Raw genomic sequence first — 57,671 nt, forward strand, 5'->3', positions numbered from 1 at the left:
ACACGAATAGGACCCTGGGCAGCAGCGTTGAGCAATTCCTGCAGACGAAGCCGTCCAAAAACAGGCGCCTGCGTCGCATCGATTTGCCAGATTGGATCGAGACCTTCGATACTCGACAATGGCAGCCTCAGTGCTGCAATGTGATACGTGGGAATCGCCACATTAGTAACCGGTTTACCATTCTGGTGATGACAGCCTTGATGCAGAGCGATGGGACGATAGGCCTCGTCGACCACCAAGCCTCCGGACGAACCCACCATCGTGTTGGCATCATGTGGCAGTCGGGTGCCAATGCTGGCTGGCCAAGGCGCTCCAGCCTTTCCGTCCGTAACCAGCATAGGGCTGGCGTGCGGATGTTGAACCACGATAAGCGGCATTTGTTCCACCGGGGGAGCGCAACGGGCGAGTTCGTAATAGCCGCGTTCACGCCCGACTGCGTGGTCCAGTCGGATCACCGCAAAGTCGAGACAGGTACGGAATCCTTCGAGATCATCCTTGATGTCCGAAAACACCATCCCATCGCTTTCAAGTGCATGGGTCCCACTGCAAGCGACCAGCCAATCCTCAGCGACGTTGACCTGTTTTCCTGGTCGGCCATGTTCTAAGTAGTCAAAAAGAATTTTTAGATTGGCAGCGCTACCTAACCGGCGTGTTGTGTGGTTTGGCTCTTCCAACAGGGGTTTTACAACATGGTGATTCGTCAAAACCGTCTGCGGCCCTATCAGAAAGCCCGTGCCACACGATTGCTTGCCATTGGCATCCACCTTGACAAGACATACCCGCAGTCCCGCATCGACCAAGCCTTCGCGGGAGGTGCCGACGAGGGACATTCCGGCCGACGGTTTTAACACTGCTTCCCCGCTGAACTGCACCTCTGCTGCCCCCGAGCGTAGGCGCCTGTGCTGACGCAGCGCGCCCAGCAGCTTGCTCAACCATCCTCCCTCGTGCGCTTGTTGGAAGGCCAAGCGCATCGGATCGACCAGCTCCCCATCGGAAAGACCAAATTCCAGCATCAAATAGGTTGCCGCACCTGCCGCCTCCGCAAGCGTGTCGTATAACTCGGCGAATCCCTCGCGGTCGCCCGTCACCGCGTCTACCAAGCGCGCATAGTCGGGAGTAACGTTTAACGGTCGGTCCATACCAGTCCTGCTTGACGGAGCCATTGCTGTTCACGCTGGCGAGCGAGCCCGTGAGCGAAGTTTGCGCGGAGCCAATCGCCACCAAAATGTAAGCCGAAGGCTAGTCCGCCAAATGACAGGACGCAGGAGCCTGACGATCCCTCCAGGGTGGTCGCATCATGGGCAAATGCCCAGCCATAGTCACGCGACTGGTTCCAACGGGGCGCTCCAGGCGAAACAGTACGTACACCGTAAACTGGGAACAGCTCGCCAATCCGGGCAATAACCTCTTCGTTAACGTCTCCCTGTGCGTCTCGCGGCAGGGTGCTCGGCCGGGCTGGATAGCCGATCACCAATAGCTCGCTGTACCCGCCTAACCGACGCGCGTCCCCGTCTAAGGGAATGGGAGTAGGCAGCTTTCCCCCCGCTTTATTGGAAATCTCGACACGCAGAAGAGCAGCGTCGGTGTGCGTCCAACCGGTTTGCGTATCCGTGATCAAATCGGGACCCGCACATACGACCTCGACGAGTGCAAAGCGCAGCTCAGCATGAAAAGCATTCGGCGCGTCGGCGAAGTCGATGGTGGCGTGCTCGTTGACGCGCCAATGCGCGTCCTCAAAGATGGCAATATCCTGCAGCACGTGCCGGTTCGTCAGCATAAGGCCCTGCCCGACCAAAAATCCGGTCCCACAATGGTCTCCGTTCAGGTCGATGCGTCCCACAGCACGAATGCGATGCGCCAGGTCGGTTGGTGGATGTTGTGCCATAAGCAGGCGGTCATGCCATTCCTCCGCCTCGGGCTGCGACAGGTCGAGGTCGCCACCGACGGTACGCAGAGCGGGACGGTGACGCAGCATGATGAGCGCTTCCAGTCCAACCCTGCCGTTCAGGCTAAGCGGGATCTTCTTCGCGAGCTCCGTCATCGTGTGCTCGGTGAGTCGGACAATCTCATCGCCCTTGATCCTACTGTCGCGGCTAACCTTTTGCTTGACGCGTTTGAGCTCGGCCGCCATACCGCCCGACCGCAGATAGTGCCCGGCACTCTCGGCAGTCAAGGAAACGGTATTCGTCTCAAGGCCGACGGCTGATTGCCCGAATGCCAGCGAAATCCGGCTCAGCGGAGCCGGCAGGGCACTACTTTCCATTGCGTTCTCCGTTCAGTAAACTGCCCACAGTTTGCCATGGATATATCTTTCGAAAACTCACCAACTATCACTTTTTCTAGTCAAACAATAAAATACGACTAAAACGACATATCAGACGTCGTTAAGGATCAATGGTCAGCATTGCTCGACCTCTCAGAATAAGAACTCATAAAGTTATTGAAAGATCAGCTCGACCCACTGTTCAGTTCTTCCAGAACTCGTTGAGGAGTATTGGTGTAGACCGCATCCAGTTCAGCAAATGTCTCGCTCCGCGAATGCCCACCTGTCCTCCAACTTATCTGCGTGTCATTATTACCCCAGACAGGGTCAGCTTTCCAATCTCCGGTTCAGGTGCAGTTTAAGGACTCACGTACGAGCTGGGACCTTAGATTGTTAAATTGACATTCTACAATCGAGTGCACGTTCGGGAAATCCCCGAACGACCGCTTCTTCCCGAACTCGGAAGTTCTACAAGATTCGAGAATCGATGAAATCTTATACATCGTGTCGGTTCAAATCTGGTTTACTACAAATTAGATATGCTAGAGCTGGCTTTGATGCGGTAGGCAAAACAAAACCCTTTTCAGTTTTTCTTGACCGTCTTATCAAGCACACTGACGTGCTCAATTCTTTTTGGTGGTGAGAGCAATCGTTTCGAAGCTAAACACGACTTAACAGAATTTAGCTGGACCAGGAATGGACCAGAAACGACAAAGGCTTACGCAAGAAAATGGCGTAAGCCTTTGTTTATATTAGTGAGCCTCCTCTGGGTTGAACACGACACCAACGGAGTATGAGTCCTTGTGGCGCCCTGCCGCGTCGGAAGTCTTCCCAGGTGGTTTTCTTTTTATTTTCAACCACTTGCATGCATGAGCCGCCGCAATGTGACCTTGCGCCCCCCGGCCAATGAGGACCAGAACTGGACCAGACGAGCGTGAGAGACCGAACGGAGACCGTAGCAGACGTCGAATAGACTACGTCATCAATCCCACGGTTGTAATTATTCCGCCGGGGCCAAATACCGCAAAGTTACAACCACGTCTGATGCTCGGCTAGGCGGGCGTCAGGACGCCCTCTTCTCCCTATCGCATCCTAGCGGGTTCGCTCCTAAAAATACAAAAGGTACGAGAGGCATACAAATGAAGAAGCGCCGTAACGGTTCCTTATGAACAATAATTGCTCGGCACACCCCGCGACGATCTGCTCTAAATTGATGCTCTGGGCTTGGTTCTAGACTAGGTTGTGAAAAAAACGGTACGATTCCAGCGCCACGAAAAGCCACTGGCATAGGGCCTTATGGGCTAATGATTGAATGATAACAACCAAAGTCGTGGCCGGTGGGCCCTTTTGCCATCGCCATCCATATTACTTTCTAGCCACTGCCCCACTCCCGAACCATTATCGATTCCTATGCCCTGCCATGCCTCCAATGCGTCGCGCCCGATGAATCCGTTGCTTGCCTTTCTGCCCGCATCGCGCTTGAAGCAGGCGCCACCGGCGCTAGCTCAGGCTCTACGCAGCTTTAGTACACAATCGCTGGCGCGACTGCAAACCGAAGCCGAGCGCCACCCGGCGCGGCCCCCTCTTCCTGACCAGCTAGATGCCGTTCCGGCGCAGCGCTGGCACTGGCTATGCTGGCTGTATGGGATTGCAGATATGAATGGAGGGTTGAACCAGATAGCTCCGCGCGGTCTACGCAATCGCATTGAACATCGTGCCAAGGATATGAGTGCAGCGGATCGCAAGGCGGCACTGTCGGTGCTCGAGAAAGATTTATTGGCGTTTTACTGGGGCAGCGTCGACAATGCTTTCGCGGCCTGGAGCGAAGCTCGTCAGCTCACTACATTGACGCTGCAGGAACGGCCGGTGCCGCAGTGGCTGGAAAAGCGGGCTGCCGAGCTGGCCTACGCCGCACAGATTACTCCACTTCTGCCGCGTCTAGTGGATTTGCTTACGCAGTGTGGCGTGCCCATGAACCACATTGATACGCCGCTTCCGCTCAAGCGCAAGAGCGATAACTTGCTGCCGTATCTGGCGCGCTGCGCGGTTTGTGACATTCCTCAGCGGTTCCTTTATACCCGCTTTGCGCGCATGTACCGCGCGTCGAAGGGGACCGACGTCAATGAAACGCCGTACCGGGCGTTGCTGTCACAGCTATATGCTGACGACGGCGCGTTTCTGGCGAAGCCAGCCCGAACCACTCTGTCGCCCGATTACGCGCACCTGCTTGACAGCAAGGAGATGCTGGCCGCGTTCATGAAGACTGCTGTGCTGCCGCAGTTTGGCGGCAATTTTCCTAGCCATAGCCAGCTCAAGAAGCATTGGACCCCAGCGACCGGTCAGCCCAGTACCGCCATGCTCTACAAAGCCGTAGTTAAGCTCTACGGAACATGGCGTGCACTGGCCGACCAGCATGAATTGCCAACGGCCTACTTGCGTGACCGCATCCCCTCTAAAGAAGACACGGTGTTGCGCTATCAGATGCTTGAGCCGCGCTTCGGTCGTCTGCCGACCCAGACAGAGATCCAGGCTGCCGATGGCGCGCTGTATGGGCACATTCGCCATCATTTCCGCGGTCTGCGTGGCCTATACAAGTCGCTTGGGATTCGTAAGCGGCGCGCTTGCGTGTGCGACGATGGTCAAACCGCCGACTCTTATGCCGAAGCGCTGCTCTACAATGCCTTGCTGCGCGAAAAGGCACGCTCGGGCAGCGCGTTGCGCGAAGTCGAGCTGCATGCCATCGTCGACCGCTGCGGCCGCGCGTCAGAGATAGATATGTTGGTCAACGGATGGCTGGTGATCGAGGTCGAGATGGTAGATTCCACCCGCCCGGACTTAGAAAAGAAGCCCATGTACGTTCCCAAGCAGGCTGCCAAAATCGCCGACCTAGTCAAAAGCGGCCACCGAGTCCTGCGCGTGCAGCAATATCAGGTGCTTGATGCCTACCGAAGCGACACCGTAGCGGAGATTCTCGCCATGCTGGCAGGCGAGCCCCCGGGCCCCTTCAACCGAGCCGTCACCATTGCTCATATTGGGACTGCGCCTAACAAGCCGCTAGGCTACTGGACGGATGCCCAGATCGCCTCCGACTTGCGGGCCGCAGCCAATGAAAAGGGTTTAATCAGCCTAGCGCAGGTCAGCACCGACCAGCAGTTCCGGGGCTTACGCGATGCGTTTAGCAGTCTTGACAAGCGCGTCCAGAGTCGCCTGCTTGCTAAAGCAGGGGTGCGGCTCTCCTCCCCGAACTGGTTTCATCCTGCGGCGCCGGGTAGTGCCGGCAGCGGCCAACTGTTAAGCCGCATCGGCCGTGCCTGTCTAATCCGCACGCTGCGCGCCACACGTGGAATTTTACCGTCCCGCCTTGCCTGGCCCGACGAATACAGCGTCGGCCTACCCATGGCATTGACCAAGCAGTTCGGTTCGCTGCGTACGCTGGCTGTTGCCGTCGACCTGGCGTGGATGGAAAACGGGTTTGCGGTAGTGCGCGCAGCGCGCACTGAAGCTATCAACAATGAGCCGGGAGAGACATCGCTGCAAAGAGCCGTGAACCGGGCCACCAAGCTCGGCTGGCGCTTCGGCATGGACGAATGGAAGAAGCTTCGCAAGGTGCTAGATGCGCACGCCCGCGGCGCCGTGCTAGCGCAGGTACTCAATCCCTGGCAGTACGCCGACGGCCGATTGCTGCCGCAAGCATGCAACCAACTGAGCGAACTGTTCAAAAAAAATCAGGGCATCTATCCAGTGCGCAACGCCTGGAGCGCTGTTGGTATGGACGCCTTACGGACGTTAATCCAGGACAGCGAATTGGGACCCGAGGCATTTTGCAAAGCTGTAGGCGTGGTGCGTGTTCGCACGGGCCAAACGCCTACGACATGGAACCCGCCGGAACAATGGCCGCCATTGGGCGTCCAGCGTCGTGTCAAGCATTAGCAACGTCAGCGCTTTCGCCTTCACGCAGCATTCATGTCTGAAAGGACAGACGCATCGTTTCTTAAGAAAAATCCATGGTTTGATGTGCTGTAATGCTCCTTTTGATTTCCTTCTGAAGTATGGAGTTAACTTCGACGCTAGATGGCTGGCCGGCACTCTAGCCTATCTAGCCAATCTTTCTTCCTCAGATCGCAAAGTAAAGTAATAATTGCATTATCGAAAGTAGAAGCAATCCCATGAAATTTGTCGCAAATGTACTCAACGACTGCCGCCTCAGCGACATCCTTCCCGGCCCAGAAGATGATGTTGACGGAGTGCTCGCGGCAATTGCCTTTGGCACTAATAAGGCGGGATGCTGCATGCATCGGCCACACCACCTCAGATTCCCCGTCTCCGCGAATACTCTTGAAGCCGCATGTAACGGGCATCTTGTCCAAGCTGTGGCGCAGCATACACAATCTCGTCTAAACATTGCCTCAACTCCCGAGGCGCCCACTGTTGATCGTCAATCACAACATCCAGCAGCCGCAGCGCATCCTCCGGGAATCGGTTGCATAAACCCGATTCGTGCAATAGATGCACGACGTAGTGCGGGTGTTCAATGGGCTGAAGCCAGTCTTGCACCGTAGCCAAAGCAGCCGGGAATTCTGACCGGGCAGCAATGATCAGCCGGGTCAATGAGTCAGCGATTCGCGGCGTGGCAAGGTCGCGGGACTTAGGCCAAACGTATTGCCAGAATGGCTTGATACGATTTTTCCAATAGTCCTCGCGCTGATCGGCGGCTCCTTCAAGAGCTTGGAATAGCGCCTGCGCGGATTCCTCTAGCCCCTCTTGAGGCAACGTCCCAAGAGCGGATCGGAACTCATCCACGGCGTAGCCCTCAGGCGACCCCAGCGCTGCGTAAGTCAGGAAGGCGGCGAACTGCTGGCGGTGTTCACCTAAGTCGATGTAGTGGTTTGCGCTTTCCAGAAATTGTGGTTTGAACGCGATCAACAAGGGCTGGTACAAGCGTGGCGACCACAGGAAACCTTCCCACACAGCTTTCGCTTCGCCCGGATTGTCCCAACGGAACAGGGGCAACAGATATTGCTCAGTCCAAGCTCGATCGACGCGGAAGAGCGCGATCAGTTGCGCCCCCAGCAGTACTCGGCCGTGGCGGAATCGGTCCACCTGAACATCGCAGAGTGCGGTAAAGAACGGCTTGATGTCGGTCGGAAGCTGATCGTTGTCGTTCGGATTCTGTTTGAGCCACAGATTAATCAGCGCTTGAGTGACATGCCCGACCGGATGATTGATCGCCTCGGTAACAGGTTGGTCAATCGGCTCGCCATTGCGCGTCATGCTGGTGCCTGCTTCGAGTGGCAGAGCCAAGACCCGCCGGCACAAATTCAACAGGATTTCCTCATGCTGATTGATCGACTTTGAAACGGTGTCGATCCACCACGTCACACCATGAGCAATCTCCTGGATGGTTGCGTCAGGCATGGTCTGCACAAGAGGCGCGGCGTATCGCCATGACCGCAGCACCATTCCTTCTTCACTCCAGGCCTGCAGTGCTTCGCGCCACCGACCGGCTGGCCATACCTCATCTCGTGCCAGATTGCATAGCGCGTACAGGCTGTGAAAGAAGCGGGTGCGGCAGACGTCCCGCCACGTGTCCTCGTAGAATGGTCGCCTTTCGGGCTGCGGCCTCGTCAGCCATTGAACGAGTTCTCGCCGCTTTCGAGGCGCAATGTCGACATCCCGGCTTTCTTCATAGTCCGGATCGCCGGTGCCGCTCATCCAGTGAGAGAACTCATCACGCTCATTGGCCGCCAACTGCCAATACGGGTATGCATTGGAAAGTTCCGCCAAGCGTGCCGCTGCGAGTGTCCCGAGTGCGAGGCGCGAGGCATTCAATTTAGCCAGATGCAGCCAGACTGAACGATCCACCAAGTTTTGCCACCGATCTAGCTCCAGATCATCACGGTACATCTTGCGCGGAGGGCCGGCTAAGATAGCGGACTCCAGACGTCCCTGAGCAGAGCCCGCTAAGTGGTGCCCCTGCAGAACCAAAAGTCTGAACACCTCCCGCCCTGTATCCATGGACCACAACCACCAAGCACCATCGGCTAACAACCAGTCCACCCACTGCTCCGGGGCGATGCAACCATCCCGGCTGGCTGCAAACAATGCTAGTCGTTTGAAGGTGGGATATGGGAGATCAAACCACCTCTGGGCAGTCCGCGTAGCACGAACGCTATCGATGCTGAGAACCGCCTGCCACGCATCGCGCAACAATTCAATCAGGCTTGTCCAGTCGCGGAAACCCCGGTTCTGCCAGTGCGGACTGATGGACGGAAGATCCCAGTGCGACGGGTCATTGCGGTCGTCGGCTTTACCCAACTCGTGCAACAAATCCAGTGCATCGCGCAGCAGTTGCTGAAGATCCTCCAGCAGTTGCGGCAAGGCAGACGTCCAGTGCTCGTCGACAAGGTCGCGTATAGCCGACTGCACATGATCGGCGGCCAGCACCAGCTCCCAGTCCACCAACTGCTTGATTTTCGTGGGCTCGTCCGTGTTTGGTTCTTCGTCGCCCCAGCGAAACGGCTCTTTCAGAGACACTCGAGGCGCGAGAAGTTCACGTAACTCCAAGCGCAGCGTAGTGGTCAGTCCCTCCCGCTTCAGTCGACCTTTCCAGCGATATAGATCGGAATCGTGCCACGGTGATTTCACCCGCCCGCTGAGCAGCAAGCGCCAGAGGGTACGCATTAAAGGCCCGGGGATGGCCTTGGGTGCGTGTGAGCGGACTTCATCCAGTTCGGCGGTCTTGCCTGCGTGCTCCAGTGAGATAAAGCGGTCTAGTTCGTGCTCGATGAGCCACAGCCATTTTTCGTGTAACTGGCCACCACGTTGTGCAATCCAGATGACCAGCTTAGGATCATCCAGGTGGCGCACCAACCAGCGAGCCAGATGGAACATTACGTCATCCCACTGGCTGCCGTTGATGCCACCGGCAGCCAGAAGCATCGCTGGAGCACGGTTATAGGGCGCAGGCCTGCGAATCAGGCTGAAGCGCAACTTGGCGTCCACCTCCTCGCGAGGGGGTACGCCGAAGCGGGCCAGATCGCTGTGCTGAAAACGTTCTTCCGAGAAGGCCTCGAGCAACCAGTCCAGCGACGGGGCGGGGTTGAAGTCAGCAAAACGTTTGGCTGGCAGTCCTGACTTGTCCGACAAGGCCCATAACATCCGACCGATAAAGTCGTCTTGCTGGGTACTCGCTGATGGCCGTGCTAGGGCGTGACTGACGACGATGCGCTCCTTGCCCAGTACTCCATCGCGGTAGGTTTCCGCCCAAGCGTGCAAGGATTTGTGCAGCGCCGAATGGTCATGGCTGCCGGTGGGCACTTCGTATAGGATGGGCGTTACGCCCTTGGCTTCCCACTCGATGGTCTTGCGGCGCTCTTGCCCCGGCGCGCAGTCGCCCAATGCCCAGGCTTGCGGCGTGACTTCGCCCAGCATGCGGTCGGCGGCCAGCGCATCCATCATATAGCGCAGCACCGGATCGTTAATGCTGTAACCCACGAAGCACACCACGTAATTGCGGAATAGCTCGCTCACGAAGCGGGCTGCCCAGCGTTCGGTTAGGTAGGCCAGGCCGAAATCGCCGCTGGTGATTACCAAGCGGTTCAATGCGGTGTCATCCATTGTTTCGGGCAGCAGGCCGTGTAGATAGACTAATCCATTCCAGCGGCTGTTCTTTGGAATAGGCAACATCGGCGCGGCATACGCTTGGAACGCTTGTCCTGTGCGATTAGCCGCCGTATGAAACACGCGGTCGAAGTTGGTAGTAACCAGCCGTAGCGCACCTTCACGGCTGCGCGCCAGCCGCAAAAGTGCCGCCTGCGTATCGGTGGCCCCCTTGCGGCGCAATTTAGGTTTGAGTGCCTGAATCAACGCGCGTCGGACGGCCAAGCGCTGCCCCGGCAGACGTCGCTGCAGCAGATCGAGCGTGGCGTCGAACTGCCCACGGTCCAACGCCTCGCGCTCAATGTCCGAGGGCGCCGTGCCGTTCAGTCGGTAAATTTGCTCCACCAGCCCCTTGAAGCCCGGCAGGCCTGCGGGATAGGAAATGCCCGCACCGCAAAAAAACACCACGCGGCCCTCCTCATGGGCCTGCAAGAGCGCATCCGGGATGTCGGGGCCGCGGGTTACGAACTGCATTCAATGCCCCCAGTAAACACCCGCTCCAGCGTGGCCGGCAGCAGCGCGGTGTTTGCCTGGCGAATGGCGGTGTGTTTGGCCTTGAGGGGAGCCTGCCTTTTTAGAATTTCAACAATTCGTAACTGATCGTCGAAGAGCGGCATCGGCAACTCGATGTTCAGAAACTGCTCAGGCCGCGTACGCTCGCGTCTGGCGCCTACGCCCCGCGTCGCGTTCTGGAGTTGTGACCAGAACCACTTCGTCCTCACTAATTCGCCGAAGTATTCGTCGCTGGCTAGGCTTGGTTTGCACCGAAAGGTACGGTATTCCGGAGATACGAACCAGCCGTCAAGCTCCTTCGGGCAGCGCGCAATCGCGCCCTCCCAACCCTTAACTTGGCTGAGTACGATTGCGCCCTCGTAGAGGCGATTGAATGCCTTATAGGAAGTGTCGGTGCCACCGACCGCTGCCTTCGAAAACAGCCCTCCACCGAAACCACGGACCCCGACTTGCGGGTAACTCCCGGTAGCCGTCACGGCTTCGGGAAGCTCTACCAGTTCCAGTACGTCATTGAGCTGTACACGGCGATTACCCGCCAATTGGTGGTGCAAGCTCAGTAGCAGCGATGAGGAGATGCGCTCGACAGCGTCCAGATGCGCTTCAACCTGTCGGGTTTTCTCGGCTAGTGCGTCGAGGCGGGCGGCGAGCGCTCGTTGCTCGGTCAGCGGTGGGAGCGCAATTTGCTGATCAAGGAAACGGTCTTCCTTGATACGTACTCGATTGGTGGTGCCTTCACTGGCCGCCTTACACAGTTCGACGAAGGGAGCAGAGCGCACCAACCAGCCCATGAATGTGGGGGCACACTGGTTCAGATCACGAAACTCGAACGAGGGAAAGTCGTTACTGACAATTGCACCGTCAAGTTCCGGCGGTACCAAACCTATCGCGCCATTGCGCGCGTCAATCTTGGAAAGGATCAACTGGTTGGCACGCACAACACGACGCACCGAAATGACATCGCTGCCACGCACTTTGCCCCGGCTAACGACGCCTTTTCCCCACAGCCTGATTGTGACCTCGTGATACTCAGCCATCGGGTTAAGCATGGTGGATTCGTCGGAGCGCCGAAGCAACGCGCCCAGGGCAACTTTTGGCCACACCTTCATTCGCCGACCTCCGCATTGACGTTGCGCGCGAAAGCACGACGAGCCGCTTCCAACAGTGCGACGATGTCGGTGTGGACGGCGGCATACTCGGCGCGCACTGAGATTACGGGCCTAGTGAATTCTGTCATGCTTGTACCTCGGCGACCAAGATTTCAATCTCGCCTAGGAGGCGCATCACCTCCACCTCGTGACTGCGCATAGAGGCAATCAAGTCTTTCGGGTTGGCGTGTTCCAGCCCCGCCTTGGCATTGGGATTCTTGAGGTCCAGGTTATAGATGGGCCAGTACAGGCTATCGCCTTCTGCTTGCGACGCCTTGGCTGCCTGTTCGAGGGCTTGCTGCTCGGCCTTTAGCGCGCGCAGTTTATCTTGTAGCGCAACCTTGTCGCCGTTCGCCCCCTGAATGGACTGCTCCAACCCGCGGATCGGCTTGCCCAGAGCGATGGCGGCATTTCGTTCGTTCTCCGCTCGATTCCAGTGCGGACTAGCCGCTTCAATGGCGGCGATCCGCTTGTCAGAGAAATCCACCTTCCAAGCCTGTGGGCCGTCTTCTCGGGCATTCCACCACGCCAGTGCTGGAGCAAACTCTTCAAACTGCAATGGCGCAGTCTTACTGTACTTCTTGCGGCCTTCGGGCAGCGGCAGTTCGTAGTACCAAATGGTGTCGGTGGGGCCTCCGCGCTCGAAGAACAGCAGGTTAGCCGGAATGTCCGTGTAGGGAGCGAACACACCCTGCGGCAGACGCACGATGGTGTGGAGCTTGAACTCCTTGAGCAGTTCTTCCTTGATAACAGCGCAGACGCCATCACCAAACAGGGTGCCGTTGGGCACAACCACGGCGGCTCGGCCACCACGGGCTGTAGGCTTGCGGCCGGGCATCGGCGCCCCAGCCACGCGCAACTTCCGCATGATGTATTGCAGGAACAGCAGTGCAGTTTCAGACGTCTGCATATTGGGAGGGAAGTTGCCTTTAATGGCTGCTTCTTCCTCACCGCCGAAAGGCGGATTGGTGAGGATCACGTCCACGCGCTCGCTGTGGCCGATCTCGTTGACCCGGCGAACCAACGTATTGCCGTAGGCAATCTGCGGCGCTTCCAGTCCGTGCAGCAGAAGGTTCATCTGCGCCAGCATGTAGGGCAGAGGCTTGGCTTCCTGACCGTAGAGAGTGTCCCATTGCAGGGCGCGGCGCAGGTCCGGAGTGGCCACCTGCGGGGCAATGTGGTCGTAGGCTTCAACCAGAAAGCCGCCGGTGCCGCAGGCCGGGTCGAGTACGGTTTCACCAAGGCGCGGATCGGTCACTTGCACCATAAAGCGCACCACTGGGCGCGGGGTGTAGAACTCGCCAGCATCGCCCGCCGCGTCGCGCATCTCGCGCAACATCGACTCGTACAGGTGCGAAAGGGTATGAATTTCCTCGCTAGCCGAGAAGTGGATGCTGTTGATCTTATTGAGGATATCGCGCAGCAAATAGCCGCTGACCATGCGATTCTGGACGCCCTTGAACACGTTGGAGATGACTTCGCGCTGGCTGCCTTTTTCACCTTCGCCTGCTAGGCCGCGCAGGTAGGCAAACAGGCCCTTGCCAGGGCTGCCATCGGCGCGCACGGTGAGTTCCTGGCTGATGAAGGCCAGCAGTTCGTCGCCGGTGATGCCATCTTCGCGGGCAGCCCAATCGCGCCAGCGGTAAGGCGCTTCGATGATGGGCTGATAGCGCTTTCCGTCGAGTTCGGCCTCTTCCTCGTGGACGATTTCCAGGTCATCGAAGAACTTGAGGAACATCACCCAGGTGAGCAGTGGCAGGCGGTCTACATCACCGTTGAGGCCTTTATCCTTGCGCAGGATCTTGCGCGCGCTACCAATCAGCGCCGAGAGGTTTTCGCGAGTGGTGAGTGGCGCCTTGGCCTTGCGTGGTGCTCGTGGCTTATTTTCAGCAGTTGTCGTAATGGATTTGGTGGAACGGGCCATCGGGTCGGGTTCTCGTTATTGGTAGAGCGCGGTCTGTAGCTGGAAGATTGCGTCCTTCATGCCGTGTACGCCGCCGAAGTGGCGCGCGGCGATTTCAGAAGGACTGCCATAGCGGTCAAAGGGTTGCACCTTCATCAACTCGGACAGCGCGTTAAATTGCAGGATGCCGCGCTCGATATAACGGTCAAGCAGCAGCGTAAGGATTTCGCGAGCGGTGTCACCATGCTGGGCGAAAAGGTCTTGGGCCTGCCGCTTGGCAGCGTCCGCACGCTGGCGGCGAGTGAGCAGCGGCGCATTCCATGCCAGATGGCACAGCAAGTCAAACGGATCGGCGTCGGGCTGCTCGCTGGTGGCGGCTAGCTCCTCGAAGCTGATGCCGCGCTCGGTCAGCTCGCGCAGCACCTCGGCGCGGGTGTCGGGGTTGGCCCAAGCTGATTGCAGCGCCTCGCGGGTGGGGTACAGGGTACGCACGGCGCGGCCCGAGTACTCGGTGTACTTGACCACCTGCAGCTTCTTGCCATCGGTGTCGAGGTCGTAGACCAGATGGCCGATCACTTCGACTTCACCACCGTCGATGTAGAACTTACGTGGTTCTGCCGGTGGGTCATTAATGAGAATGCCGGTGACGGACCCGATTTGTTCCTCGGGAATCTCGTGCACCAGCGGTTCGTCTTCCTGCGGCGCCTCCGCTTCGGCTTCAGTAATGCCGACCTGTTCCCCGGTTTCATCGACCGTAACTTCCTCGATCCGTGCCGGATCGCCGTCGAAGTCGGGGTCGGCAAAGTGCCGGGTGGCCGCGCCGGTGAAATCGATGATATTGAAGTACTCCTTACCATAATCCACCTTCAGCCGCGTGCCGCGACCGACGATTTGCTTAAACTCGGAGCGAGAGCCCACCACACGCGCCAGCACCACATTCTTGACCATCTCAGCATCAACGCCCGTGGTCAGCAACTGCGACGTAGTGAGTATGACAGGCGTAGGTTTGTCTACGTCCTGAAAGTGCGACAGATGGGTCAGGCCGATGGTGCCCTCGTCGGCAGTCACGCGGCATACGTAATCGGGATACTGCTTGGCGAGGTCGCTGTTGAGGTTGATCAGCTCCTGCCGCATCTCAGCGGCGTGTTCCTGATCGACGCAGAATACTAAAGTCTTGGCGAACGGATCGGTACCCTTGAGCAGATCCGTCAGGTGCCGGGCGATTGCCCGCGTGCGCGAGCGCAGAGCGACGACACGCTCGAAATCTTTGGTCTGATATTCCTCATCAGGCACTGCTCGGCCGTAGCGGTCTAGTTCATCCTTGCTAGGACGCCAACCAGCAGCGTCCACGGTAGTGATAACGCGGTGCACACGGTACGGGGCGAGGAAGCCATCGTCAATGCCTTGACGCAAGCTGTAGGTGTAGACGGGGTTGCCGAAGTATTCGTAGCTGTCGCGCGATTCTTCGCGCAGCGGCGTGGCCGTCATTCCGAACTGCGCGGCGGGTTCGAAGTAGTCCAGTACCGCACGCCAAGCGCTCTCTTCACGGCTGGAGCCACGATGGCATTCGTCAATGATGATGAGGTCGAAGAAATCCGGGCGATACTGGCGGAATACATCAGCGCTGGCGGTGGAAAGTGCCTGATAGATGCCGAAGTACATATCCCGGCTTTGGCTGGTGTCGCCGCCCGCGATCTTGTGGCGGGCATCGCCGAAGGGCGCGAACATCTTGGCCATCGGGTCATCGACCAAGATATTGCGGTCAGCCAAGAATAGGATCTTTGGGCGACGGTATTCCCCTGTGCGATTCCAGCGGCTGCTCCACAGCTTCCAGCAGATCTGGAAGGCCACGCAGGTCTTGCCAGTCCCCGTGGCCAGCGTGGCGAGGATGCGCTTCTGCCCTCGAAGGATGGCCTCGATCACGCGATGGATCGCGATCTGCTGGTAGTATCGAGGCACCTTGCCGGAAACAAGGTTGAATGGTTCCAGCAAATGGGTTGCCGAGGCTAGGGGCATTTGCGTGGCGGCCGTCAGGCGGGCAAAGAGTTCGTCGGGCGTGGCGTAGCGATCCACTTCGCGCTCAGTACCTTTGGTGTAGTCAATCTCGATGATGCGATGGCCGTTTGTGGCATATGCGAACTTGAGGCCTAGAATTTCCGCATACTCGCGCGCCTGTTGCACGCCGGTTTCGGCTGGCGAACCAATTTCCTTGGCTTCCACCACCGCCAGGGGATAGTCGCGACGGTAGTAAAGGAGGTAGTCGGCACGTCTCTGCTTGCCGCGCCGCACCTTGCCGCCCGCCACGATAATGCGGCCATTTGTGAAGCTGCGTTGCTCACCTATGACGTGCGGTGCTGCACCCCAGCCGGCCTCGACCAGTTTGGGCGTAACGAATTCGCGACAGGTATCCGCTTCGGTGATCACGACATCTCGCATCGCCTCCCCCTTCATTGTGTCGCTCTTCAATCGATCGTGATATTGAAATTGGGCGCCAGCGCGATGTGCTCGATTTCGCGGGCGTTCTTCTTCAGCGCCACCAATTCATAGCCTTCCATCATGCGCAGTGTGCGGGACACGTTCGGCCCCTTCCACCCAGTGCGTTCAGCTAACTCGGTCAGTGACTTGGGACGCCTGTCATGGATACGGCGTAGCACTGGCTGGTTTTCTTCTGAGAGCACTGCCGCCATCGTGGCCTTCGCCGGAAACCACACTGTCGGCACATTTTTACCAACGGCTTCCCCTTCCGGTTCGCCAAGACGACGAATACTGGCGACGCAGCGTTTCATTTCGAATGCCCTGATCGGTTTTACATGAGTTAGCTATTTTATCAATGTGCCTCAACAGCAATCTTCTTTTGATGAAAAATCTTTTTCGTTTGACTTCTCGATCATCCGATATGCGAATGGGGTCGTCGCAAATCGACCCGGTCCGCCACTATGAACACCAAGCCAACCATCCTCGACGCCTGCCTCGCCCGCACGGCCACGACTGGCACCAGCTTGGACCAAACCACCTACCATTTACCTACCGACGATAAAAAAACAAAAGGGTTAGCGACCATTTCTTCGCTAACCCTTTGATTTTATTGGTGGGCCTCCCGTGAGTCGAACACGGCACCAACGGATTATGCGTCCGTGCACTCAAACCAGACGAATGATTCAATGTGGCCTATCTGCTTTGCTGGGGTACACACGGGGTACACAACATAAAACTAAGCAACATTCCATCCAACCAATCCGCTGCAAGTCTTTGAATTTATTGGTGCCGCTGACCGGAATCGAACTGGTGACCTTCGCATTACGAATGCGCTGCTCTACCGACTGAGCTACAGCGGCTACTCATGAAACCGACGCCCCTTTAAATTACTGCAGGAACGGGGCGTTTAAGAGAGAAGATTATTCTAGCAAAAAACATTTCAGCCTTGCTAGAGCCGATGGCGCCGGGCTTAATGCAAAACAAATTTCCTGCTTTCATTAACACTGCCCGGCGCCAGACCTTTACTCGTTGTGGTATCCGGTTACCCGCTCCACCTCGTTCTTCGATCCCAGGAACACCGCAACCCGCTCATGCAGCTTCTGCGGCTGAATATCCAGAATCCGCTGCTTGCCGTTGGTCGCCGCGCCGCCGGCCTGTTCGACGATGAAGGCCATCGGGTTGGCTTCGTACATCAGGCGCAGCTTGCCTGGCTTGTCCGGTTCGCGGGCGTCGGCCGGGTACATGAAGATGCCGCCGCGGTTGAGGATGCGGTGTACGTCGGCGACCATGGAGGCGATCCAGCGCATGTTGAAGTTCTTGCCGCGCGGGCCGGTGTCGCCGGACTGGAGTTCATCAATGTAGCGTTTGACCGGCGGATACCAGTGGCGGGCGTTGGAGGCGTTGATCGCGTATTCCTTGGTCTCGGCCGGGATCTGCATGTCACGCTGGGTGAGTACCCAGGAACCCATCTCGCGGTCGAGCGTGAAGCAGTTGACGCCGTCGCCGGTGGTCAGCACCAGCACGGTCTGCGGGCCGTAGACCGCGTAGCCGGCGGCGACCTGTTTCACGCCGGGCTGCAGGAAGTCCTTTTCGCTCGGTTCCTTCATGCCTTCCGGCGCCTTCAGCACCGAGAAGATGGTGCCGATGGAGACGTTGACGTCGATGTTGCTGGAGCCGTCGAGCGGATCGAACAGCAGCATGTATTCGCCCTTGGGATAGCGGTTGGGAATCGGGTGGATGGTTTCCATTTCCTCGGAAGCCATCGCGGCAAGGTGGCCGCCCCATTCATTGGCTTCGAGCAGGATCTCATTGGAGAGCACGTCGAGCTTCTTCTGCACTTCGCCCTGCACGTTCTCGCTGCCGGCGCTGCCGAGCACTTCGCCGAGCGCGCCCTTGCTGACGGCATGGCTGATGGTCTTGCAGGCGCGGGCGACGACTTCGATCAGCAGGCGCAGCTCGGCGGGGATGCTGTTGTGCAGGCGCTGCTCTTCGACCAGGTATTGGGTAAGGCTTATGCGTTTCATGGCGATTCCATTGGTTTAATAATAATTATGTTTCATGTCCGGCGGCTCGGCTGATCATGCCTCCCTTGCCGGCGCGGTTCCGATCGCGGGAACCGCGCGGCCATCGCAGGTGATTCTGCCCTGCGGCGGCCGGTCGGGTTTTGCCGCACATTAATGTGCGAGCGACTTGGTGATCACTTCATGCACGTCCTTGGACAGGGACTTGGTGGCGGCCACGCGCTGCAGCGCGGCGCGCATCCTGTCCTGCAGTTCCGGTGCGTACTTGCGCCAGCGGTCGAGGCTGCGCGCCAGGCGGGCGGCGACCTGCGGGTTGAGCGTGTTGAGGGCAATCACCTGGTCGGCCCAGAACTCGTAGCCGCTGCCGTCGGGCGCGTGGAACTGCGCGGGATTGCCGTTGCAGAAACTGAAGATCAGGCTGCGGGCGCGGTTCGGGTTCTTGAGGCTGAACGCCGGGTGATTCATCAGCTCGCGCACCGCGGCAACGTCGGTGTTGCGCGCCATGGCCTGCAGCGAGAACCACTTGTCGACCACCAGCGCTTCCTGCTTGAAGTCTTCATAGAAGCTGGCCAGCGCGGCTTGCCTGCCGGGCGCGTTGCTGTTGACCAGGGCCGACAGCGCCGCGATGCGGTCGGTCATGTTGTTGGCGTTGTCGTACTGGCTTTGCGCGAGCGCATGGGCATCGCCGTCGTCGAGTTCCATCACATAGGACAGCGCCAGGTTCTTCAGGCCGCGCTTGCCGGCGGATTCCGGGTCGGGGCTGTAGGTGCCGGGCGTGCGGTTGGACTGATACGCGACTTCCCATTGGAAGCGCAATGCCGACGCCATGGAGCGGCGCAGGAAACGGCGCACCCGGTGGATGGCTTGCGGATCCACCACATCCATCTGTTCCGCCACCACGCTTTCCGAAGGCAGCGTGAGCGCGAGTTCGCAGAATGCCGGATCGAGCGCGTTGTCGGTCAGCGTGGCGCGGAAGGCGGCGCTGAGCGCGCTTTCATCGGCGGCCTCGTTGAGAGCCTCGCCGCTCCTGACTGCCTCGGTGAGCGCCAGCATGCGGCGCATGGCAAGGCGCTGGCCGGCTTCCCAGCGGTTGAAGGCGTCGCTGTCGTTGGCCATCAGGAAGGCAAGTTGGGCATCGGTGTATTCGATGTCGAGGATGACCGGCGCCGAGAAGTTGCGCAGCACCGAAGGCACGGGCTCTTCGCGCACGTTGCGGAAATGGAAGGTCTGGCTCGGCTGCGTCAGTTCGAGCACCATGGTGGTCGGCGCGTCTTCCCCATCGTCGCCCTCGCCGCCTTCCACGCTGTCGAGCATCAGCGGCATGTCGCGACCGCCGCTGTCAAGCAGGCCGACCGCCACCGGGATGTGGAATGGCAGCTTGGTCGACTGGCCCGGGGTAGGCGGACAGGACTGGGTGAGCGTGATCATGTAGCTCTGCGCGACTTCATCGTAGCGGGTTTCGACCTTGACGCGCGGCGTGCCGGCCTGGCTGTACCAGAGTTCGAACTGGCTCAGGTCGCGGCCGCTGGCGTCGGCCATGGCGGCGCGGAAATCGTCGCAGGTCACGGCCTGCCCGTCATGCCGCTGGAAGTACAGGTCCATGCCCTTGCGGAAGCCGTCGCGGCCGAGCAGGGTCTGGTACATGCGCACCACTTCCGAACCCTTCTCGTAGATGGTGACGGTGTAGAAATTGTTGATCTCGACGTAGGAATCGGGCCGCACCGGATGCGCCATCGGGCCTGCGTCTTCCGGGAACTGCGCCTGGCGCAGCACACGCACATCTTCGATGCGCTTGACCGCGCGGCCGCTGTCGGTGCCGATCAGGTCGGCAGAGAATTCCTGGTCGCGGAAAACGGTGAGGCCTTCCTTCAGCGACAGCTGGAACCAGTCGCGGCAGGTGACGCGGTTGCCGGTCCAGTTGTGAAAGTATTCGTGGCCGACCACGGATTCGATGCCGGCATAGTCGGCATCGGTGGCGATGCGCGGATTGGCCAGCACATACTTGGTATTGAAGATGTTGAGGCCCTTGTTCTCCATCGCGCCCATGTTGAAGTCGCCGACGGCGACGATCATGAAGCGGTCGAGATCGAGCTCGAGGCCGAAGCGCTCTTCATCCCAGCGGATGCTGTTCTTCAGCGAATCCATCGCGTGCTGGGTCTTGTCGAGATTGCCTTCCTCCACCCAGACCTGCAGCAGCACTTCGCGGCCGGAGTTGAGCGTATAGGTTTCTTCCTGGCACACCAGCTGGCCCGCGACCAGCGCGAACAGGTAGGACGGCTTCTTGAACGGGTCTTCCCAGACCGCATAGTGACGGCCGTCCTCGAGTTCGCCCTCTTCGATCAGGTTGCCGTTGGACAGCAGCACCGGATACCGGGTCTTGTCGGCGCGCAACATGACCTTGTACTTGGACATGACATCGGGCCGGTCGGGGAAGAAGGTGATCTTGCGGAAACCTTCGGCTTCGCACTGGGTGAAGAAGTTGCCGTTCGACGTGTAGAGACCCATCAGCGAGGTATTCTGGTTGGGACGGATCGCGGTTTCGATTTCCAGCGTCACTTCGTCCGGCGCATTGAAGATTTCGAGAATGCCGTTGCCGAGCGAATAGCCGCGCTTGCCGACTTCCTTGCCGTTCATGCGCAGTTGCACGAGCTCAAGGCTTTCACCGTACAGCACGATGCTCTTGCTGCGGCTTGCCGTATTGCGGCTCAGGGTAAGGCGGGTGGCGACACGCGTCAGGTCGGGATCGAGGTCGAACCCCATCTCCACGGTATTGACCCAATAGGTTGGCGGCGTGTAATCCTTGCGGTATATGGCTTGGGGAGTATCGGTACGCATAGGCTGATGGAAACGGGAGATAATGGGGCAAAGTGGCATTTTACCAACCAACGGCAGCAGGAGCCTATTCCGATGAAATCATCCTTTGCGCTTTTCGTAGTTGCCATTTCGGCACTGCTTTCGGCGTGTACCCAGGAGCAGCAGAACCAGATCAGCCGCTCGGTCCAGAACTGGACCGGGACCAACGGCGTGCTTGAATACTATGCGGGCGACAAGCTGGTGCGGCGCTTCGTCCGCATCGACAAGATGACGACCGCCACCGGCACCGACGACGGTCGGCCGCGATCCTATCGCTTCGGTTATGGCGTGCTGGACGAGAACCTGAACATGATCGCGGACCCGGGCGAAAAGAAGGTGTATTTCGAGATCAGCGACTTCGGATCGAATTACATCTTCTTTGAAAATCCGCGCTGAGACATGCGCTGGCGCTTGGCCCGATCGGGAAGCGGCATCGGTCGGCAAAGCGGACCTTAGTGATTCAGGCTTGCTGTACGCACTGATAAAGTGGGTTACAAATATTTACGGAATTTTTAAGTCCTTTTCTTATTCTGAATTTTTATAAGTATCCAATCCGGAGAAAAGTAATGAAGCGATGGATGATCGCCATGCTGATGGCGGTTTCAACGGTGCTGCTCGGCGGCTGTGCAACCGGCACGATCAGGAGCAGCGTCACGGCCTTCCATGAATGGCCCAACACCTTGCCGAGCAAGACCTATGTATTCGAGCGAACCAAGGAGCAGAACGATAGCCTTGAATACCGCAACTATGAAAACCTGGTGCGCAACGAGCTTGCCCGTCTCGGCTTCGAGGAAGCGCCGGCGTCGGTGAAGCCGGCGTTGAAGGCTTCCCTCAACTACAGCATCAGCGGACGCGACGTGCGCGAGGTGTATCCGGTCGTAGTCAATCCGCATCCTTACTGGTATGGCCCCGCCTGGCGCGGCTACTACAGCCCGTTCTACGGCCCGTTCTATGATCCCTTCTGGTATGCGCCGCCGGTGGTCGAACAGCGCGTGTCGCAGTATCAGTTGTTCACGCGGCAATTGAAGATACAGCTGGCGGAGATGGCGGGCGGCAAGAAACTCTACGAGACCACGGTGGTGAGCGAAGGCACCAACAGCTCGCTGGCGGCGGTGATGCCTTACATGGTGCGCAGCGCTTTCACCGAGTTTCCGGGACCGAGCGGAGTGCCGCGGCGGGTGGAGTTGAAGCTGGAGCAGTAGTGCTTGTCGAATATCTATGAAGAGAAAGCGCCCTTTTGATAACGGGCGCTTTTTGTTTTGCGGTCTGCCTGGGTTGCGAAAGATGATAGCGCTGTGTTACTGCAACCGCAGTGAAGCCGACGGGCTAAGCTTGTCTTGCGTGAGCATGAAATCTGCTCTCCCGCAGCGGGGAGGCAGCAGTGAGGAAGAATGCCTGGAGCCTGGGATGCCTTGCCAATACCATCATCCCCAGCCCTTGCCCTTCTCCCGCCTGCGGAAGAAAGGAGCTTGTGCAGGCACGTTTGCTCTTGCTTTTTTTGCAGATCTTCCGGGCTCGGCCAGGGAATGAGGCAAACATGACCGGTGTCCAGCGCGTTCTACGAATACAACGCCTCCGACCCGATCGTGATCGCCACGATCAGCAGCACCGCCCCCACCAGCACCAGCAGCAGCCTGCCGAACTTCGGCGAGCCCTCGCTGCCGCTGGGCTGTTCCGGCGGATGATCCATCGGATTCCTGTCAGGCTGGTCCGGCATCATGGCAGCAGGATGGTGGAGCCGGTGGTCTTGCGCGATTCCAGATCACGGTGCGCCTGCGCAACATCCTTCAATGCATAGCGCTGGTTGATATCGATCTTGATCTTGTGGGTATCGACCATGGCGAACAGTTCGGCGGCCATGTTCTCCAGGTCTTCGCGCTTGGCGGAGTAGCTGAACAGCGTGGGGCGGGTGATGAACAGCGAACCGCGCGATGCCAGCTCCTGCAGGCCAAACGGCGGCACGGGTCCGGAAGCGCTGCCGAAACTGACCATCATGCCCAGCGGCGCCAGGCAGTCGAGCGAGCCGATGAAGGTATCCTTGCCGATCGAGTCGTACACCACCGGCACGCCCTTGCCGTTGGTAATCTCCTTGACGCGCTCGACGAAGTTTTCGGTGTTGTAGTTGATGGTATGGGTGCAGCCGTGGGCCTTTGCCAGCGCGGCCTTTTCATCGGAGCCGACAGTACCGATCATGGTCACGCCGAGCGCCCTCGCCCATTGGCAGGCAATCAGCCCGACGCCGCCGGCGGCGGCATGGAACAGGATGGTTTCGCCGCCGCGCAGCGGGAAGGTGCGGCGGAACAGGTATTGCACGGTAAGGCCTTGCAGCATCATCGCGGCGCCGGTCTCGAAATCGATGGATTTCGGCAATTTCACCAGCCCTGCCGCCGGCATGACGCGCGCTTCGGCATAGGCGCCCGGCGGACGGGTCGCATAGGCGACGCGGTCGCCTTCCTTCAGATGCGTGACGCCCTCGCCGACCGCTTCGACCGTGCCCGCGCCTTCCATGCCGAGGCCGGCCGGCAGCGGCTGCGGATAGGCGCCGGTGCGGAAATACACGTCGATATAGTTGAGGCCGATGGCGGCGTGCCGCACCCGGACTTCGCCGGGACCGGGATCGCCTACCTCGACATCGACATACTCCATGACTTCCGGACCGCCGACGGCATTGATGCGAATTGCCTTGACCATGTCATCTCCTGATGAATTAATTGTGATGGTTGTGATGATGATGCGGAACCAGCTGCGCCAGCAGCATTTTTGCAGATGTGACATTCGTTGCGCACGGAATGTTGTGCACGTCGCAGGCGCGCACCAGCGCATTGATGTCGGGTTCATGCGGCTGCGGCGTCATCGGATCGCGCAGGAAGATCACCGCGTCGATCTTGCCTTCCACCAGTTCCGCGCCGATCTGCAGGTCGCCGCCGTAGGGTCCGGAATGCTTGCGCTCGACGTTCAGCCCGACCTCGTCATGCAGCCGCTTGCCGGTGGTGCCGGTGGCGACCAGGATGCACTGGCGCAGCAGGTCGGCATGCTCCGACGCCAGTTCGACCATGTCGTCCTTCTTCTGGTCGTGTGCAATGAGTGCGATGCGCTTTTTCACTGTTTCCTCTTCCAAAGAAGGCAGGCGGCGCCGGGCCGCCCGCTGTGTTGAATCGTTACGCCGTCAGAATGTGCCGGGATAGTTGCCGCCGTCAAGCAGGACATTCTGGCCGGTCATGTAGGCAGCCTGCATGCTGCACAGGAATGCACAAACCGCGCCAAACTCTTCCGCCGTGCCGAAACGCTGCGCCGGGATCTGCTGGATGCGCGCCTGCCTCACTTCATCGACGGTCTTGCCCGCGGCACTGGCCGTCGCGCCGAAATTCTTCTTGAGGCGGTCGGTCTCGAACTGTCCGGGCAGCAGGTTGTTGATGGTCACATTGTTGACCACGGTCTTGCGGGCGATGCCGGCGACGAATCCGGTCAGGCCGGAACGCGCGCCGTTGGACAGGCCGAGAATATCGATCGGCGCCTTGACCGCGCTGGAAGTGATATTGACGATGCGGCCGAAGCGGCGCGCCATCATGCCGTCGACGGTGGCCTTGATGAGTTCGATCGGCGTCAGCATGTTGGCGTCGAGCGCGGCGATCCAGTCTTCCCGGTTCCACTTGCGGAAATCGCCGGGCGGCGGGCCGCCGGCGTTGTTGATCAGGATATCCGGCTCCGGGCATGCCGCGAGCGCCATGGCGCGTCCTTCAGGCGTGGTGATGTCGCAAGTGACTGCATTGACGGTCACGCCGGTGCGCTGCCGGATCTCGGCGGCCGTAGCTTCCAGCACTTCCGCGGTGCGGGCGACGATGGTGACATGCACGCCCTCGCCCGCCAGCGCCTCGGCGCAACCGCGCCCCAGTCCCTTGCTTGCTCCGCATACCAGTGCCTGCTTTCCTGCGATTCCCAAATCCATGTTGCCTCCTTATGCGCGTTTTCTAGAGAGTAAGTAAATGCCGGCCAGCACCAGGGCGGTGCCGGCAAGCTGGATGCCGGTGAGCGGCTCGCCGAGGATCAGCGCGCCGAGAAACAGGGTCGATACCGGGCCGATCATGCCTGCCTGCGATGCGGTTGCCGCACCGATGCGCTCGACCGCCGCCATGGTCAGAAACACCGGCAAGACCGTGCACATGACCGCGTTGAGAACGGACAAGCCATACACTTCGGCGGGCTGCACCAGCATCGATACCGGGCGCAGCAGAAAAAACTGCACGATGCAGGCAGCGCTGGATACGCACATTGCATAGGCCACCAGCCGCATCGAGCCGACCCGGCGCACGATTTCGCCGGACATCAGCAGGTAGACCGCATAACTGACGGCGCTGCCGAGAACGAAGGCACCGCCGAGCGCGATATTGGACCCGCCGGTACGGGCATCGTGCACGAAAACCAGCACCGTACCGAGATAAGCCGTGCCCAGCGCCAGCCATTCAAGGCCGGTGATTTTCTTTTTCAGAAAGAACGTCGAGATCAGCAATACGAAAGACGGCGTGAGAAACAGGATGAGCCGCTCCAGCCCGGCGGAGATGTATTGCAGGCCGAGGAAATCGAGAAAGCTCGACAGGTAATAGCCGATCAGGCCCATGAAAACGATTTGCCCGCGTTCGCGCCCCGTCAGCGACGGCTCGGTCTTGGCCTTCCAGATGGCGATGACCGCGAAGAAGGGCAGCGAACAGATCATGCGGAAGGCAATCAGCGTCACCGCGTCGATATGGTAGCGGTAGAGCAGCTTGGCGACGATGGCCTTGGTGGAAAACAGGACGGCGCCGGTAATGGCGATCGCAAGGCCGGCAAGATAGGCCTTGCGGTCGGGCGCGGAAATGGAGGGCGAAGACATCCCGCGATTTTACGCCGGGCAGGAAAATCTTACTTTTTCGTACTCGCCCGCCGCCGTCATGACTGCAGCCGTCATGGCCGCGGGAGTGACGACGGCCGCCGACAAGCCGTGCTCAGCGCTTGAGAATCGAGCCCAGCACGCCGCGGATGATTTCACGCCCCACCTGGGAGCCTATGCTGCGGGCCGCCGACTTCACCATTGCTTCCACCATGGTGTCCTTGCGGCGGCCGACGCCGCTGCCGCCGAACAGGCCGCCCATCACATCCTTGACCGAGTCGCCGAAGGATGAGCCGCCTTCCTCGGGCTGGCTCTGGGTCTGCGTTTGCGCCTGTGACGGCGCCGAAGCGCGCGGTTCGGCAGCATTGCCGCGTCCGGCGCGGGCCTGCCCAGCCTGCTTGCCCTGCATCTGCGTGGCCACCCGGCCGGTCAGCTTTTCATGGGCCGACTCCCGGTCCACCGGCGTTTCATACACGCCGGCGACAATCGAATTGGCCATGATCTCGGCGCGTTCCTCGTCGGTGATGGGACCGATCTGCGAGGCGGGCGGAATGATGAAGGCCCGCTCCACCACGTTCGGCCGGCCCTTTTCATCGAGGAAGGAGACGAGGGCTTCGCCGACGGCGAGTTCGGTGATGACCTGGGCCGTATCGAGCTTCGGATTCGGACGGAAGGTTTCCGCGGCCGTCTGCACCGCCTTCTGGTCGCGCGGCGTATAGGCGCGCAGCGCATGCTGGACCCGGTTGCCGAGCTGGCCCAGCACCGTATCCGGAATGTCGAGCGGATTCTGCGTCACGAAATAGACGCCGACGCCCTTGGAACGGATCAGGCGCACTACCTGCTCGATCTTCTGCAGCAGCGGCTTGGGCGCTTCGTCGAACAGCAGGTGAGCTTCATCGAAGAAGAACACCAGCTTGGGCTTGTCGAGGTCGCCGACTTCCGGCAGGCGTTCGAACAGTTCGGACAGCATCCACAGCAGGAAGATCGCGTACAGGCGCGGCGCGTTCAGCAGCTTGTCGGCGGCGAGAATGTTGATGACGCCCTTGCCGCGCGCATCGGTCTGCATGAAATCGTCGATGTCGAGCATCGGCTCGCCGAAGAAGCGGTCGCCGCCCTGCTCGTCGATGGCAATCAGGCCGCGCTGGATGGCGCCGATGCTGGCGGCGGAAATATTGCCGTACTCGGTCTTGATTTCGGCCGCGTTGTCGGCCACATGCTGCAGCATCGACCGCAGGTCCTTGATGTCGAGCAGCAGCAACCCGTGGTCGTCGGCCACCTTGAACACCAGCTGCAATACGCCCTGCTGCACGTCGTTCAGGTTCAGCATGCGCGACAGCAACACCGGTCCGAGGTCGGAAATCGTGGCCCGCACCGGATGCCCCTTTTCGCCGAACACGTCCCAGAAAGTCACCGGGCAGGCGTCCCAGGCAGGTTCTTCCAGCTTCAGCAGGTCGAGCCGCTCCTTGATGCGCGGCGTCGGCGCACCCGGCTTGGCCAGCCCGGACAGATCGCCCTTGACGTCGGCCATGAAAACCGGAACGCCGATCTCGGACAATGACTGGGCCAGCGCCTGCAATGTGACTGTCTTGCCGGTGCCGGTAGCGCCGGTGATGCAGCCATGACGATTGGCGAGATTGGGCAGCAAGGCAAGTTCCTGATCCTGGTGCTTGGCGATGACTAGGGGTTTGATTGGCATATTGGCAAGGTCTCTCAGGCAAATTTCACGGAGGTCGGTATGCTAAAATTGTAGATTGCTTTTCGGCTTGGCACTTGGTTATTTTGGCAACGGAGTTGTTCCATGCCAAAGCCGTCCCCGACGGTTTCCAAAGTATCCAGGGCACCCGAAACGCCAAGAGTTCCAAAAGCCTTCCCACGTTCACTTCCAAGAAAGAGTTGTCATGGCTGGACATAGCAAATGGGCCAACATCAAGCATAAGAAAGCCGCCACCGATGCCAAGCGCGGCAAGATCTGGACGCGCCTCATCAAGGAAATCACGGTTGCCGCGCGTCTCGGAGGCGGCGACATCGCCGCCAACCCGCGCCTGCGGCTCGCGGTCGACAAGGCGGCCGATGCCAACATGCCGAAGGACAACGTCAACCGCGCGATCCAGCGCGGCACCGGCGGCCTCGACGGCGCCAACTATGAAGAAATCCGCTATGAAGGCTACGGCATCAACGGTGCCGCGATCATCGTCGACTGCATGACCGACAACCGGGTGCGCACCGTCGCCGAAGTACGCCATGCGTTTTCCAAGTTCGGCGGCAACATGGGCACCGAGGGCTCGGTGGCCTTCCTGTTCAAGCATTGCGGCCAGCTGCTGTTCGCGCCCGGCACCAGCGAGGATGCGCTGATGGAAGCGGCGCTGGAAGCCGGCGCCGAAGACGTGGTCACCGATGACGAAGGCGGCATCGAGGTCCTGACCCCGCCGCATGACTTTTCAGCGGTCAAGGATGCGCTGGAAAAGGCCGGTTTCAAGGCGGAAGTCGCCGAAATCGTGATGAAGCCTGCAACCGAAACGGTCTTCAGCGGCGACGACGCGCTCAAGATGCAGAAACTCCTCGACGCGCTGGAAAACCTGGACGATGTCCAGGAGGTCTATACCAACGCGATCATTGAAGAATAAGCCATTCCGGCAATCGGCAACACCGGGCGGCACCAAGCAACATCAGGCAACACCGGCACGCTTGCAATACAGGCAACACTGTTTCCAAAGCAATCCCCGGGAGCGGCTTCATTGTGGTTCTGATTTCAGAAGTCCGCTCCCTGTCAACAACGTTATTCGATTCTCATGAAAATTCTGGTAGTCGGCTCAGGCGGCCGCGAACATGCCCTGGCTTGGAAACTCGCGCAATCCGAGCGGATTCAAACGGTATACGTGGCTCCCGGTAACGGCGGCACCTCTCTCGATGCGCGTCTGCAAAACGTCGACATCACCGATCCGACATGGCTGGCCCAGTTTGCCATCAAGGAAGGCGTGGCCCTGACCGTGGTCGGGCCGGAAGTCCCGCTGGCGGCCGGCATCGTCAACATTTTCCGCGACCAGGGCCTGAAGATCTTCGGCCCGACGAAGGAAGCGGCGCAGCTGGAAAGCTCCAAGGATTTCGCCAAGGCGTTCATGAAGCGCCACCGCATTCCCACCGCCGACTATCAGACCTTTTCCGATGTGCAGGAAGCCCGCCGCTACATTACGCAGAAGGGCGCCCCCATCGTGATCAAGGCCGACGGCCTGGCCGCCGGCAAGGGCGTGGTGGTGGCGATGAGCGTCGAGGAGGCGCATGCGGCCGTCGACATGATGCTGTCGGATAACAAGCTCGGCGACGCCGGCGCGCGCGTCGTGATCGAGGAGTTCCTGGCCGGCGAGGAAGCCAGCTTCATCGTGATGGTCGATGGCAAGAACGTGCTGCCGCTGGCCACCAGCCAGGATCACAAGCGCCTCAAGGACAATGACGAAGGCCCGAACACCGGCGGCATGGGCGCTTATTCGCCGGCCCCGATCGTGACGCCGTCGCTGCATGCCCGCATCATGCGCGAAATCATCAATCCGACCGTGCTTGGCATGAGCAAGGACGGCATCCCTTTCTCCGGCTTCCTGTACGCCGGCCTGATGATCGACGACAAGGGCAACCCGAAAACCCTGGAATTCAATTGCCGCATGGGCGATCCGGAAACCCAGCCCATCATGGCCAGGCTGAAGACCGACCTGGTGACCGTGATGGAACACGCGGTCAACATCACCCTCGACCAGGTGGAACTGGAATGGGATCGCCGCACCGCCCTCGGCGTGGTGATGGCAGCCGACGGCTACCCGGATGCGCCGCGCAAGGGCGATGCGATTTCCGGCATTCCGGCCGAAACACCGGAATGCGTGACCTTCCATGCCGGCACCACCGTCAAGGATGGCAAGCTCGTCACATCCGGCGGACGCGTGCTGTGCGTGGTCGGCCTCGGGGACAGCGTGAAAATGGCGCAGAAGCATGCCTATGAAACGGTCGACCAGATCCGCTTCGACGGCGCGCAGTTCCGCCGCGATATCGGCTGGCGCGCGCTGAAGCGCCCCGCCTGATTCCGGAAACCCCCGGATCGCATCTTTTGCCGGTCCGCCTGTCGAATCTGCTGGAAGCCTGCCTGAAACTGCCTTGCGTGGCTTCAAGTTGAATCGATCTGCGGCTCCGGCCCGCCGGCGACGGACTTGTTCTCTCCTGTTCCCTTGCCGGCACTGCCGCTGCCGTGACACAAGAAAAATTCCTGCACGGGAAAGCGCAAAGAAAAAACCAGACTCATGAATGCATCCACCACGACTCCCGCCGATGTCAAGACTTACCTGCTCGATCTGCAGGCCCGCATCATTGCCGCCCTCGAAGAGGTTGACGGCAAGTCCTTCCTGACCGATCGCTGGCAGCGCGCCGCCGGCGAAGGACCGATCGCGGGCGGCGGCATTTCCCGCATCCTGGAACAGGGCAATGTGATCGAGCGCGGCGGCGTCGGCTTTTCCCACGTAAGCGGTACGGCCCTGCCGCCGAGCGCGGCGGCGAACCGTCCGGAACTCGCCGGCCGCTCCTGGGAAGCGATGGGCGTGTCGCTGGTGCTGCATCCGCGCAATCCCCATGCGCCGACGGTGCACATGAACGTGCGCTTCTTCATCGCCACCGCCGAGGGCAAGGAGCCTGTCTGGTGGTTCGGCGGCGGCATGGACCTCACGCCCTATTACGGCAACGAAGAGGACGCGCGCCATTTCCACCTGACCTGCCGCGAGGCATTGGCGCCGTTCGGCGGCGACCTGCATCCCCGCTTCAAGAAATGGTGCGACGAGTATTTCCACCTGAAACACCGCAAGGAAGCGCGCGGCGTCGGCGGCATCTTCTTCGATGATTTCCATGAGCTCGGCCTGGACCGCAGCTTTGCCATGATGCAAAGCGTGGGCGACCGCTTCATCGACGCCTACCTGCCCATTCTCAAGCGCCGCAAGGACACGCCCTACGGCGAACGCGAGCGCGACTTCCAGACCTACCGTCGCGGCCGCTATGTCGAATTCAACCTGGTGTTCGATCGCGGCACGCTGTTCGGGCTGCAGTCCGGCGGACGTACCGAATCGATCCTGATGTCGATGCCGCCCGTCGTGACCTGGCGCTACGACTGGTCGCCGGAGCCCGGCACGCCGGAAGCGAAACTGTATTCCGATTTCCTGGTGCCGCGCGAATGGGTGTAAGCCGTTGCATCGCTCTCCTGGGCGGAAGCTTCGATCCGGTTCACAACGGCCATGTCGCCCTTGCGAACTATTTCGTCACGCTGCTCGCACCGGACGAGCTGCGCATTCTTCCGGCGGGCAATCCCTGGCAGAAGCCGCCGCTGAAGGCCAGCGCCGCCCAGCGCATCGACATGCTCAGGCTGGCCTTCGAGCGCCTTGCCGTGCCGGTGGTCATCGACGAGCAGGAAATTCACCGCGAGGGCGTCACCTATACGATAGACACCCTCAAGGCGCTGCGCGCCGAGACCGGGCCGCAGGCATCGATCGCCTTCCTGATCGGCGCCGATCAGCTGCTGCACCTGCGCACCTGGAAGCAGTGGCAGAAGCTTTTTGATTACGCCCATGTCTGTGCGGCTTCGCGGCCGGGCTTCGACATGGCCGCGCTGCCGCCGGAAGTGGCGCGCGAGTTCGGCCGGCGCGGCGCCAGCGCGGAACAGATACGGACCACGCCGCATGGGCTGGGCTTCATTGCCGGCAAGCTTGCCATCGATATTTCAGCCACGCAAATCCGTGGCGCCCTTCAACACGAGCATTCGGTCGGCACGCTGATACCGGGCGGGGTGCTAGACTATATCCAACAACACCACTTATACAAAAGCTAATGGACATTAAAAAACTGCAATCCACCGTGATCGACGCGCTAGAAGATGTCAAGGCGCAAGATATCAAGGTATACGACACCGTCCATCTGACCAGCATGTTCGACCGTCTTGCCATCGCATCCGGCACCTCCAACCGCCAGACCAAGGCGCTGGCCGCCTCGGTGCGCGACAAGGTCAAGGAAAACGGAGGCCAGATCGTCAGCATCGAGGGCGAAGACACCGGCGAATGGGTGCTGGTCGACCTCGGCGACATGGTGGTCCACATCATGCAGCCGGCGATCCGCGACTATTACCGCCTGGAAGAGATCTGGGGCGACAAGGAAGTGAAGTTCGGCGCCGCCAAGCGTATTTCCAAGCGCACCGCCTCGGAGGACGCCAGCGCCGAAGAGGCGCCGAAGCGCCGTCCGCGCGTCGCCGCCGTTGCCGTGACCCAGGCGCTCGACGATGATGACGAGCCGAAGAAGCCGGCACGCAAGTCCCCGGCCAGGAAGACAGCGGCGCCGAAGGCTCCCGCCGGCAAGACCGTCAGGGTTTCCGCATCGAAGACTGCCGCGCCGCGCAAGACGGCAAGCAAGACAGCCAGCAAGACAGCGGCCAAGCCCGCCGTCAAGCGCGCTCCGCGAAAGGCGGCCGAATAAGCCATCATGCAGCTTGTCATTGCCGCAGTCGGCCACAAGATGCCGGGCTGGATCGAGGACGGTTTTCAGGAATACGCCAAGCGCATGCCGCCGGAATGCCGGATCCAGCTTAAGGAGATCAAGCCGGTCGAGCGCTCCGGCAGCAAGACCGCCGAAACCGTGATGGCGCTGGAGCGCGCCAAGATCGAGGCGGCCATCCCCAAGGGCGCCCGCATCATCGCTCTCGATGAGCGCGGCAAGGACCTTACCACCATGCAATTGTCGCAGTTGCTGACGCAGTGGCAACAAGACGGCCGTGATGTTACATTCCTCATAGGCGGCGCCGACGGGCTGGACGCCGGCCTGAAGGCCTCGGCCGACATGCTGGTCAGGATTTCCAGCCTGACCCTGCCGCACGGGATGGTGCGGGTACTGCTTGCGGAACAGCTTTACCGCGCCTGGTCGATCACGCAAAACCATCCTTATCACCGAGTATAGAAAACCAGGTCCATGAAACCGGCAGATACCAAGATTTACCTCGCGTCCAAGAGCCCGCGCCGGCGAGAACTCCTGCGCCAGATCGGCGTCGATTTCGAACTGCTGCTGCTGCGCGATGTCACGCCGCGCGGCCCCGAAGTGAGCGAGGAAGTGCGCACCGGAGAAGCGCCGCTCGATTACGTAACCCGCGTGACCAAGGAAAAAGGCGAATTCGCCACCAAGGTCATGCTGATGCGCCGCCTGCCGATCCGCCCGGTGCTGAGCGCCGACACCACCGTCGTCGTCGACGACCGCATCCTCGGCAAGCCGGCCGACCGCGATGAAGCGGTGGAAATGCTGCGGTCCATGTCCGGACGCACCCACCAGGTCCTGACCAGCGTCGCCCTGCATCACGACGATCAGCACTGGCAGGTGACGCAGGTATCCGAAGTGCGCCTGGCCAAACTTTCCGAAGACCGCATCCGCGCCTACTGCGCGACCACCGAACCCTACGACAAGGCAGGCGCCTACGGCATCCAGGGTCTGGCCTCGGTCTTCATCGAACACATCTCGGGCAGCTATACGGGCATCATGGGGTTGCCGCTGCACGAGACCGCAGAATTATTAAATCAAGCCGGCATACCCGTTTTATGAGCGAAGACATCCTCATCAACATCACCCCACAGGAAACCAGGGTCGCATTGATCCTGCAAGGCGCAGTTCAGGAACTCCATATCGAACGCACATTGTCGCGCGGCATGGCGGGCAATATCTATCTCGGCAAGGTGGTGCGCGTGCTGCCCGGCATGCAGTCGGCCTTCATCGACATCGGCCTCGAGCGCGCGGCCTTCCTGCACGTGGCCGACATCTGGGAAGCGCGGCCGCACGACAATTCCAACACGCCGGCCACGCCGATCGAAAAGCTGCTCTACGACGGCCAGGCAGTGATGGTCCAGGTCATCAAGGACCCGATCGGCACCAAGGGCGCGCGCCTGTCGACGCAGATCTCCATCGCCGGCCGCATGCTGGTCTACCTGCCGCAGGATTCGCACATCGGCATTTCTCAGCGCATCGAAAAGGAATCCGAACGGGAGATGCTCAAGGAAAGGGTGCAGAAGCTGCTGCCGGCCGAGGAAAAGGGCGGCTTCATCATCCGCACCATGGCCGAGGATGCGAGCGAGGCCGACCTGCAGATGGACATCGACTATCTGCGCAAGACCTGGGCCACCATTACGCAACAGGCTCGCACCAAGCCCGCGCCCAGCCTGCTCTACCAGGACCTGAACCTGGCGCAGCGGGTGCTGCGCGACTTCGTCAATGACGATACCTCGACCATCCAGATCGATTCGCGCGAGAACCACCAGATGCTGCAGCAGTTCGGCAAGACCTACACGCCATCGGTCCTGTCCAAGCTGGTGCACTACACCGGCGAGCGACCGCTGTTCGACCTGTACGGCGTCGAGGAGGAAATCCAGCGCGCGCTCGGGCGGCGCGTCGATTTGAAATCGGGCGGCTACCTGATCATCGACCAGACCGAGGCGATGACCACCATCGACGTCAATACCGGCAGCTACGTCAACGGCCGCAACTTCGACGACACCATCTTCAAGACCAACCTGGAAGCCGCGCATGCGATCGCCCGCCAGCTGCGCCTGCGCAACCTGGGCGGCATCATCATCCTCGATTTCATCGACATGGAAAACAGCGAGCATCGCAATGCGGTGCTCAGCGAACTGAACAAGGCCCTGGCGCGCGACCGCACCAAGGTGTCGGTGTCGGGCTTCTCGATGCTCGGACTGGTCGAGATGACGCGCAAGCGCACCCGCGAATCGCTCGCCCACATCCTGTGCGAAGTCTGCCCGGCCTGCTCCGGCAAGGGCCAGGTGAAGACCGCGCGCACCGTCTGCTACGAAATCCTGCGCGAACTGCTGCGCGAAGCCAAGCAGTTCAATCCGCGCGAGTTCCGCATCCTTGCATCGCAGGTGGTGGTCGACATGTTCCTGGAAGAGGAATCCACCCATCTGGCGATGCTGGGCGACTTCATCGGCAAGCCGATTTCGCTGCAGGTGGAGAATGTGTATCACCAGGAGCAGTACGACATTATTCTGATGTAGAAGAATTTATCGGCGGTTCAACCGGTCAGTGCAACAGTTCCAATTTAATGGCACTTTCAGGAAAATTCGATGCCAGGAACTGCTAGGCCGGGATTGTCTGCGCAGCAGAAGAAAGAACTGTGGAATCGCTGGAAGCATGGCCAGCCTTGAAGCGAGATTGGACGGGCGTTTGGCCAACATGCCGGTTCCATTCACGGCGTCCTTTGAGCCAATGGCGGAATTGCCCCAAGAGAGCGGAAGCAGCGTAGAGATGCTCTGACCTTATCTGAACGCGGAGAAATCTCTCGAAGCCAAGCGGTGCAATGGCCACGACCCATGGGGCGGATATCGAGATGCAGGCCTCTCATGAAGCCGTTTACCGAAGTCTCTTCATTCAGGCGCCTGGTTTCCTGAAACGGGAATTGATCTCTCACTTGCGCAGCCGCAGAATGATGCGAAGGGGAAAAATATCAACTACAGAAGGCCAAGCACGGGGGCAAATCATTGATGCGGTCTCCATCCGGGAACGGCCGGCGCATGTAGAGGACCATGCTGTGCCAGGCTATTGGAGATGGCGATCTACTTTCGGGATCGGCGGGCAGGTTCTAGTGCGGTTTCACCCTGACCTGCCTGCTTCAGGACGCCAATGATCTGGCTTCGCGAAAAACGCGACTCCTTCACGCAGAACTTCCTCTTTCCGATTTTGCAAAATTCCCCCTTCAACGCCGCTCGCTTTTCGGAAGAAACTGCCCGACTCGTCACCGATTAATGAATTAAAACGGTCTCGTCGAAAATTCTGAAAGTCGGTGGAATATTTATCGTAGTTTTAATTTATCACTGCACCGGAACTACTTTCCTGCACTCCTCCACTCACCAGAGTGCAGCTTGAAATTATCAATACTGCACTATTTTTAATAAGAGCGTCTATCAAATGACGATGACAAGGCGCGCCGACGAAGACAGTACAGACGTGCGGCAAGCGGCATTGTGATAGACGCTCTAAATATTTTCTACTTTAAGGAGCAAACAGATATGGGAGTTGCAATCAATAGTGGATCAATGGTTTCTGGAAACCCCATTCAAACCGGCGCGGACGACAATCGGGAAAACCTGAAGAAGACTCTGCAGGATCCCAATACCTCCACTCAAGAAACACAGAATGCACTTGGCAAGCTGTACCAGCAGAATGGCATGAAGATTGAGAAAGGTAATGCTTCCGAGGATGAGAAGAATGAGTATCAGCTGATTGACAATCTAAGGTCTGGAAACCTTTCCGGTTCGGATCGTGAGCAATTCAATTCCCAGCTGGGCATCAATGCGGAACGGCTTGCGGAAGTCGAGAAGCAGTTCCAGCGGCCAGAAGTCGGTGTAGGAAGCATTTAATCTTAATTAGCTGTAGTAGCTCCTCTCCGATCTGACAGTTGTTCGAGTTGATATGGGCGATTGTCAGGTCAAGTTCAGATGTTATTGTGGTGATTTATCGCGCCATGCTTCCTTTCCGCCCAACAGAGTTTGCATCGGTGTGCCGCCGTTGCGTACGGCCCGGGCCGGACTAATCCGGATATTCCGGACGGAGCTCGGCGATTCCGCGCCGAAGCACGTTGTTACTGGTTCTCGCGCCAAACACAACCTAAATCGCCGATAACATATCGTACCGTTTGCCCTGCCTCTGAATCGATCGAATGACAAAAGATCGGACGCCGCGTCCTCTCGGCATCGCTTGACGTTGGTAATCAATATTGCTGCCTGCCTCTGTACGTGCTTTGAGGGCAGGATGCGCTCGCCTGCGTGCCGCTCCCGGTACGCTGATCGGCAATGATGAAGGAGAACTGCAGCGCTATTGCCCTGTACTTCACTTCATGCACACGTTTCGCATGACTGCAGGGACGACACCACAGCTACGGGTATGTTCATGACATATCCGGGCCAAAGCTTGCGTAGCCACCCTCCTCCCGCCCCGTCTTTGAATCTGAAGAGCGACGTCGCTGGCCTTCTCAGGACATCATTCTTTATCCGGTGCCTCACTGCGGCCGGTCTCTTCCATGTTGGCCGGAGCGCAGTCCTGGCACGCTGCAGACTAAGCAGCCATCGCGCCGCTCACCGGAAATGGTTCATGGCAGGGTTATTTTCCCGGTACAGACATCGCTTGAAGCGTGTCCATGAATGCACCCGCTGGCGTCATTCATGAAGCCGCGATACCGACCAATATTCAATGGAACCAAAAGCATCAAGCTGGCACTCACGTTGACGCTTATTCCAGACCGTGGCGCGCCATGAGTGAACTTTCACTTGGTGGTGCCGACGCATCGCGTACTTATTCAATACAGATCCCATGAAAATTCCCAGCACAAACATTCATTTCTATCTAAAGAATGCAAATAATGAGCCTAAGACGCAGACACCGAGCTACGCCAATGTGATCGAGCACAATTTGCAGCAGCCTAATAAGGCAAGCTGCATTGCAAAAACAAGATGGAATGTAGGATTCGGCGTGTTTACGAAAAATGTGCCGATGCCCTCCCCAACCGTCAGAGCCATTGACAGGTTGAAGTTTCCGCAGGCCGGCGATATGGCAAGCCGCGTGAACGGAATCCTACTTTTGGCAGAGCGGGAACCCGATCCGGCTTCTCCAAGCAGAGCGCATGATCGCGGCACGATACTTCATGTGGCAGCCGCGGCTTACCGCAATCCAGTGCAGCCCACGGGACTGATGTCCGGCCTGCTAGGACTTAACAGGTTCCCAGTCGATGCACAGGACAAGTACCAGCAAACCGCATTGCATGTGGCAGCGAAACTGGGTGCGGCCGAGGCAGTTACAGCATTGGTGGGCCTCGATACCCACTATACTTTTCTTGACCTGAGAGACAGTTTAGGAAAAACCGCGTTCGAGCTAGCCCTCGCCACCGGTGCGGCAGGCAGTGCGGCAAGGGAGGCCTTTTACGCTCTTCCAGGTGGTCTTTATGATGCATGGAAACCGACCCAAGTCAGGACAATGCTGCAGGGACCTAATCCGCATCCCAATCAGTTGCAGTTCCAGTTAAACGCAAGGCAGTTCGATGTGAACTACCGGTTTCCAGACGCTGCCGGCGACACGCTTTTCCATATCGCCGCCAAACAGTATGACATTGCCAGCGGAAATCAATCTCCGGGAGGATTGATCCGTGCCATATTGGAACACCCCGGCGTTGATCCAAATGTCCGCAACAACGCCGGTGAGACGGCGCTGCATTGTGCCGCGAAAACCGGTTCTGAAGCCGCAATAATGGAAATCCTGCTGAACGAGCGCGCGCGCGCTGTCCTTCAAGCCGTGGACAACACCGGAAAATCAGTACTTCATTGCGCCGCGGGCGCAAACGCTCCTGGCGCCTTGAACCGGCTGCTTACAGTTCCAGAGCTTACCCCTTTACTTCGTGCTCAAGACGGCGAAGGCAGGACGCCGCTTCATTATGCCGCCATGGCCGCAAGCGAGGCCTGTGCCCGTAGTTTGCTCGCGCGTCCAGATATCGGTCTCACCGTCACAGATTCCGCAGGCAGAATGGCGGTTCACTATGCAGCGGCATCTCCGAACGGCGCCGCCTTTGGCGCCTTCGAAAGATTTCCGGAAAAAGTTGACTTCAATGCGCAAGACGGCCACCGAATGACTCCGCTTCACCATGCCATGCGAACAGGCAGTCTGGATGCCGTAGTCGGCTTGCTGACCCATGGGGAAAACAGCCTTCCGGCGCTGGACGTTAACGGCATGCGCCCGCTTGACCATGCGCTGCATTCCAACCGTGCCGATGTTCTCGACGCCGCAACCGTAAACAGGAAAGGGTGGGATGCGCTGAATTCGATCGACCAGAACGGGAGGACACTGCTTCACCGTGCGGCGATGTACGAAGGCACTTCGCCGGAAGTCTGGGGAATATTGTTGAAGCATCTGAAGCCGAAACTCAGCATCAATGACAAGACCGGTCGAACGGCTCTGTATTACGCTGCGGTTTCCCCGAACGCAACTCACATCGATAGCATGCTGAACAATGCGCAGTTTTCTCTCAATACCCGGGACTATGAGGGAAGAACGATATTGCATCACGCAGCGCAGTCGGGACATTCGGCTGTTGTAGAAAGATTGTTGCTGGATGAAACGATCGACATTTTCTTAAAAGACCATCAGGGCCGTACAGCATACGATCTGGCGCTCCTTAGACGAGATGTGGATGCCTCCTTAATTGTCAATTTGCTTTTTGGTGAGGAAAAGCGTCGTCCCCACCAATCGAGGCCGTCTGGACCTTCCGGGCCCAGCTATGGGGCTGGGCGACCGCAGCCACAGCCGACGGCGTCAGGGAGCGGAGCTGGTCCTTCCACCAGTGCTGGAGGGCCTCGGCCGCAAAGCCCGATTTCGTCCGAGGCAGACTTTAAGGACGCTACGTGGTGGGAAGCTAATGAGGGCGCAAAAGCCTTGGGTTTTCAACCGGGTCAGGTAGTAACTGCGGCTGCGGCCAGGAAAACGGCCATGAAAATATTTACGGAAAACCATCCAGATAAGAACCTTGGAGCTTCGGAAGAACAAAAAGCCACTCGCCTCGAAACAACCCAGAAAGCAGCGGCTGCAAAGACCACCATTGAGCAATACCTGGGACAATGGCAAACGCAACTGGACGCCGACCACAAAGAACAAGGTAGATCTGGCATTCCACCTGAGGCAAGTTTCGTCGTCGAATAGCCCGCAAGGTAAGTCACCTGAACTCGGAACAAGCTGCATCAGGACCACGCTTGCGGCCGAGGCCAACCACAAGCGTGACTTACGCGATGCCAGGTAGCAGGAGGTGTGCACTCCTTCAAACTGACAAGCAACGCGCCTCGGGACCGATGCCGCGCATATCATGCCCGGCGCCTGGCCTGATGCAGGTTCTTCAATTCATTGAACACGGCTTTCGCCAGAGCACGCCGCCGCGCAAGAGCTTGAACGAACGGCACCCTCTGCGCCGGCCTCCTGTTTTTGCGGATATTGGTATTGCACCCCAACGGCTACGCTTGCGAACGCTCGACCAGCCATTGCGCAATATAGTAACGGTCCGACTGGAACTGGCCGAACAGCCGGCGGCGCCCAAAGGCGCGTGGCTTGTCTTCATCGGCATTGCCGGCCGCAATCTCCCTGCCCGACAGTTCGCCGCCGTAATTGACGGCGAAGCGGCCGACGGCAGGCCGCCCGCAATCATGATATGCAACAAAGCAATCAGAACGGATAGTGCCTTGCCGTCGTCTGCAGCGTCATCCAGCGCAGTTCGGTGAACTCGGCAACGCCGGCCTTGCCGCCAAAGCGGCCCATGCCGCTGCCCTTGACGCCGCCGAACGGCATCTGCGCCTCGTCATGCACGGTGGGGCCGTTGACATGGCAGATGCCCGATTCGATGCGCTTGGCGACGTTCATCGCGCGGGCGATGTCGTTGCCGAACACCGCCGACGACAGGCCGAATTCATTGTCGTTGGCGCAGGCCACCGCTTCCTCCACGCCGTCGACGCGCACGATGCCCTTGACCGGGCCGAAGGATTCCTCATGGTAGATCTTCATGTCGGGCGTGACGTGGTCGAGCAGCGTGGCGGGCATCAGGGTGGAATCGGCGCGTCCGCCGCAGAGCAGCTTCGCGCCTTTCGCCAGCGCGTCATCGATGAGTTCGTTGCAGCGGTGCACGGTGCTCATGTCGACCACCGAACCCAGCACCACCGGCCCCTTGCGCGGGTCGCCCAGCGGCAGCTGGCTTGCCTTGGCGGCGAGACGCTCGGCGAAGATGTCGGCGATCTTGCTGTCGACGATGATGCGTTCGGTGGACATGCAGATCTGGCCGGAGTTGGCGAAGGAGCCGAACGCGGCCGCATTGACCGCGGCATTGATGTCGGCATCGTCGAGCACGATGAACGGCGCCTTGCCGCCGAGTTCGAGCACGGCCGGCTTCAGGTACTTGGCGCAGTAGGCGGCGATGATCTTGCCCACGCGGGTGGAACCGGTGAAGTTGACGCGGCGCACCGCGGGATGGGCCACCATCGCCTCCACGACGGCGGCCGCGTCCTGCGGCGCGTTAGTGACGAAATTGACGACGCCGGGCGGCAGGCCGGCTTCCTGCATGGCTTCGATGATCAGGCCATGGGTGGCGGGGCAGAGCTCGGAGCCCTTCAGCACCACCGTGTTGCCGCAGGCGAGCGGCATGGCGATGGCGCGCACGCCGAGGATCACCGGCGCGTTCCACGGCGCCATGCCCAATACCACGCCGGCCGGCTGGCGCACGCCCATGGCGAGGCTGCCGGGCACGTCGGAGGGAATGATTTCGCCGCTGATCTGCGTCGTCATTGACGCGGCTTCGAGCAGCATGCCGGCGGCGAGATGCACATTGAAGCCCGACCACATGGCCGAGCCGCCGGTCTCCGCGGCGACCGCCGCGGCAAATGCCTCGCCCTTGGCTTCCAGCGCATGGGCGGCTTTCATCAGGAGAGCACGGCGTTCGCCCGGGCCCATCGCGGCCCAGGCGGGAAAGGCTTTCGCCGCCGCGTCGACCGCGGCGAGCGCATCCTCGGCGGAGGCAGCCGGCGCGGTGGTGGCGACGCTGCCGTCGAGCGGATTGCGGCGTTCGAATGTCGCGCCGTTGCGGGCTTGTACGCGTTCGCCATTGATCAGCATGGAGATAGTGCTCATATCGGTTCCCAATCTGGTTGATTTGTGATTGATGTCCGGACAGCCGGGCCGGCGCATGCAGGCGCGGCTTGCCGGTCTGGTGTTATCTACATCCCGAGATACGACTTCCTGATGCGTTCGCCCTGGAGCAGCTCCTGCCCCGAGCCTTCGGCCACGACCTGCCCCTGTTCCAGGATGTAGGCGTGATCGCAGACCGACAGGGCCTGGCGCACGTTCTGTTCCACCAGCAGCACGCCGGTGCCCTGGTCGCAGATCTGCCGCAGGATGCGGAACAGTTCGGCAACCATCTTCGGCGCCAGGCCGAGCGAGGGTTCATCGAGCAGCATGCACCTGGGCTTGCCCATCATCGCACGGCCCACCGCCACCATCTGCTGTTCGCCGCCGCTCATGGTGCCGGCCAGCTGCTGGCGCCGTTCGGCCAGGCGCGGAAACAGCGCCAGCACTTCGGCCATCAGCCGGCGGCGCTCGGCGGCGGGCAGCAGATAGCCGCCGAGCTCGAGGTTTTCCTCGACCGTCATCTGCGTGAACAGGTGGCGTCCTTCCGGCACCAGCACCAGTCCGTTGGAAACCCGCTTCGATACATTGAAGGACTCCACCGGGTTGCCCGCGAGCGCCACACCGCCCTGCCCCAGCGGCAGGATGCCCGACAGCGCGCGCATCAGCGTGGTCTTGCCGGCGCCGTTCGGGCCGACGATCACCGTCAGCTGGCCTTGCAGCACGCGGACGTTGATGTTGCGGATGATTTCCAGCGGGCCGTAACCCGCCGACAGGCGTTTTGCTTCGAGCAGTACACTCATGGCATTCATCTCACTCATCGCTGCGCTCATTCGGCCACCTCGTCGCCGAGATAGGCACTGATGACTTTGGGATTGGCGGCGATCTCGGCCGGCGTGCCGTCGGCCAGCAGCTGGCCGAAGTTGAGCACGGCGACGCGGTCCACCGTTTTCATCAGGGTGCGCACCGCATGTTCGATCCATACAACGGTGAGGCCGTAAGTGTCGCGCAGGCGGGCGATCAGCCGGGCGACATCTTCGACCTCGCCTTCGGTCAGGCCGGCCGCCACTTCATCGAGCAGCAGCAGGCGCGGCGCGGTGGCCAGGGCCATCGCGATTTCCAGCTGGCGCTGGCGGGCCGGCGGCAATGCGCCGGCGATCTCGCCGCGCAAGCCGTCCAGGTGGGTTTCATCGATGACCTTGTCGATCAGCGATGCATCGCCGCCCTGCCTGCCACCCTGGTTTCCGAACAAGAAAGCGAAGCGCACATTGTCCAGCACCGTCATGTCGCCGAAGATGCGCGGCGTCTGGAAGGTGCGCGCGACGCCGGCGCGGCAGAAGGCATCCGGGCTCTGGCCCCGCAGCTCGCGGCCATCAATGCGCACCGTGCCGGACGTGGGCACGTGCACGCCGCTGATGGCATGGAAGAATGTCGTCTTGCCGGCGCCGTTGGGGCCGATGACGCCGACGAATTCGCCCTTCCTCACTTCCATCGTCACGTCGGACAGCGCCTTCAGGCCGCCGAACTGCATGCCGAGTCCCTGCACCGAGAGCATTGCGGTACTCATGCCGCCTCCTTCTGGCCGGCGACGAGGCCGCCGCCCTGTCTGCCGAAAAGTTTTTTCCATTGAATGCTGGCGATGCCGCCGGGGATGAACAGCACGCATACGATCAGCAGCACGCCGAGGATGATCAGGTAGGCATGCGGGAAGTTCAGGCGCAGCGCATCCGACAGCAGGCTCAGGCCGATGGCGGCGATCACCGGTCCGCGCCAGGTGGTGGCGCCGCCGATCATGGCGATCAGCACGGTCTGGAAACCGATCAGCGGGCTGAAGGCGGAGTGCGGATCGATATAGGTCCAGCGCACCGCCATGGCAGCGCCGACCGCGCCGGCGAACCAGGCGCTGAGGGCGAAGCCGATCAGCTTGGTGGCGCGCGTGTTCACGCCGAAGGTGGCGGCGCGCTGCTCGTCGGCGCCGATGCCGCGCATCGCCATGCCGAGCCGGGACACGGAGACCAGCTTGTAGGTGACGATGGCCAGCAGCGCCAGCACCAGCATGGTCCAGTACAGGGTTTCATTGGACGGCACTTCGGTGAGGACGCGGCCGACGGTGCCGAACACGCTCTTCTCTGTGTAGGTGATGGAGTGGCGCACCAGTTCGCCGAGGCCGAAGGTCAGCACCGCGAAATAGGTGCCGCGCAGGTGCATCACCGCCGAGCCGACCAGCAGGGCGAACAGCGCCGACACCAGGCCGCCGCCGGCGATCAGCAGCGGCCACGGCAGGTGCTGCATCGCCATTGCGGTGGTGTAGGTGCCGAGGCCGAACAGGGCCGAGGTGGCGAGGGACAAGTAGCGGGTGGTGCCGCTGAACATGGCCCAGCTCACCGCCAGCGCGGAATACATCATGCAGGTCATCGCCAGCGACAGCCAGAAGTCGGAGAAGACCCAGGGGCCGGCGGCCAGGACGACGCCCGCGACAGCCAGAAGGCTCATGAATTTTTTCATTTTGCGAACAGGCCTTTCGGTCGGGTCATCAGGATCAGCACGAAGATGCCGTAGCTCAGCAACATCTTCAGCGAAGGATTGGTGAAGTGGGTGCCGAAGCTTTCCACCAGGCCGAGCAGGATGGCGGCGGCGAAGCTGCCGCCGATGCTGCCGAGCCCGCCCAGCGTGATGACGATCAGCGCCATGACGGTATAGGTCTCGCCGATGTTGGGCGACACTTCATAGATCATGCTCAGGAGCGAGCCGGCGAGGCCGGCCATGGCGATGCCGAGCGCGAACACGAACGGATGCAGGCGCTGGGTGTCGATGCCGACCAGCCAGGCGCCGAGCGGCGACTGCAGCATGCCGCGCACCGCCTTGCCGAGCAGCGTGCGCTGCAGCAGCAGGATCAGTCCCACGCTCGCCGCCACCGCCAGGAACAGCACCAGCAGCCGGTTCTGCGTCACCACCACGCCGGCATACTTGACCGGCTCGCTCATGAAGTCGTAGCCGCGGATGTCGGCGCCCCAGATCAGGTTGGCGGCATTCTGCAGGATGAACATCAGGCCGAAGCCGATGATCAGGCTGCGCTCCTCCACCTGGTCGAGCGACTTCGACGTCGCGGTGAGGCGCCTGAACACCAGCCGGTGCAGCACCAGCCCGCCGCCGAAGCACAGGGCCACGACCACCGGCAGCCACAGCAGCGGACTGGCGCCAGTGACGGTGTGCAGGGTGAAGGTAAGGAATGCGCCGATCATCAGGAACTCGCCATGGGCGATGTTGAGGATGCGCATGAGGCCGTACTGCAGGTTCAGGCCGATGGCGATGACGGCATAAATGCCGCCGATCACCAGGCCGTTCACCGCCAGGTCGGCAAGCAGGGAAAGATCCATTTTTATACTCGGTGAAGGCTGTGGGCAGCCGCAGCCGGTGGCTGCGGCGCGCTGCAGTGAACTGCTATCAGCGGCGATCAGTTACGATCAGCTGCAATCGGCCGGAGGCTTATTTCCAGGCCGGCTTGGCGGTCACCAGCTTGGCGGTGGCGCGCGCCGGCGGCCACACCACTTCGAACTCGCCGCCCTGCCACTGGCCGACGGTGCCCGGAATGCTGGCATTCTCGCCGCGCTGGAAACGGATCTTGCCGAGGATGGTGTCGAACTCGTTGGTGGCGATATGCTCGCGCAGCGCCTTGCGGTCGAGGCCGACCTTTTCCACCGCCTGCTGCAGGATCTGCAGGCCGGCCCACGCGTGGCCGCTGGCCCAGCGGTCCGGTTCCTTCTTCATCTGTGTGGCATGCGCATCGAAGTAAGCCTTCGCACCGGGCGAGACCTTCGGATTCCAGGAGCCCATGCCGAGCACGCCTTCGGCATTCGCGGCGATGCGCTGCTTGTAGAGCGGGAATGCGGTGCCGACCGAGGCATAGAAGAACTTCGGATTGAATTCGATTTCGCGCGCCTGTGTCGAGGCGAGGATGGTATCGGGCGGATAGGTGATGCCGATGAAGGCGTCCGGATTGAGGGTCTTGATGCTCTTGAGCACCGGCGACAGATCCTTCACGCCGAGCGGATAGCTCTTGCTTTCGACGATCTGTATGCCCTTGTCCTTGAGCGCGATGCGCAGCGACGCCATGTTCTCGATGCCGAACAGGTCATCCATGTAGACCACCGCGGCGGTCTTGACGCCGTTGGCGGAAAGCATGTCGGCGAGCGAGCCCATCATCTTGTCGGGCTGCTGCAGCAGCGAGAAGAAATACGGCAGCTGCATGTCGATGAGCTTGCGCGACAGCGCGGTCGGCGCCAGGAACGGATAGCCGTAGCGATTGGCCAGCGGCGCAACCGCGAAGTTCATGGCCGAGCCCCAGGGCGGCAGGATCAGGTCGACCTTGTCGCTGCCCATCAGCTTTTCATAGGTGCGCACCGCGGTTTCGATCTCGCTGCGGTCGTCATAAGCCACGAGTTCCACCTTGCGCTTCTGGCCCTTGACCGACAGGCCGCCGGCGGCATTGACCTGCTCCGCCCACAGCAGATAATTCGGTTCCTGCGACACTTGCGCGCCCGGTGCGTAAGGGCCGGTGCGCGACATGGTATAGCCGATGCGGATCGGCTTGTCGGCCTGGGCAAAGCTGACGGCGGGAGCCGCCGCGGCGAGTGCGAGGGCGGCGCCGAGGATTCTGCGTTTCAGATTAAAGGGATGTTTCATCTTGTCTCTTTCATTGTTGTATTGCGTGGTTGCCACACGTGTCTGCCGTTCTGCTGCCGGTGCTGCTGTGCTGCGATTGGTGCGATTGCTGCAACTGCTGCGGTTATTACGCTTCCTGCGGGCGCAGCGGTGCCGCGCCTTTCCCGCGAGGGAAAGGACAATTCAATGCGATGTCATTTCAGCCCGGATCGGGTCCGGATTCAGCCCGGCCGATTACGAAGCCAGTCGCAGGATGGGAATCAGGTTGTCTTCGCCGCTGTGTTCGGTTGCGTTCTGCAGGTTCTGCAAGGCGATCTGCCTGTGTTCTTCCGCCAGTGCCGCGGCGCGTGCGCCCTGCCCGCGCCGCAAGGCGTCGACCAGCATGTGGTGCTGGCGCTGGGCGAAACGCATCAGGTCGTCGCTGTGCATCTGCTTCGACTGGAACGGCAGCATGCCGCCAGCCGATGCAAATGGAATACGGTCTATCGATGCCAGGCATTGCCTGAGCACGTCATTGCCGCAGCCATCAACGATCAGTTGATGAAAACGGGTATTCATATTTAAGTAGGCTGCCACGGCTTCCAGTTCCATCTTGGGCGCGGCTGTAATGCGGTCGCCGTCATCCAGGCAGGCCTGCAACTCGTCGCTGAGGCTGCGCGGCACGCCCTGCTCCGCCAGCAGCCGGGCCGCCATGCCTTCCAGGTTGGCATGCACGGCGATCGCCTGTGAAATTTCGCGCGCGGTGTACTTGCGCACCACGTAACCGCCGCCCTGCACCCGCTGCACCAGGCCTTCCTGCTCCAGCATGAGGAGCGCGGAGCGCACCGGGGTGCGCGATGCCTGCAGCCTTTCCGACAGCGCTGCTTCGACCAGGCGTTCGCCGGCAGAGAATGCCCCTTTCATGATGAGGTCGCGAAGTTCGACCAGGAGTCGGGCGGTCTGGGTATCCATGCGGTTTGTTTAGTCAGGTTTAATTTGCTTGAATGGCTATTAAAGTACACCGTGTTTTATTTGATGTATACCGCAAAGCCGATTTTCTACGAAAATTCATGGAAGTTTTGCTGATTTTTCATGAAAAACCGCACCTTGGTATACCAAAGTGCGCTGGAAGAGAATTATTGCTCATACGGGAATCGAACCTCCCGCGTTTTCCGGCCCTTTCGCGAAACCATCGTACGCATATGCATCATCAAGTCGCGCAAGGCTGTTCCCGCAAGCACATCTCCGCGCCAAGCCTTCTTAAAACTTGAGCCGGCGAGTTTGCGTTCGTTGACGGGAAACGACATGAAAGCCGTTATTTTTCGCCCTCCCATTTCCTTGGGATGGCGAAGCGGTGGATCCGGATGTACCATCAAAACCGGTAAGTGCAAACGCGCGCAGGCACCGCAGCGCGACATTCTTCACCTTGCATCAAAATACCCGAATTGCGTGGTACTGCCGTTGCGAACATAGAAATGAATCCCGCATATAAAACCAGCCCAACTTTTTGTTCAATACGGATGCTAACCAAAGAGCTTGCCACTTCCCGCCAGGTCGTTCGCGCTGGTTGACGCGGCGATAGACACCTTACCTTGTTCACCATGCATAATACCCCTCTCTTGGTCCTGGTCGTGTGCGCTATCGGCGCGTGTGTGTCAGCGATCGCTCAAGACGCTTCTCAAAAACTACCGCCTCGCCCCATTGTCGCCCCCATCAATGGCTGCCTAGCGGTTACATACCCCGTGCTTGCTCTGGTGGAGGAAGCGGAAGGCTCCACGCATGTCGTGTTCACGGTCCTACCTGCAGGTGGGGTTACTGACGTCGCCATTTCGAAGGCGAGCGGTCCGACCCCGGCGCACCGGGCATTGGATAAGGCAGCAGTCAAGGCGATCTCCGGCTGTATATTTGCCGAAGCACCAGGTTTCAGCTCACGGGAGGTGTTGCAACCGATCGTGTGGCGACTGGAAGACCAGTAGAAGCCGGCCGGAGCTCTGTCGAGAAAGTGCCTGACGCATCCATTGAGCGCAGGTCTTCCGGCAGGCCAGCGGCGACCTCTCATGCTGAACCTTAAATTTTCGCCATCGGTATGGTCAGGTAAAGAAATCCATAGGCGCGGCCTGCACGCGCTTTACCCGTGGAAGATGATGACATTCCAAACAAAAACTCTTGTTGGCGCCTGCATAATTTTGTTTCAAGCCGGATGTACGCTACTTGGACACAATATCGATAAACGGATAGAAGCAACGCAACCCGCGCCATCCGGCACGGGTCGGCCTAGTATCCCTGTACAAAAAGCCCATGCCAATGTATTTGCACCTGTTGGCGAGGAAGTGGACAAAGCCATTTTCAAGTCGTTGACACGACGTCGAACCCAGCATGATATGGCATGGCGAGATGTTCAGGATTGTTTGGAAGAGGAGACCAAGGTGTGTTCGATCTCCTCGGGCTGCCGCTGCGAGGAAAAGAAATGAGGCCATCATTCGGAATACGGCCTGCGTATTTAACATGCAGATGAACACCAATCGTTAGCCGGCAAGAATATCCGCACCTTAAACCTAGAGCGGATTGCAGGCGAGTGTACACTCGCCTGCAATCCGCTCTAGTAGACATGACCATCACCGACCTTCCAAACCTCGGACCAAAGTCGCAGCGGGTACTGGAACGCGCCGGCATCAAGTCATACGAACAGTTGCTCGCCCTGGGCTCTGTCTTCGCTTTTGTGCGAGTGAAGCGAAGCGGCGCAGAACCTGGCCTGAATTTCCTGTGGGCATTAGAAGGAGCGCTTACCAGACTGCCGTGGAAGGTAGTTGCACGTGAACACCGTGCGAGCTTGCTGCGGGCATTGGAGAGTCATGAGCGTGACGTCTAACACGATGCTCGACAGTGACACACTGCACTCATCAACTTAACATTTAGGCAGGCATAATGTGCCCTTCAATCTTGTCAGACGAAGAATCATTCGACCAAACCGACTGTGTCCCAGCACAAATTTCCTCGATCGTCAGGCAGTTATTCCCGCACAGGGATTATTGAACGGCAACGACTTTGGTGTCCGGAAAGTGCTTTTGAAATACACATCCAACCGATGGATGATACAAGTGCGCTGGCCTTTTATCGTAAACGGTAAGCCATCATAGCCCACAAGGCATTTTTAGAGCGTCTATCAAAATGACGATGGCAATACGCGCCGATGGAGACAGTACAGACGTACGGAGAGGAGGTGTAATGCGGCAAGCGGCATTTTGATAGACGCTCGTGGCTTGAACGCCTCTCCATCAACTTGAGGTGCGCAGAGGAACCGTTACGCCGATATCGCCATACACGCTGGTCTTTTTGAAATAGGCCCGCAACTCGTCAAAGGCTTCATTGGTACGTTCGTTCCAGTATTCAATGCCAACGCCTCCATTCCTGTTGAATAACGAGCGATAACTGAATTCATCGCTTTCTGCAAGTGAGCCGTTTTCCCCCATGCCGAGCTGAAGAAGCCTGTTCAACGCTTTGGCCACCGTGTGGCATTCTTCCATCTGATGACCGCCATTGTAGGTCGTCAGCATCGCCGTGGCTTTCCAAATAGCGTCGGCATCAATTCTAAACCCCTCTCTCTTTGCGACCGATGTCGCGAAAAGGACTATGTTTGTCACGCCGGATTCGTCACCGGCAAAGCGGCCACTGCGTTCAATTTGTGCAAAACGCGTCAACATCCGGTTGACTTCGCCGTCCGCGGACGCGTTACCTTGCTCGTGCTCTTCACTACGTTGAAGACCTGAAAAGTCGGGTTTAAAATGATTGATGGGACGAACGCTTTCTGACATCCATTCTTCCTGAACTGCGGCAGGATGATGCAAAAGCGTGGTGCCGGCATATCGTGTGCGCGTCATTCGTTCGGACCCCATATCCATAAAGTCATCGGCTTCATCCAACATCCTGTTACGCGCTGAGTAGGTAATATTTCCTTCTGCATAACGCTGCCTTGCAAGTTTTCTGTACTCGTTCGGAGCGTCTTGAATATTGTCCAACCGTGTACGCCGCATTTTCACCGTGGTGTCGTAGTGGTTATTGCAATCGTCCAGCCAAGGCAAATGTCGAGGGAAAGAGACGAAGGCACGATTTACCAGGTAAGGTATTGCAATGCAGTCCAAGCCGCTGGTTTTGGGGGTATCGAGATAATTGAAGAGAGTGATTAATGCCTCCCTTGCTGTCGTCGCATTGACAAATGCGGTCAGCGCAGGCAAACCGCCAAACCAGTGCCAGCGCTTTTTCCGCACATTCGCGTGCACAGCGAGTATGCACTGACGATCAAGATCCGTAAGATTGTTGCGGTCAGGAACAATTACACTGGATAACCAACGACCAAGCTCATGCACGGAATCGAGAATTCCTTGATGGGGTGTCCTGATTGCTGAATGAACCAGGAGAACGTCATAAGCCCGCCCATAGGGGTTGTCATGCAATCTCGTCGCATTTAATGCAAATCGTTCTTTATCGGGAGAAGGAAGTTGCGACGAAAGCATTCGGGCAAATGCAGCCAACTCATCCCGTCCATTTCGCTCGCATATCTCAGCCGCTGTGGCAAAGAACTCCCTGGTGTGCCCGATCCTTAAATCTTGTGCCAGCCAATAATCTCTTGCCTGTGTCTGCAGTGTCCGGATGTCTCCCGTCTGTAGATCAACACCGTGGCGTGCATGATCGGCGATTACATCATCGAGTGCGGTAAGCCAGTGCGCAAGGCAATCCGATGGCATGCGCGGCGCCTCGCGGGGCGCCATGAATGCAGCTTCGATCTGTTTTCCATTAACGGACCCGAGCTTTGCCAAATGATAACTAACGGTGTGCACGATACGTTGAGCTGCCGCGCCGGCAAGCTCGTTGCCATGGTTAGTCTCGAGCATTTCCACAGCCTGATGAATGTACCGGCGAATCTCACTTTGCAGCGGAGGCTTGTACTCATGCAGTGTATTGACAAGAACCGAACGAAATTCCTGGCATGCAAGCCTGCGTGCCCGGGCTCTCAATTCCATACCGGCCTCGTGCAATAAGCCGCGAAATGCGCCGGGATCGCTATAGCTGTCCGGATTGCGGTTCATGTCTTCGATGGCCTGTCGAAGTAATATATTCGGAAGGCTCGAAGCTTCGGGCTGAAAAAAATCGAGAATGTTCTGCAGAAGCTCCAGCCTCTCTCGCGTATTCACCACTCCTCCGTTGATCCGTTGCACAAGAGGAGATGATTCTGAATTGGAGAGAAAGGCATTCAGCGTGTCGTCCAGCATGAGTCTAATCTTCATGCTACCTTCGCTATCAATCTCCGGAACGCCGATGAGCGCGGTTTGGGAAGACATTTCTTTATCCGCAAAGAGGGCGATGAGGTCAACCACGGAGGGGCGCTCTCCTATTTCATTTTCCAAACGGCGCCGCACGTTCAGTCCCCTGACATGTGCGGCAAGTGCCGCCCTCTGCAGCGGTGAAAATACTTTCCCTATCGCCTCGCTAGGCAGTATCACCTTTTCGACACAACCGTTATTCACGTTTCTGACAAACAGAAGATCGATAAGCTTGCTGTCGATGACTACAGGAATGGCCAACGCTTCCTGATGCGTTTTCAGTCCTGCATGCTGACCGATTCCCGCGCCCCGACTTGGAGTACCTTGCTTGGCGATGGAAAGCTTTTCCCGTTCGTCAATTTCAACCCACTTGACCACATCAACCTGCCTCTTGCGCTCGTCGTAGCCGAACAAGAGTGTGATACGTCGATTCTCGACCATCTTTTCAACAAAGCGGTATTTCAGTTTTTCATTAAGGCCAACCGCCTTGACAACCGATACTGCGATAACTGGCCCCACGACGCCTGTTCTCTGGAATTCGGAGATGATGGATCTGGCTGTTGCGAATGGTCTTGTCCCACGCAATCGAGATTCGAGATCACGTGAAATCGTACAGCCGAGACGGAAATCGGAGAAGGTTGAAATTTCCTGCCGATGCAGTGCGTTGAACAATCGATCCCGGGATCCAGCTGAGGAATGAAAATGCCTGCCATGCGATTCTCCCGCCAGCGGCTGGGGAGCACTCGACGCTTGTGTTTGTGGCGCGGGGAATGCTGTCGAATGATGGGAAGCGTGAATGACTGGGGCTGTTACAGTAAATCGATGCATGACATCCAACTCTTTTAAAAATAAGCGGCAGGATCGAGGGTGTTGATAAGCGATGCGATAGGTGGCGGGTCAGACGAATTAGTTCCATCGAAATGCAGCACGTCGCTGCGCTTGTAGTTCAAAAATTCCTGGTAGCGCGCTAGCTGGATAAGTCGAGTTTGTGAAGGCAAATGCGGGGAGAGCGTAATACCGAGGAAAAACTCACCTTCATGTCATTACAAATCAGGTGGGTGGGAGTTGAGTAAGCTGTCAGGCGCGGAAAACCATCAACCGCCATCGCGCGGCGCCGTGGCGATCCTGCGCAGTTCCTCGACCAGCTTCGCCGCCGGGCCCGGCAGCAGTCCTTCGCGGCGGCGAAATGCGGTGAGCGTGCGCTCGGCGTGAGCGCCCGCTATCGGCAGGGCGTCGATCAGCTCCGCCCTGCGTTCGACTTCGTACATCGGCGCCGGCATCCAGCTGAGAAAGCCGGCATTGATCACCAGGCTCTTGAGCACGACGATGGACCGGGTCTCGACCACAATGTTCGGCAGGCCAAGCCCGTGCCGGCGGAACATGCGGCGCATGTCTTCATAGGGCGCGGTGCCGCGCGGGACGATGACCCAGCGCTGTTCCAGCGTGTCGGCAAGGGCGAGCTCGGGCCGCCTCCTGAGTTCATGGCCGGCCGCCGCGACCACGTGGCTGGTGTCGGTCCAGCGGCAATCGGCAATCGCGCAGATGTCGTCGCTGTCTTCCATGTGGGTGCCGAGCGCAATGTCGATTTCATGCGTCACCAGTGCATCCGCCAGCCGGTCCCATACGCCTTCGACCACGTCGATCCGCAGGTTTGGCCAGCGAGTGAGCACTTGCTGGATTGCAAGCGGCAGGATGGAGCTGGCGATGCTGCCGATTGCTCCGACACGGATGGTGCCCTTGCTCAGGCCGCGCATGGCCTGGATTTCCTCGGTGGCGCGCAGCGCTTCCTGCTGCAGCAGGGTGGCGCGCGGCAGCAGCGCTTCGCCGAAGGCGGTCAACCGCATGCCCTTGGAATTGCGTTCGAACAAGGGCGCGCCCAGCTCGTCTTCCAGCCGCTTGACGATGCGGCTGAGCGCAGGCTGGGTGATATGCATGGCTTCCGCCGCCCGCCCCAGGCTGCCGTGGGTGGCGATGGCAAGGAAAGCGGTGATCTGTCGGCCGTCTAAAGTCATACCGCAATGTAATGACTTTGATTGAATAAAGCAATTCCGCAGCAAGTCTGGGTTTGACATACTGGCAAGCGAAGAAGGAAATCCCTCTCCCGCACGCGGACGGGGGCAGGAGCGAGGGAGAGGGCATTAGCGCATGAAGTCTTGCCCGCCCTCACGCTTTGCTGCGTGCCCGGCTCCGGTGTGTGCTGCCGATACGGTCGGCAGCACACACCGGTGGTTGGCGAAACCCTGCCTTCACCCTGCTTGCGGAACGAAAGCTGTTACCTGCTTTTACCCATTTTTCAGCCAGCACCTCCAACCCCGAGAACGCACTTCATGTCCCCAGCCACCTCATCCACACCCTCTGCAACGCCAACGCCAGGCGCCTTCACCGTGCGCGATGCAGTCATCGACCTGCTGCGCCGCTTCGGCATGACGTCCATCTTCGGCAATCCCGGCTCGACCGAACTGCCGCTGTTCCGCAACTTTCCCGAAGATTTCCGTTATGTGCTCGGCCTGCAGGAATCGGTGGTGGTCGGCATGGCGGACGGCTATGCGCAGGCCAGCCGCAATGCGTCCTTCGTCAACCTGCATTCGGCTGCCGGGGTGGGCCATGCGATGGGCAACATCTTCACCGCGCACAAGAACCGCACGCCGATGGTGATCACCGCCGGCCAGCAGGCGCGCGCCATCCTGCCCTTTGACCCTTTCCTGTTTTCCGGGCAGGCAACCGAGCTGCCCAAGCCTTATGTGAAATGGAGCTGCGAACCGGCCCGCGCGGAAGACGTGCCGCTGGCCATCGCCCGCGCCTATTACATCGCGATGCAGGAGCCGCGCGGCCCGGTGCTGGTATCCATTCCCGCCGACGACTGGGATCGCCCCGCCGAACCGGTGCCGCATCGGGTGGTGAGCGCCTGCACGCGCCCCGACCCGGCGGTGCTCGATCAGGTCGGCAAGGCGCTCGATGCCAGCGCGCGGCCCGCCTTCGTGGTGGGTGCCGCCGTCGACCGCGGCGAGGCCTGGGACGCCGTGATCAAACTGGCCGAGCGCCACAATGCGCGGGTCTTCACCGCGCCGATGTCGGGGCGCTGTGGCTTTCCCGAAGACCATCGCCTGTTTGCCGGCTTCCTGCCGGCGATGCGCGAAAAGATCGTCGGCTTGCTGGCGCCGCATGACTTCATCCTTGTGATCGGCGCGCCAGCCTTCACCTATCACGTCGAAGGCTTCGGACCGCATGTGCCGCCCGGCGCGACGCTGTGCCAGCTGATCGAGGATCCGGCGATCGCCGCCTGGACGCCGGACGGCACTTCCGTCGTCGGCAGCATCCGTCTCGGCGTGCAGGACCTGCTGCTGCGCGCCGCGCCGCCTTCACGGCCCGAGCCGGCATTGCGCACCCCGGCGCGCCGGGCCGAGCGGCCCGCGCCGGGCGGCCGCATGTCGGTCGCCTTCGCATTGCAGACGCTGGCCGAATTGCGGGCGCCGGATTCCATCGTGGTGGAGGAAGCGCCGAGCTCGCGGCCGGTAATGCACAACTACCTGCCCATCCTGCGCAGCGAAACCTTCTATACGATGTGCAGCGGCGGCCTCGGCTACGGCTTGCCGGCAACGGTCGGCGTGGCCATGGTCAAGCGCGACCGCAAGGTGATCGGGCTGATCGGCGACGGTTCGGCGATGTATTCCATCCAGGGCTTGTGGAGCGCGGCGCAGATGAAGCTGCCGATCACCTTCATCATCCTGAAGAACCGCAGGTATGCCGCGCTGCAGGAATTCGCGGCGGTCTTCGGTTTCAAGGCGGACGAGAAACTGGAAGGCACCGACCTGCCCGATATCGATTTCGTGTCGCTTGCGCGGGGCCAGGGCTGCAACGGCATGCGCGTGGACAGGGCGGAAGACTTGCGCGACGTGCTGGCCGAAGCGCTGCGTTCACCGACGCCCGTGCTGGTGGAGATTGAGGTAGCCTGACCGGCTGCAGCATCGACCGATACAAGACTTGCGACAACATATAAATACCAAGACCCGAGGACACAAGGAGAGAGACATGATATCGAAAACCAGAAGAACCGCACTGGCACTGATCGCCGCAGCCGCTCTCGGATGCGCGCCGGCGCTGGCCAAGGATGCCTATCCGGCCAAGCCTATCAAGATCATCGCGCCGTTCGCGCCGGGCGGCGTGGCCGATGTAATGGCGCGGCTGATCGGCGAACGGCTGTCGAAGTCGCTCGGCCAGCCGGTGATCGTGGAGAACCGGCCGGGCGCGGGCGGCAACGTGGGCGCGGACGTGGTGGCGAAATCGGCGCCCGACGGCTATACGCTGCTGATGACATCGGCAGGCATCCTCTCGATCAACGGCAGCCTGTACTCCAAGCTCAGCTTCGACCCGGCGACCAGTTTCGCGCCGGTGACCATGGTGGCCGACATGCCGATGGTGCTGGTGGTGAACAATGCCGTCGAAGCCAGGACCCTGCCTGAATTCATCGCCTATGCGAGGAAGAATGACGGCAATATCTTCTTCAGCTCGCCGGGCAACGGCACCACGCCGCATCTCGGCGCCGAGCTGTTCCAGCGGGCGGCGAATGTGAAGCTTACGCATGTGCCGTACAAGGGCGGAGCGGAATCCCTGACCGCCATCGTTTCGGGACAGGTCACCGGCGCCATCGAAACGCCGCCGTCGGTGATTTCGCAGATGAAGTCGGGCAAGATCAGGCCGATCGCGGTGGCGGGGCCGCGCCGCCTGGAACAATTGCCTGACGTGCCGACGATGAGCGAAGCCGGCGTGAAGGATGCGGAAGTGCTGTCCTGGTTCGGCATCGTCGCGCCGGCGAAGACGCCGTCCGACATTGTCGATGTGCTTCACAAGGAGACCGCGAAAATCCTGAAGGACCCGGAAGTGGTGCAGAAGCTGGCCGCGCTCGGCACGCGCGCCGACGGCTCGGGCCCCGCGGAATTCGACCGCTTCATCAAGAGCGAACGCAGCAAGTGGGATCGCATCATCAGGCAGGCGAATATCAAGATGGAGTGAGATGGGGTCAGCGGCCCGGGGCGAAAACCCCGAGCACGGCTTGCTGCATGCCTGCAGCCTGCATGCGCGCCGGAGCGCCGGAGAATGTTGGAAATACTGAATGCATGAAGCCCGCCATGACGGGCTTCATGCATTTGTGCGGGCTTGCGGCGGTGGGCTGCCGAGTAGAGCCATGCGCGATGCATCAAACCGGCGAGGGCATGTTGCCATCCCTGCCCTGCCGGTGCTTGCGGCGGGCTTACTTCAGGCTGAAGTCGACGCCGGTGCGGCTCGCAGTCGAGATATCGACCGAAGCACTGGTCTGCGGGGCATAGCCGTTGGCGCCGGCTTCCACCGCGTACCTGCCGGTTCCCGGCACGGTGTTGGTTTGCGCAGTCAGCGTGACAGGCTGCGTTGCATCATACCTGCCGAGCAGGGGCGGCACGGTCGGCAGATTGGCAAGGCTGTACACCCCTGTTGCCACTTCCGCGCCCTGGTACTTGATGGTTACGGTGGGTCCGTTGGCGAAACTCTGCCTGGCGGCCACATAGGCGTTTTCCGTGGCACTGGCCGGCGTGAGCGTGACCGTGCCGCTGATGGAGCCGGGCGGCGTGGCGGCTGTCACAAGCTTGATCGGCGCGGTGCTGGTGGAAACGGCCACGGTGCTGGTTGCCGAGGCGACCGGAACGGCGGCGATGACGGCCGCGGCGCGGGCATCGGACGTCAGCACGACATCGTAGCTGCCAGGTTCCATGCGGGCCAGATAGAACTCGCCGGTGCTGGCATTCGGCACGGTCGAGCGGATGATGACGCCATTCTGCTGCGCGGTGACCATGGTGCCGGAGCCGAGCGTCGCCGGATCGATGACGCCCCTGATGCCGTTGAGGACGGCCGGGATCACCGAGACCACCGGCTTGAGCGCATAGGCGCCGTTGCCCTTCCTGACCACGGATTTGCAGGCATCGAAATCAAGCACGACGTCGGCCAGCTGGCCGCTCGCGACATCGAAATTGCCTGTCAGCTTGATGCCGCTCTGCGCGGCGCTCGGCGTTTCCAGCGCCACCTCGGTACCGGTGGTTGACGGCACGACGGAATTTGCCGGACGCGCACCTGCGGCGCCAGCGTTGGTATCGAGCACGAGGCGCAGCTGCGTGTAGCGCCCCGCCGGCAATGCCGCCTGACCGAGTTCTTCGAGTACGCCGTTGGTCAGATTGAGCAGATTGATCTTGCGCGCCGGCGACAGCGTGATGTCGGTCCAGCCGCTGTCGTTTTCGGCGGCATTGCTGCTTTGATGAATACGCACTTTGCTGACGGTCACGTTGACCGCG

45 protein-coding genes, 1 tRNA gene and 1 pseudogene (2 of these 47 only partly in view) are annotated in these 57,671 nt (G+C 59.9%); 20 read left to right on the forward strand and 27 right to left on the reverse strand.

Annotated features, from left to right (window positions below):
* Positions 1-1,139, reverse strand: partial view of a trypsin-like serine peptidase gene (locus tag FH061_RS11735; protein ID WP_192805023.1) — the 5' portion only. 655 nt of this gene lie to the left of the window's left edge; the window shows 1,139 of its 1,794 coding nt (coding positions 1-1,139); its start codon is at positions 1,137-1,139; its stop codon lies off the left edge, out of view.
* On the reverse strand, positions 1,124-2,263 hold the full coding sequence (locus FH061_RS11740) for a trypsin-like serine peptidase (protein WP_151636007.1): 1,140 nt from the start codon (positions 2,261-2,263) through the stop codon (positions 1,124-1,126). The genes FH061_RS11735 and FH061_RS11740 overlap by 16 nt, the downstream gene beginning before the upstream one ends.
* A 1,443-nt stretch (positions 2,264-3,706) precedes the next feature.
* Between FH061_RS11740 and FH061_RS11745 the strand changes: the two genes are divergently transcribed.
* A complete protein-coding gene (locus FH061_RS11745) occupies positions 3,707-6,193 on the forward strand; it encodes a hypothetical protein (protein WP_151636008.1) in 2,487 nt (828 codons plus the stop codon).
* 378 nt (positions 6,194-6,571) lie between these two features.
* On the opposite strand, the gene dsr1 is transcribed toward FH061_RS11745, so the two are convergent.
* From dsr1 to pepN, 9 genes are all read right to left on the reverse strand, one after another.
* Positions 6,572-10,396, reverse strand: a complete 3,825-nt coding sequence (gene dsr1 / locus FH061_RS11750; RefSeq protein WP_151636009.1) for an anti-phage defense-associated sirtuin Dsr1 — start codon at positions 10,394-10,396, stop codon at positions 6,572-6,574.
* Complete coding sequence (locus FH061_RS11755; protein ID WP_151636010.1) at positions 10,384-11,541, reverse strand: restriction endonuclease subunit S domain-containing protein; 1,158 nt, start codon at positions 11,539-11,541, stop codon at positions 10,384-10,386. Before FH061_RS11755 ends, dsr1 begins: the two co-directional genes overlap by 13 nt.
* Entirely contained in the window at positions 11,538-11,669 is a 132-nt protein-coding gene (locus FH061_RS31475; protein ID WP_264158737.1) for a hypothetical protein, read from the reverse strand. Before FH061_RS31475 ends, FH061_RS11755 begins: the two co-directional genes overlap by 4 nt.
* On the reverse strand, positions 11,666-13,504 hold the full coding sequence (locus tag FH061_RS11760) for a class I SAM-dependent DNA methyltransferase (RefSeq protein WP_151636011.1): 1,839 nt from the start codon (positions 13,502-13,504) through the stop codon (positions 11,666-11,668). The genes FH061_RS31475 and FH061_RS11760 overlap by 4 nt, the downstream gene beginning before the upstream one ends.
* A 15-nt stretch (positions 13,505-13,519) precedes the next feature.
* Positions 13,520-15,934, reverse strand: coding sequence for an EcoAI/FtnUII family type I restriction enzme subunit R (hsdR, locus tag FH061_RS11765; RefSeq protein WP_151636073.1), 2,415 nt, complete (start codon positions 15,932-15,934; stop codon positions 13,520-13,522).
* Between the two features lie 11 nt (positions 15,935-15,945).
* On the reverse strand, positions 15,946-16,269 hold the full coding sequence (locus FH061_RS11770; RefSeq protein WP_192805024.1) for an HVO_A0114 family putative DNA-binding protein: 324 nt from the start codon (positions 16,267-16,269) through the stop codon (positions 15,946-15,948).
* Between the two features lie 473 nt (positions 16,270-16,742).
* Positions 16,743-16,818 (reverse strand) — tRNA-Thr (locus FH061_RS11775).
* Positions 16,819-16,980: 162 nt separating this feature from the next.
* On the reverse strand, positions 16,981-17,982 hold the full coding sequence (locus FH061_RS11780; RefSeq protein WP_151636012.1) for a class 1 fructose-bisphosphatase: 1,002 nt from the start codon (positions 17,980-17,982) through the stop codon (positions 16,981-16,983).
* A 150-nt stretch (positions 17,983-18,132) separates the two neighbouring features.
* Complete coding sequence (pepN, locus tag FH061_RS11785; RefSeq protein WP_151636013.1) at positions 18,133-20,814, reverse strand: aminopeptidase N; 2,682 nt, start codon at positions 20,812-20,814, stop codon at positions 18,133-18,135.
* 72 nt (positions 20,815-20,886) lie between these two features.
* Here pepN and FH061_RS11790 point away from each other — a divergent pair, with 72 nt between their 5' ends.
* Both FH061_RS11790 and FH061_RS11795 read left to right on the forward strand, forming a co-directional pair.
* The gene (locus tag FH061_RS11790) at positions 20,887-21,228 is read left to right on the forward strand and encodes a hypothetical protein (protein WP_151636014.1); all 342 of its coding nucleotides are present in this window, start codon (positions 20,887-20,889) and stop codon (positions 21,226-21,228) included.
* Positions 21,229-21,398: 170 nt separating this feature from the next.
* Positions 21,399-22,034 carry a DUF4136 domain-containing protein gene (locus FH061_RS11795; RefSeq protein ID WP_151636015.1) on the forward strand — a complete coding sequence of 212 codons (636 nt, stop codon included), beginning with the start codon at positions 21,399-21,401 and terminating at the stop codon, positions 22,032-22,034.
* A gap of 356 nt (positions 22,035-22,390) precedes the next feature.
* Here FH061_RS11795 and FH061_RS30415 read toward each other — a convergent pair whose 3' ends face one another.
* The 6 genes from FH061_RS30415 to FH061_RS11820 form a co-directional block, all read right to left on the reverse strand.
* Positions 22,391-22,552 carry a hypothetical protein gene (locus tag FH061_RS30415; RefSeq protein ID WP_192805025.1) on the reverse strand — a complete coding sequence of 54 codons (162 nt, stop codon included), beginning with the start codon at positions 22,550-22,552 and terminating at the stop codon, positions 22,391-22,393.
* The gene (locus FH061_RS11800; protein WP_151636016.1) at positions 22,549-23,523 is read right to left on the reverse strand and encodes a quinone oxidoreductase family protein; all 975 of its coding nucleotides are present in this window, start codon (positions 23,521-23,523) and stop codon (positions 22,549-22,551) included. Before FH061_RS11800 ends, FH061_RS30415 begins: the two co-directional genes overlap by 4 nt.
* Positions 23,524-23,539: 16 nt before the next feature.
* Positions 23,540-23,935 (reverse strand): methylglyoxal synthase, encoded by a 396-nt coding sequence (locus FH061_RS11805; RefSeq protein WP_151636017.1) that lies wholly within the window; start codon positions 23,933-23,935, stop codon positions 23,540-23,542.
* Between the two features lie 63 nt (positions 23,936-23,998).
* Positions 23,999-24,778, reverse strand: coding sequence for an SDR family oxidoreductase (locus tag FH061_RS11810; protein WP_151636018.1), 780 nt, complete (start codon positions 24,776-24,778; stop codon positions 23,999-24,001).
* Positions 24,779-24,787: 9 nt separating this feature from the next.
* Positions 24,788-25,699 (reverse strand): DMT family transporter, encoded by a 912-nt coding sequence (locus FH061_RS11815; RefSeq protein WP_151636019.1) that lies wholly within the window; start codon positions 25,697-25,699, stop codon positions 24,788-24,790.
* Positions 25,700-25,811: 112 nt separating this feature from the next.
* Positions 25,812-27,392: a helicase HerA-like C-terminal domain-containing protein gene (locus FH061_RS11820; RefSeq protein WP_151636020.1), complete on the reverse strand. Its 1,581-nt coding sequence runs from the start codon at positions 27,390-27,392 to the stop codon at positions 25,812-25,814.
* 202 nt (positions 27,393-27,594) lie between these two features.
* On the opposite strand from FH061_RS11820, the gene FH061_RS11825 reads away from it, so the two are divergent.
* From FH061_RS11825 to FH061_RS11870, 11 genes and pseudogenes are all read left to right on the forward strand, one after another.
* A complete protein-coding gene (locus tag FH061_RS11825; RefSeq protein ID WP_151636021.1) occupies positions 27,595-28,320 on the forward strand; it encodes a YebC/PmpR family DNA-binding transcriptional regulator in 726 nt (241 codons plus the stop codon).
* A gap of 165 nt (positions 28,321-28,485) precedes the next feature.
* A complete protein-coding gene (gene purD, locus FH061_RS11830; RefSeq protein WP_151636022.1) occupies positions 28,486-29,760 on the forward strand; it encodes a phosphoribosylamine--glycine ligase in 1,275 nt (424 codons plus the stop codon).
* 216 nt (positions 29,761-29,976) lie between these two features.
* Entirely contained in the window at positions 29,977-30,903 is a 927-nt protein-coding gene (gene hemF / locus FH061_RS11835) for an oxygen-dependent coproporphyrinogen oxidase (RefSeq protein ID WP_151636023.1), read from the forward strand.
* On the forward strand, positions 30,894-31,544 hold the full coding sequence (locus FH061_RS11840; RefSeq protein ID WP_151636024.1) for a nicotinate-nucleotide adenylyltransferase: 651 nt from the start codon (positions 30,894-30,896) through the stop codon (positions 31,542-31,544). The genes hemF and FH061_RS11840 overlap by 10 nt, the downstream gene beginning before the upstream one ends.
* Positions 31,544-32,182: a ribosome silencing factor gene (gene rsfS / locus FH061_RS11845; RefSeq protein WP_151636025.1), complete on the forward strand. Its 639-nt coding sequence runs from the start codon at positions 31,544-31,546 to the stop codon at positions 32,180-32,182. Before FH061_RS11840 ends, rsfS begins: the two co-directional genes overlap by 1 nt.
* A gap of 6 nt (positions 32,183-32,188) precedes the next feature.
* Positions 32,189-32,659: a 23S rRNA (pseudouridine(1915)-N(3))-methyltransferase RlmH gene (rlmH, locus tag FH061_RS11850; RefSeq protein ID WP_151636026.1), complete on the forward strand. Its 471-nt coding sequence runs from the start codon at positions 32,189-32,191 to the stop codon at positions 32,657-32,659.
* A gap of 12 nt (positions 32,660-32,671) precedes the next feature.
* On the forward strand, positions 32,672-33,292 hold the full coding sequence (locus tag FH061_RS11855) for a Maf family protein (protein ID WP_151636027.1): 621 nt from the start codon (positions 32,672-32,674) through the stop codon (positions 33,290-33,292).
* Entirely contained in the window at positions 33,289-34,752 is a 1,464-nt protein-coding gene (rng, locus tag FH061_RS11860; protein ID WP_151636028.1) for a ribonuclease G, read from the forward strand. Before FH061_RS11855 ends, rng begins: the two co-directional genes overlap by 4 nt.
* Before the next feature lie 332 nt (positions 34,753-35,084).
* Positions 35,085-35,325 (forward strand): annotated as a pseudogene (locus tag FH061_RS31980) (IS30 family transposase); the annotation flags it as partial.
* A gap of 438 nt (positions 35,326-35,763) precedes the next feature.
* Positions 35,764-36,114 (forward strand): hypothetical protein, encoded by a 351-nt coding sequence (locus tag FH061_RS11865; protein WP_151636029.1) that lies wholly within the window; start codon positions 35,764-35,766, stop codon positions 36,112-36,114.
* A gap of 949 nt (positions 36,115-37,063) precedes the next feature.
* The gene (locus tag FH061_RS11870) at positions 37,064-39,436 is read left to right on the forward strand and encodes an ankyrin repeat domain-containing protein (protein ID WP_192805026.1); all 2,373 of its coding nucleotides are present in this window, start codon (positions 37,064-37,066) and stop codon (positions 39,434-39,436) included.
* Between the two features lie 513 nt (positions 39,437-39,949).
* Here FH061_RS11870 and FH061_RS11875 read toward each other — a convergent pair.
* From FH061_RS11875 to FH061_RS11905, 7 genes are all read right to left on the reverse strand, one after another.
* Positions 39,950-41,401, reverse strand: a complete 1,452-nt coding sequence (locus tag FH061_RS11875) for an aldehyde dehydrogenase (RefSeq protein WP_151636031.1) — start codon at positions 41,399-41,401, stop codon at positions 39,950-39,952.
* Positions 41,402-41,487: 86 nt separating this feature from the next.
* A complete protein-coding gene (locus FH061_RS11880) occupies positions 41,488-42,216 on the reverse strand; it encodes an ABC transporter ATP-binding protein (protein ID WP_225984617.1) in 729 nt (242 codons plus the stop codon).
* Positions 42,217-42,224: 8 nt separating this feature from the next.
* On the reverse strand, positions 42,225-42,962 hold the full coding sequence (locus FH061_RS11885; protein ID WP_151636032.1) for an ABC transporter ATP-binding protein: 738 nt from the start codon (positions 42,960-42,962) through the stop codon (positions 42,225-42,227).
* Entirely contained in the window at positions 42,959-43,888 is a 930-nt protein-coding gene (locus FH061_RS11890; protein ID WP_225984618.1) for a branched-chain amino acid ABC transporter permease, read from the reverse strand. Before FH061_RS11890 ends, FH061_RS11885 begins: the two co-directional genes overlap by 4 nt.
* Before the next feature lie 8 nt (positions 43,889-43,896).
* The gene (locus FH061_RS11895; protein WP_151636034.1) at positions 43,897-44,772 is read right to left on the reverse strand and encodes a branched-chain amino acid ABC transporter permease; all 876 of its coding nucleotides are present in this window, start codon (positions 44,770-44,772) and stop codon (positions 43,897-43,899) included.
* Positions 44,773-44,881: 109 nt separating this feature from the next.
* Entirely contained in the window at positions 44,882-46,078 is a 1,197-nt protein-coding gene (locus FH061_RS11900; protein ID WP_151636035.1) for an amino acid ABC transporter substrate-binding protein, read from the reverse strand.
* 213 nt (positions 46,079-46,291) lie between these two features.
* Positions 46,292-47,008, reverse strand: coding sequence for a GntR family transcriptional regulator (locus FH061_RS11905; RefSeq protein ID WP_151636036.1), 717 nt, complete (start codon positions 47,006-47,008; stop codon positions 46,292-46,294).
* 120 nt (positions 47,009-47,128) lie between these two features.
* On the opposite strand from FH061_RS11905, the gene FH061_RS11910 reads away from it, so the two are divergent.
* The 4 genes from FH061_RS11910 to FH061_RS11925 all read left to right on the forward strand — a co-directional run bounded on the left by FH061_RS11910 (position 47,129) and on the right by FH061_RS11925 (position 48,905).
* Positions 47,129-47,509, forward strand: a complete 381-nt coding sequence (locus tag FH061_RS11910; RefSeq protein WP_151636037.1) for a hypothetical protein — start codon at positions 47,129-47,131, stop codon at positions 47,507-47,509.
* 128 nt (positions 47,510-47,637) lie between these two features.
* The gene (locus tag FH061_RS31765; protein ID WP_225984626.1) at positions 47,638-48,012 is read left to right on the forward strand and encodes an energy transducer TonB family protein; all 375 of its coding nucleotides are present in this window, start codon (positions 47,638-47,640) and stop codon (positions 48,010-48,012) included.
* Positions 48,013-48,093: 81 nt separating this feature from the next.
* Positions 48,094-48,507 carry a hypothetical protein gene (locus FH061_RS11920; protein ID WP_151636039.1) on the forward strand — a complete coding sequence of 138 codons (414 nt, stop codon included), beginning with the start codon at positions 48,094-48,096 and terminating at the stop codon, positions 48,505-48,507.
* Between the two features lie 137 nt (positions 48,508-48,644).
* Entirely contained in the window at positions 48,645-48,905 is a 261-nt protein-coding gene (locus FH061_RS11925) for a TfoX/Sxy family protein (protein ID WP_151636040.1), read from the forward strand.
* 406 nt (positions 48,906-49,311) lie between these two features.
* Here FH061_RS11925 and FH061_RS11930 read toward each other — a convergent pair whose 3' ends face one another.
* Entirely contained in the window at positions 49,312-52,182 is a 2,871-nt protein-coding gene (locus tag FH061_RS11930; protein ID WP_151636041.1) for a hypothetical protein, read from the reverse strand.
* Between the two features lie 266 nt (positions 52,183-52,448).
* Positions 52,449-53,366, reverse strand: a complete 918-nt coding sequence (locus tag FH061_RS11935) for a LysR family transcriptional regulator (RefSeq protein ID WP_151636042.1) — start codon at positions 53,364-53,366, stop codon at positions 52,449-52,451.
* 315 nt (positions 53,367-53,681) lie between these two features.
* On the opposite strand from FH061_RS11935, the gene mdlC reads away from it, so the two are divergent.
* Together mdlC and FH061_RS11945 are read left to right on the forward strand one after the other, a co-directional pair.
* Positions 53,682-55,307 (forward strand): benzoylformate decarboxylase, encoded by a 1,626-nt coding sequence (gene mdlC, locus FH061_RS11940; RefSeq protein ID WP_151636043.1) that lies wholly within the window; start codon positions 53,682-53,684, stop codon positions 55,305-55,307.
* A 76-nt stretch (positions 55,308-55,383) separates the two neighbouring features.
* The gene (locus FH061_RS11945) at positions 55,384-56,364 is read left to right on the forward strand and encodes a Bug family tripartite tricarboxylate transporter substrate binding protein (protein ID WP_151636044.1); all 981 of its coding nucleotides are present in this window, start codon (positions 55,384-55,386) and stop codon (positions 56,362-56,364) included.
* A gap of 238 nt (positions 56,365-56,602) precedes the next feature.
* Here FH061_RS11945 and FH061_RS11950 read toward each other — a convergent pair whose 3' ends face one another.
* Positions 56,603-57,671 carry the 3' portion of a DUF4382 domain-containing protein gene (locus tag FH061_RS11950; protein WP_151636045.1) on the reverse strand. Its footprint extends 158 nt past the window's final position, so the window shows 1,069 of its 1,227 coding nt (coding positions 159-1,227); the start codon falls outside the window, past its right edge; its stop codon occupies positions 56,603-56,605.

Source organism: Noviherbaspirillum aerium, assembly GCF_008929045.1.
In the GTDB taxonomy this organism is placed as follows: Bacteria; Pseudomonadota; Gammaproteobacteria; order Burkholderiales; family Burkholderiaceae_D; genus Noviherbaspirillum; species Noviherbaspirillum aerium.

What these genes read in the sequence shown, in the direction of transcription:
- FH061_RS11740 (WP_151636007.1), bottom strand. Translation starts at nt 2,263, where the DNA reads ATGGAAAGTAGTGCCCTGCCGGCTCCGCTGAGCCGGATTTCGCTGGCA.
- purD (WP_151636022.1), top strand. Translation starts at nt 28,486, where the DNA reads ATGAAAATTCTGGTAGTCGGCTCAGGCGGCCGCGAACATGCCCTGGCT.
- FH061_RS11920 (WP_151636039.1), top strand. Translation starts at nt 48,094, where the DNA reads ATGCTGAACCTTAAATTTTCGCCATCGGTATGGTCAGGTAAAGAAATC.
- FH061_RS11795 (WP_151636015.1), top strand. Translation starts at nt 21,399, where the DNA reads ATGAAGCGATGGATGATCGCCATGCTGATGGCGGTTTCAACGGTGCTG.
- FH061_RS11880 (WP_225984617.1), bottom strand. Translation starts at nt 42,216, where the DNA reads ATGAGTGAGATGAATGCCATGAGTGTACTGCTCGAAGCAAAACGCCTG.
- FH061_RS31475 (WP_264158737.1), bottom strand. Translation starts at nt 11,669, where the DNA reads ATGACAGAATTCACTAGGCCCGTAATCTCAGTGCGCGCCGAGTATGCC.
- FH061_RS11900 (WP_151636035.1), bottom strand. Translation starts at nt 46,078, where the DNA reads ATGAAACATCCCTTTAATCTGAAACGCAGAATCCTCGGCGCCGCCCTC.
- pepN (WP_151636013.1), bottom strand. Translation starts at nt 20,814, where the DNA reads ATGCGTACCGATACTCCCCAAGCCATATACCGCAAGGATTACACGCCG.
- FH061_RS11760 (WP_151636011.1), bottom strand. Translation starts at nt 13,504, where the DNA reads ATGGCCCGTTCCACCAAATCCATTACGACAACTGCTGAAAATAAGCCA.
- FH061_RS11945 (WP_151636044.1), top strand. Translation starts at nt 55,384, where the DNA reads ATGATATCGAAAACCAGAAGAACCGCACTGGCACTGATCGCCGCAGCC.
- FH061_RS11840 (WP_151636024.1), top strand. Translation starts at nt 30,894, where the DNA reads ATGGGTGTAAGCCGTTGCATCGCTCTCCTGGGCGGAAGCTTCGATCCG.
- FH061_RS30415 (WP_192805025.1), bottom strand. Translation starts at nt 22,552, where the DNA reads ATGATGCCGGACCAGCCTGACAGGAATCCGATGGATCATCCGCCGGAA.
- FH061_RS11890 (WP_225984618.1), bottom strand. Translation starts at nt 43,888, where the DNA reads ATGAGCCTTCTGGCTGTCGCGGGCGTCGTCCTGGCCGCCGGCCCCTGG.
- FH061_RS11820 (WP_151636020.1), bottom strand. Translation starts at nt 27,392, where the DNA reads ATGCCAATCAAACCCCTAGTCATCGCCAAGCACCAGGATCAGGAACTT.
- hsdR (WP_151636073.1), bottom strand. Translation starts at nt 15,934, where the DNA reads ATGAAGGGGGAGGCGATGCGAGATGTCGTGATCACCGAAGCGGATACC.
- mdlC (WP_151636043.1), top strand. Translation starts at nt 53,682, where the DNA reads ATGTCCCCAGCCACCTCATCCACACCCTCTGCAACGCCAACGCCAGGC.
- FH061_RS11930 (WP_151636041.1), bottom strand. Translation starts at nt 52,182, where the DNA reads ATGCATCGATTTACTGTAACAGCCCCAGTCATTCACGCTTCCCATCAT.
- FH061_RS11935 (WP_151636042.1), bottom strand. Translation starts at nt 53,366, where the DNA reads ATGACTTTAGACGGCCGACAGATCACCGCTTTCCTTGCCATCGCCACC.
- FH061_RS11800 (WP_151636016.1), bottom strand. Translation starts at nt 23,523, where the DNA reads ATGGTCAAGGCAATTCGCATCAATGCCGTCGGCGGTCCGGAAGTCATG.
- rlmH (WP_151636026.1), top strand. Translation starts at nt 32,189, where the DNA reads ATGCAGCTTGTCATTGCCGCAGTCGGCCACAAGATGCCGGGCTGGATC.
- FH061_RS11905 (WP_151636036.1), bottom strand. Translation starts at nt 47,008, where the DNA reads ATGGATACCCAGACCGCCCGACTCCTGGTCGAACTTCGCGACCTCATC.
- rng (WP_151636028.1), top strand. Translation starts at nt 33,289, where the DNA reads ATGAGCGAAGACATCCTCATCAACATCACCCCACAGGAAACCAGGGTC.
- FH061_RS11855 (WP_151636027.1), top strand. Translation starts at nt 32,672, where the DNA reads ATGAAACCGGCAGATACCAAGATTTACCTCGCGTCCAAGAGCCCGCGC.
- FH061_RS11770 (WP_192805024.1), bottom strand. Translation starts at nt 16,269, where the DNA reads ATGAAACGCTGCGTCGCCAGTATTCGTCGTCTTGGCGAACCGGAAGGG.
- FH061_RS31765 (WP_225984626.1), top strand. Translation starts at nt 47,638, where the DNA reads ATGCATAATACCCCTCTCTTGGTCCTGGTCGTGTGCGCTATCGGCGCG.
- FH061_RS11910 (WP_151636037.1), top strand. Translation starts at nt 47,129, where the DNA reads ATGAAAAACCGCACCTTGGTATACCAAAGTGCGCTGGAAGAGAATTAT.
- FH061_RS11815 (WP_151636019.1), bottom strand. Translation starts at nt 25,699, where the DNA reads ATGTCTTCGCCCTCCATTTCCGCGCCCGACCGCAAGGCCTATCTTGCC.
- FH061_RS11790 (WP_151636014.1), top strand. Translation starts at nt 20,887, where the DNA reads ATGAAATCATCCTTTGCGCTTTTCGTAGTTGCCATTTCGGCACTGCTT.
- FH061_RS11755 (WP_151636010.1), bottom strand. Translation starts at nt 11,541, where the DNA reads ATGAAGGTGTGGCCAAAAGTTGCCCTGGGCGCGTTGCTTCGGCGCTCC.
- hemF (WP_151636023.1), top strand. Translation starts at nt 29,977, where the DNA reads ATGAATGCATCCACCACGACTCCCGCCGATGTCAAGACTTACCTGCTC.
- FH061_RS11865 (WP_151636029.1), top strand. Translation starts at nt 35,764, where the DNA reads ATGGGAGTTGCAATCAATAGTGGATCAATGGTTTCTGGAAACCCCATT.
- FH061_RS11810 (WP_151636018.1), bottom strand. Translation starts at nt 24,778, where the DNA reads ATGGATTTGGGAATCGCAGGAAAGCAGGCACTGGTATGCGGAGCAAGC.
- FH061_RS11895 (WP_151636034.1), bottom strand. Translation starts at nt 44,772, where the DNA reads ATGGATCTTTCCCTGCTTGCCGACCTGGCGGTGAACGGCCTGGTGATC.
- FH061_RS11925 (WP_151636040.1), top strand. Translation starts at nt 48,645, where the DNA reads ATGACCATCACCGACCTTCCAAACCTCGGACCAAAGTCGCAGCGGGTA.
- FH061_RS11870 (WP_192805026.1), top strand. Translation starts at nt 37,064, where the DNA reads ATGAAAATTCCCAGCACAAACATTCATTTCTATCTAAAGAATGCAAAT.
- FH061_RS11825 (WP_151636021.1), top strand. Translation starts at nt 27,595, where the DNA reads ATGGCTGGACATAGCAAATGGGCCAACATCAAGCATAAGAAAGCCGCC.
- rsfS (WP_151636025.1), top strand. Translation starts at nt 31,544, where the DNA reads ATGGACATTAAAAAACTGCAATCCACCGTGATCGACGCGCTAGAAGAT.
- FH061_RS11780 (WP_151636012.1), bottom strand. Translation starts at nt 17,982, where the DNA reads ATGAAACGCATAAGCCTTACCCAATACCTGGTCGAAGAGCAGCGCCTG.
- FH061_RS11875 (WP_151636031.1), bottom strand. Translation starts at nt 41,401, where the DNA reads ATGAGCACTATCTCCATGCTGATCAATGGCGAACGCGTACAAGCCCGC.
- dsr1 (WP_151636009.1), bottom strand. Translation starts at nt 10,396, where the DNA reads ATGCAGTTCGTAACCCGCGGCCCCGACATCCCGGATGCGCTCTTGCAG.
- FH061_RS11885 (WP_151636032.1), bottom strand. Translation starts at nt 42,962, where the DNA reads ATGAGTACCGCAATGCTCTCGGTGCAGGGACTCGGCATGCAGTTCGGC.
- FH061_RS11745 (WP_151636008.1), top strand. Translation starts at nt 3,707, where the DNA reads ATGAATCCGTTGCTTGCCTTTCTGCCCGCATCGCGCTTGAAGCAGGCG.